At 38.5% G+C, this 57,671-nt stretch carries 46 protein-coding genes and 3 pseudogenes (1 of these 49 running past the window's edge); 20 read left to right on the top strand and 29 right to left on the bottom strand.

The window, feature by feature from the left end; translation table 11 throughout:
• A protein-coding gene (locus ACYPZI_RS07680; protein WP_459600255.1) for a stage II sporulation protein M crosses the window boundary here: on the bottom strand, window positions 1-151 show its beginning. 878 nt of this gene lie to the left of the window's left edge; only the first 151 of its 1,029 coding nucleotides appear in the window; it begins with the start codon at window positions 149-151; the stop codon falls past the left edge of the window.
• An 87-nt stretch (window positions 152-238) separates the two neighbouring features.
• Between ACYPZI_RS07680 and ACYPZI_RS07675 the strand changes: the two genes are divergently transcribed.
• Window positions 239-985 carry an RDD family protein gene (locus tag ACYPZI_RS07675; RefSeq protein ID WP_459600253.1) on the top strand — a complete coding sequence of 249 codons (747 nt, stop codon included), beginning with the start codon at window positions 239-241 and terminating at the stop codon, window positions 983-985.
• Window positions 986-1,008: 23 nt separating this feature from the next.
• Here the strand turns inward: ACYPZI_RS07675 and ACYPZI_RS07670 are convergent, their stop codons facing one another.
• The 3 genes from ACYPZI_RS07670 to ACYPZI_RS07660 are packed head-to-tail and all read right to left on the bottom strand — an operon-like array spanning window position 1,009 to window position 5,696.
• On the bottom strand, window positions 1,009-2,421 hold the full coding sequence (locus ACYPZI_RS07670; protein ID WP_459600251.1) for a glycoside hydrolase family 57 protein: 1,413 nt from the start codon (window positions 2,419-2,421) through the stop codon (window positions 1,009-1,011).
• 17 nt (window positions 2,422-2,438) lie between these two features.
• Window positions 2,439-3,695: a glycosyltransferase gene (locus ACYPZI_RS07665; RefSeq protein ID WP_459600249.1), complete on the bottom strand. Its 1,257-nt coding sequence runs from the start codon at window positions 3,693-3,695 to the stop codon at window positions 2,439-2,441.
• A 27-nt stretch (window positions 3,696-3,722) separates the two neighbouring features.
• Window positions 3,723-5,696, bottom strand: coding sequence for a glycogen debranching enzyme N-terminal domain-containing protein (locus ACYPZI_RS07660; RefSeq protein WP_459600247.1), 1,974 nt, complete (start codon window positions 5,694-5,696; stop codon window positions 3,723-3,725).
• 351 nt (window positions 5,697-6,047) lie between these two features.
• Between ACYPZI_RS07660 and lgt the strand changes: the two genes are divergently transcribed.
• Together lgt and ACYPZI_RS07650 are read left to right on the top strand one after the other, a co-directional pair.
• Window positions 6,048-7,067: a prolipoprotein diacylglyceryl transferase gene (gene lgt / locus ACYPZI_RS07655; protein WP_459600245.1), complete on the top strand. Its 1,020-nt coding sequence runs from the start codon at window positions 6,048-6,050 to the stop codon at window positions 7,065-7,067.
• A 14-nt stretch (window positions 7,068-7,081) separates the two neighbouring features.
• Window positions 7,082-8,284: an FprA family A-type flavoprotein gene (locus ACYPZI_RS07650; RefSeq protein WP_459600244.1), complete on the top strand. Its 1,203-nt coding sequence runs from the start codon at window positions 7,082-7,084 to the stop codon at window positions 8,282-8,284.
• A 211-nt stretch (window positions 8,285-8,495) separates the two neighbouring features.
• Here ACYPZI_RS07650 and ACYPZI_RS07645 read toward each other — a convergent pair whose 3' ends face one another.
• The 3 genes from ACYPZI_RS07645 to ACYPZI_RS07635 all read right to left on the bottom strand — a co-directional run bounded on the left by ACYPZI_RS07645 (window position 8,496) and on the right by ACYPZI_RS07635 (window position 11,711).
• On the bottom strand, window positions 8,496-10,148 hold the full coding sequence (locus tag ACYPZI_RS07645) for an AMP-binding protein (protein WP_459600242.1): 1,653 nt from the start codon (window positions 10,146-10,148) through the stop codon (window positions 8,496-8,498).
• A gap of 76 nt (window positions 10,149-10,224) precedes the next feature.
• Window positions 10,225-10,779, bottom strand: coding sequence for a helix-turn-helix domain-containing protein (locus tag ACYPZI_RS07640; RefSeq protein WP_459600240.1), 555 nt, complete (start codon window positions 10,777-10,779; stop codon window positions 10,225-10,227).
• The gene (locus tag ACYPZI_RS07635) at window positions 10,776-11,711 is read right to left on the bottom strand and encodes an RluA family pseudouridine synthase (RefSeq protein WP_459600238.1); all 936 of its coding nucleotides are present in this window, start codon (window positions 11,709-11,711) and stop codon (window positions 10,776-10,778) included. Before ACYPZI_RS07635 ends, ACYPZI_RS07640 begins: the two co-directional genes overlap by 4 nt.
• A 205-nt stretch (window positions 11,712-11,916) precedes the next feature.
• On the opposite strand from ACYPZI_RS07635, the pseudogene ACYPZI_RS07630 reads away from it, so the two are divergent.
• The 8 genes and pseudogenes from ACYPZI_RS07630 to ACYPZI_RS07595 all read left to right on the top strand — a co-directional run.
• Window positions 11,917-12,294 (top strand): annotated as a pseudogene (locus tag ACYPZI_RS07630) (helix-turn-helix domain-containing protein); the annotation flags it as partial.
• Window positions 12,177-12,935, top strand: a pseudogene (locus ACYPZI_RS07625) (IS630 family transposase); the annotation flags it as partial. The pseudogenes ACYPZI_RS07630 and ACYPZI_RS07625, both read left to right, overlap by 118 nt.
• Window positions 12,936-13,123: 188 nt before the next feature.
• The gene (gene topA / locus ACYPZI_RS07620; protein ID WP_459600236.1) at window positions 13,124-15,460 is read left to right on the top strand and encodes a type I DNA topoisomerase; all 2,337 of its coding nucleotides are present in this window, start codon (window positions 13,124-13,126) and stop codon (window positions 15,458-15,460) included.
• Window positions 15,461-15,472: 12 nt separating this feature from the next.
• Window positions 15,473-16,867: a sugar transferase gene (locus ACYPZI_RS07615; protein WP_459600234.1), complete on the top strand. Its 1,395-nt coding sequence runs from the start codon at window positions 15,473-15,475 to the stop codon at window positions 16,865-16,867.
• Window positions 16,860-17,408: a nitroreductase family protein gene (locus tag ACYPZI_RS07610; protein ID WP_459600232.1), complete on the top strand. Its 549-nt coding sequence runs from the start codon at window positions 16,860-16,862 to the stop codon at window positions 17,406-17,408. The genes ACYPZI_RS07615 and ACYPZI_RS07610 overlap by 8 nt, the downstream gene beginning before the upstream one ends.
• A gap of 4 nt (window positions 17,409-17,412) precedes the next feature.
• Complete coding sequence (locus ACYPZI_RS07605) at window positions 17,413-17,748, top strand: LiaF transmembrane domain-containing protein (protein WP_459600230.1); 336 nt, start codon at window positions 17,413-17,415, stop codon at window positions 17,746-17,748.
• Complete coding sequence (locus ACYPZI_RS07600; protein WP_459600228.1) at window positions 17,748-18,503, top strand: Rossmann-like and DUF2520 domain-containing protein; 756 nt, start codon at window positions 17,748-17,750, stop codon at window positions 18,501-18,503. The genes ACYPZI_RS07605 and ACYPZI_RS07600 overlap by 1 nt, the downstream gene beginning before the upstream one ends.
• 3 nt (window positions 18,504-18,506) lie before the next feature.
• The gene (locus tag ACYPZI_RS07595; RefSeq protein ID WP_459600226.1) at window positions 18,507-19,028 is read left to right on the top strand and encodes a KdsC family phosphatase; all 522 of its coding nucleotides are present in this window, start codon (window positions 18,507-18,509) and stop codon (window positions 19,026-19,028) included.
• On the opposite strand, the gene aroB is transcribed toward ACYPZI_RS07595, so the two are convergent.
• From aroB to cmk, 12 genes and pseudogenes are all read right to left on the bottom strand, one after another.
• On the bottom strand, window positions 19,029-20,084 hold the full coding sequence (gene aroB / locus ACYPZI_RS07590; protein ID WP_459600224.1) for a 3-dehydroquinate synthase: 1,056 nt from the start codon (window positions 20,082-20,084) through the stop codon (window positions 19,029-19,031). It lies immediately after the preceding gene.
• A gap of 207 nt (window positions 20,085-20,291) precedes the next feature.
• On the bottom strand, window positions 20,292-21,644 hold the full coding sequence (locus ACYPZI_RS07585; RefSeq protein ID WP_459600222.1) for a Fic family protein: 1,353 nt from the start codon (window positions 21,642-21,644) through the stop codon (window positions 20,292-20,294).
• Between the two features lie 8 nt (window positions 21,645-21,652).
• Window positions 21,653-22,624 (bottom strand): methionyl-tRNA formyltransferase, encoded by a 972-nt coding sequence (gene fmt, locus ACYPZI_RS07580; protein ID WP_459600220.1) that lies wholly within the window; start codon window positions 22,622-22,624, stop codon window positions 21,653-21,655.
• Between the two features lie 104 nt (window positions 22,625-22,728).
• Window positions 22,729-22,959 (bottom strand): hypothetical protein, encoded by a 231-nt coding sequence (locus ACYPZI_RS07575; protein WP_459600218.1) that lies wholly within the window; start codon window positions 22,957-22,959, stop codon window positions 22,729-22,731.
• Window positions 22,960-23,055: 96 nt separating this feature from the next.
• Window positions 23,056-24,756 (bottom strand): LIC_10190 family membrane protein, encoded by a 1,701-nt coding sequence (locus ACYPZI_RS07570; RefSeq protein ID WP_459600216.1) that lies wholly within the window; start codon window positions 24,754-24,756, stop codon window positions 23,056-23,058.
• Between the two features lie 9 nt (window positions 24,757-24,765).
• Window positions 24,766-25,560: a thymidylate synthase gene (locus tag ACYPZI_RS07565; RefSeq protein WP_459600214.1), complete on the bottom strand. Its 795-nt coding sequence runs from the start codon at window positions 25,558-25,560 to the stop codon at window positions 24,766-24,768.
• Between the two features lie 282 nt (window positions 25,561-25,842).
• Window positions 25,843-25,971: pseudogene (locus tag ACYPZI_RS07560) on the bottom strand (transposase); the annotation flags it as partial.
• A 72-nt stretch (window positions 25,972-26,043) separates the two neighbouring features.
• Window positions 26,044-26,304: a hypothetical protein gene (locus tag ACYPZI_RS07555; protein ID WP_459600212.1), complete on the bottom strand. Its 261-nt coding sequence runs from the start codon at window positions 26,302-26,304 to the stop codon at window positions 26,044-26,046.
• A gap of 77 nt (window positions 26,305-26,381) precedes the next feature.
• A complete protein-coding gene (locus ACYPZI_RS07550) occupies window positions 26,382-27,650 on the bottom strand; it encodes a replication-associated recombination protein A (protein ID WP_459600210.1) in 1,269 nt (422 codons plus the stop codon).
• A gap of 120 nt (window positions 27,651-27,770) precedes the next feature.
• Window positions 27,771-28,751 carry a 6-phosphofructokinase gene (gene pfkA, locus ACYPZI_RS07545; protein ID WP_459600263.1) on the bottom strand — a complete coding sequence of 327 codons (981 nt, stop codon included), beginning with the start codon at window positions 28,749-28,751 and terminating at the stop codon, window positions 27,771-27,773.
• Window positions 28,752-28,828: 77 nt separating this feature from the next.
• Window positions 28,829-29,704 carry a 4-hydroxy-3-methylbut-2-enyl diphosphate reductase gene (locus ACYPZI_RS07540; RefSeq protein WP_459600208.1) on the bottom strand — a complete coding sequence of 292 codons (876 nt, stop codon included), beginning with the start codon at window positions 29,702-29,704 and terminating at the stop codon, window positions 28,829-28,831.
• Entirely contained in the window at window positions 29,704-30,396 is a 693-nt protein-coding gene (cmk, locus tag ACYPZI_RS07535; RefSeq protein WP_459600206.1) for a (d)CMP kinase, read from the bottom strand. The genes ACYPZI_RS07540 and cmk overlap by 1 nt, the downstream gene beginning before the upstream one ends.
• Window positions 30,397-30,909: 513 nt before the next feature.
• On the opposite strand from cmk, the gene ACYPZI_RS07530 reads away from it, so the two are divergent.
• The 3 genes from ACYPZI_RS07530 to ACYPZI_RS07520 all read left to right on the top strand — a co-directional run bounded on the left by ACYPZI_RS07530 (window position 30,910) and on the right by ACYPZI_RS07520 (window position 33,715).
• Entirely contained in the window at window positions 30,910-31,623 is a 714-nt protein-coding gene (locus ACYPZI_RS07530; protein WP_459600204.1) for a DUF5020 family protein, read from the top strand.
• 101 nt (window positions 31,624-31,724) lie between these two features.
• The gene (locus ACYPZI_RS07525; protein ID WP_459600202.1) at window positions 31,725-33,050 is read left to right on the top strand and encodes an NCS2 family permease; all 1,326 of its coding nucleotides are present in this window, start codon (window positions 31,725-31,727) and stop codon (window positions 33,048-33,050) included.
• Between the two features lie 107 nt (window positions 33,051-33,157).
• The gene (locus ACYPZI_RS07520; RefSeq protein ID WP_459600200.1) at window positions 33,158-33,715 is read left to right on the top strand and encodes a hypothetical protein; all 558 of its coding nucleotides are present in this window, start codon (window positions 33,158-33,160) and stop codon (window positions 33,713-33,715) included.
• A 199-nt stretch (window positions 33,716-33,914) separates the two neighbouring features.
• On the opposite strand, the gene ACYPZI_RS07515 is transcribed toward ACYPZI_RS07520, so the two are convergent.
• A complete protein-coding gene (locus ACYPZI_RS07515) occupies window positions 33,915-34,916 on the bottom strand; it encodes an ISAs1 family transposase (RefSeq protein ID WP_459600198.1) in 1,002 nt (333 codons plus the stop codon).
• Window positions 34,917-35,225: 309 nt separating this feature from the next.
• Between ACYPZI_RS07515 and ACYPZI_RS07510 the strand changes: the two genes are divergently transcribed.
• Window positions 35,226-35,876 carry an OmpA family protein gene (locus ACYPZI_RS07510; protein ID WP_459600196.1) on the top strand — a complete coding sequence of 217 codons (651 nt, stop codon included), beginning with the start codon at window positions 35,226-35,228 and terminating at the stop codon, window positions 35,874-35,876.
• A 78-nt stretch (window positions 35,877-35,954) separates the two neighbouring features.
• Here ACYPZI_RS07510 and ACYPZI_RS07505 read toward each other — a convergent pair whose 3' ends face one another.
• Together ACYPZI_RS07505 and serC are read right to left on the bottom strand one after the other, a co-directional pair.
• Window positions 35,955-36,875 (bottom strand): NAD(P)-dependent oxidoreductase, encoded by a 921-nt coding sequence (locus tag ACYPZI_RS07505; RefSeq protein ID WP_459600194.1) that lies wholly within the window; start codon window positions 36,873-36,875, stop codon window positions 35,955-35,957.
• A complete protein-coding gene (serC, locus tag ACYPZI_RS07500; protein ID WP_459600192.1) occupies window positions 36,875-37,948 on the bottom strand; it encodes a 3-phosphoserine/phosphohydroxythreonine transaminase in 1,074 nt (357 codons plus the stop codon). Before serC ends, ACYPZI_RS07505 begins: the two co-directional genes overlap by 1 nt.
• Before the next feature lie 287 nt (window positions 37,949-38,235).
• On the opposite strand from serC, the gene ACYPZI_RS07495 reads away from it, so the two are divergent.
• The 3 genes from ACYPZI_RS07495 to ACYPZI_RS07485 all read left to right on the top strand — a co-directional run bounded on the left by ACYPZI_RS07495 (window position 38,236) and on the right by ACYPZI_RS07485 (window position 42,591).
• Window positions 38,236-39,480, top strand: a complete 1,245-nt coding sequence (locus ACYPZI_RS07495) for a DUF1015 domain-containing protein (RefSeq protein ID WP_459600190.1) — start codon at window positions 38,236-38,238, stop codon at window positions 39,478-39,480.
• A gap of 960 nt (window positions 39,481-40,440) precedes the next feature.
• The gene (locus tag ACYPZI_RS07490) at window positions 40,441-41,709 is read left to right on the top strand and encodes a peptidase U32 family protein (protein ID WP_459600188.1); all 1,269 of its coding nucleotides are present in this window, start codon (window positions 40,441-40,443) and stop codon (window positions 41,707-41,709) included.
• A gap of 87 nt (window positions 41,710-41,796) precedes the next feature.
• Entirely contained in the window at window positions 41,797-42,591 is a 795-nt protein-coding gene (locus ACYPZI_RS07485) for a tetratricopeptide repeat protein (protein WP_459600186.1), read from the top strand.
• 135 nt (window positions 42,592-42,726) lie between these two features.
• On the opposite strand, the gene serB is transcribed toward ACYPZI_RS07485, so the two are convergent.
• From serB to pyrE, 4 genes are read right to left on the bottom strand one after another with little or no spacing between them, the layout of a single operon-like run.
• Window positions 42,727-43,947 (bottom strand): phosphoserine phosphatase SerB, encoded by a 1,221-nt coding sequence (gene serB, locus ACYPZI_RS07480; RefSeq protein WP_459600184.1) that lies wholly within the window; start codon window positions 43,945-43,947, stop codon window positions 42,727-42,729.
• A gap of 48 nt (window positions 43,948-43,995) precedes the next feature.
• Complete coding sequence (gene argH, locus ACYPZI_RS07475; protein ID WP_459600183.1) at window positions 43,996-45,333, bottom strand: argininosuccinate lyase; 1,338 nt, start codon at window positions 45,331-45,333, stop codon at window positions 43,996-43,998.
• Window positions 45,334-45,337: 4 nt separating this feature from the next.
• The gene (locus ACYPZI_RS07470) at window positions 45,338-45,775 is read right to left on the bottom strand and encodes an SRPBCC family protein (RefSeq protein ID WP_459600181.1); all 438 of its coding nucleotides are present in this window, start codon (window positions 45,773-45,775) and stop codon (window positions 45,338-45,340) included.
• Between the two features lie 14 nt (window positions 45,776-45,789).
• The gene (gene pyrE, locus ACYPZI_RS07465) at window positions 45,790-46,419 is read right to left on the bottom strand and encodes an orotate phosphoribosyltransferase (RefSeq protein WP_459600179.1); all 630 of its coding nucleotides are present in this window, start codon (window positions 46,417-46,419) and stop codon (window positions 45,790-45,792) included.
• Window positions 46,420-46,495: 76 nt separating this feature from the next.
• Between pyrE and ACYPZI_RS07460 the strand changes: the two genes are divergently transcribed.
• Window positions 46,496-46,825, top strand: coding sequence for a hypothetical protein (locus ACYPZI_RS07460; protein ID WP_459600177.1), 330 nt, complete (start codon window positions 46,496-46,498; stop codon window positions 46,823-46,825).
• 272 nt (window positions 46,826-47,097) lie between these two features.
• Here ACYPZI_RS07460 and ACYPZI_RS07455 read toward each other — a convergent pair whose 3' ends face one another.
• The 3 genes from ACYPZI_RS07455 to feoB all read right to left on the bottom strand — a co-directional run bounded on the left by ACYPZI_RS07455 (window position 47,098) and on the right by feoB (window position 54,555).
• Window positions 47,098-48,585 (bottom strand): RagB/SusD family nutrient uptake outer membrane protein, encoded by a 1,488-nt coding sequence (locus ACYPZI_RS07455; protein ID WP_459600175.1) that lies wholly within the window; start codon window positions 48,583-48,585, stop codon window positions 47,098-47,100.
• Window positions 48,586-48,604: 19 nt separating this feature from the next.
• Complete coding sequence (locus ACYPZI_RS07450) at window positions 48,605-51,649, bottom strand: SusC/RagA family TonB-linked outer membrane protein (protein WP_459600173.1); 3,045 nt, start codon at window positions 51,647-51,649, stop codon at window positions 48,605-48,607.
• 434 nt (window positions 51,650-52,083) lie between these two features.
• Entirely contained in the window at window positions 52,084-54,555 is a 2,472-nt protein-coding gene (gene feoB / locus ACYPZI_RS07445) for a ferrous iron transport protein B (protein WP_459600171.1), read from the bottom strand.
• A 467-nt stretch (window positions 54,556-55,022) separates the two neighbouring features.
• Here feoB and ACYPZI_RS07440 point away from each other — a divergent pair, with 467 nt between their 5' ends.
• Window positions 55,023-57,488, top strand: a complete 2,466-nt coding sequence (locus ACYPZI_RS07440) for an endonuclease MutS2 (RefSeq protein ID WP_459600169.1) — start codon at window positions 55,023-55,025, stop codon at window positions 57,486-57,488.
• Window positions 57,489-57,671: the final 183 nt, after the last annotated feature.

Raw genomic sequence — 57,671 nt, 5'->3', positions numbered from 1 at the left:
TAAGTTCTATAAAACTATCTGCTAATGCTTCAGCCGAAATATCTTTATATTGAGTCTGGCTATCAATCTGTTGCCATTTCTCCTTGTTCTGTTTTACAAATGCGGCTTCTCTCATCAAACAATGACCGGCTATTTTTAGTTTGTAGCACAAATATAACTCTTTGAACAAAAAGAATAAAAAAATAAGCTAAAAATCATTCAAATAAATTAATTTTGTCATTTATCCTTATTACTTAGTATGAATATCGAAGTTCAAACGACACAAAATGTTACTATAGACTACGAAACAGCAGGCGTAGGATATCGTATTCTGGCCTATATTCTTGACTGGGTTGTTATCTTCATTTGGTATTTAGGTTGGGCGGGAATAGTCTCATTGGCAGGGGAGAGCTTATTCAGCGCTTTTTCGGATAATGGGCTTATGATTTTCTTCGTCATCGTTATTACTTTCCCTATTCTATTCTACGACTTGTTAATGGAAACATACAATCATGGGCAAAGCATAGGTAAGATGATTGTCAAAATACGAGTGGTGAATGTAGACGGCACAGCTCCTTCCGGCACTTCATATCTGCTTAGATGGTTATTCAGATTAGTCGATTTCCCACTTACCTACTGGCTGCTTGCAGTAATAATGATAGCTGTTACGAAAAAATCCCAACGTCTTGGCGATTACCTGGCGGGCACTACAGTTATAGACCTGCGGTTGGATGCCAAAAACAAACAGCTGAATCTTGCCGATCTGGACTTTCATGACGACTACAAAGTCAGTTACAGCGATATACTTGATCGCTTGTCGGATAAGGATATACAAACAATTCGCACGATTATTGACGACGAAAGGATGCAGTATAACGAGTACTTCAATCAGCGTTTGGCAGACAGGATAAAATCTATTACAGGTTACGTCTATGATGGACCGGACAGGGTATTCCTCCAGAAAATCGTTAGCGATTACAATTTTCTGGCCTTGCGGGAAGTCTAGAGCCTATTTAAAAGCTGCATAAACTATTTCGATTTTTTCTCGATTTTATTTTCCGCTTTTATCTTTGGTTTTGCCTGAATTTTTTCGTTTTTAGGTTTTACTTGTACTTTCGGAACAGGTTTAGCCTCCGGCTTATCCGATGAGACCTTTGTCATTTTTGGCAACTTAGCCTCCAGCTCTTCAACCTGACTTTCGAGGCGGTCTATTTCATCAGCCTGATTGTGTATAGTAGTAAGCAAAGAGTTCAACTCTTCATTTTCTATAGAACTCGGGAATTCTGACGCTACTCTTTCTTTAAAATCACTTAATACATTCATGTATGTATTAAATGCCTCATAAGGAGAAGAATACGGACTAAATGGCAATACATTTTTTGTACCCATATAATAGAAATGATCACTGGATTGCAAATATGTCCAATCTTGCAACAAGCGTCTCGATCGGCTCATACTAACCCGTTCCGCAACCTCATATAATTTATTGAAAGCCTCCTGCTGCAAAGTATTCCCTAGCCACGGAAAGATGTCCCTCTCCTCTCCTACCCAGGATACGGGATGCATAGAAGATATTTTATCCACAGGTTTCATTTTTGCCAATACTCCCGATGGGGTAGCAAATCCTATATTCTTTTCTGCGGCGAAACGAGGCAATGCTCTCATAAAATCGAAAATACCCGAACTCTTTTTCTGGAAATTTCCTAATGCTTCATAGTTCATAAACAGATTTATAACCTGCTCTTCTTTAGGCGTAGAAGCTATCCAATTTATAAACTTCTCGGCAGTAAGAGGGTATTCACTCCACTCATAATTAGAAAAACGGGTTGCAATATCGTCACTAAACTTAGGATTTCTTAATAATAATTTTAATTTAGGCTGTTCTGCCGATTGATAAACATAGTTAGGACTTTTCCATCCCAATGTTCTTTTTGCCCCGGGCATTAAGATACCGGTAAATCCCATATCATATACTAAACTTGCTATTTCGTCAGAAAATATAAGTTCTGTATTTCTAAATACTTTTGGCCGTTGGCCAAATAAACCTTCGATTTTATCATCATGCTCTTTTACCTGCTTTTTGAATTCTTCCGGATTAATCAGAGATGCGAGAGAATGCCCCTGCGTTTCTGATAAAAACTCGACACAGCCGGTATCAGCCAGTTCCTTAAAACCATCAATCACTTCAGGAGCATATATTTCCATCTGGTCCAGAGCAACACCTGATATGGAAAATGCAACTTTGAAAGCGCCATTCGTTTCCTTTATCATATCCAGAATAAGCCTGTTGGCGGGAATAAAAGAGATCTGGGCTATCTGTTGCATAAAGTCCTCATTGGCAAAATCATCGTAATAATAGTGATCGCCTCCGATATTGAAGAATCTGTATCTTTTCAGTCTATGAGGCTGATGTATCTGAAAATAGAAGCAAATATTTTTCATATATGGTTATTTTATTATTAACATAGATTATCGTATATATTTCTCACCTTCTGTCCGGCATATTCCCATTTTATCTCATCAACTTCGTTTTTGCCTTCCACACTCAAAAACTCCGACATAGCATCGTAGGTACATATGGAATAAATAGCGTCGGCCATTGCCCCCACATCCCAATAGTCGACTTTGACCGCTTTGTCTAATATTTCGGCACAACCGGATTGCTTAGATATGATCGTCGGTATATTGCATTGCATAGCTTCGAGTGGAGAGATGCCGAAAGGTTCTGACACTGATGGCATTACATACACATCACTTCGCTTAAGCATTTCATAAACCTGCTTTCCTTTTAAGAATCCTGTAAAATGGAACCGGTCTGATATTCCTTTCTCGGCGGCGAGATAAATCATCCGTTCCATCATATCACCGCTCCCGGCCATCACAAAACGGATATGTTTGGCTTTTTCCAATACGCGGGCTGCGGCTTCCACAAAGTACTCAGGTCCTTTTTGCATTGTTATACGTCCCAGAAAAGTAACTACTTTATCTTTCGTGCCCTTTTCGGGATTTATAGCCAATATTTCAGCGCTCAACGGCTCAACGGCATTATGGACTGTGGTAACTTTTGCCGGATCCTGATGATATTTTTCGATAACAGTATGACGGGTAAGATCGCTCACACATATAATATGATCGGCATAATCCATCCCATTTTTTTCCATCTGATATACCTGAGGATTTACATTTCCACGGCTACGGTCAAAGTCCGTGGCATGTACGTGTATCACCAAAGGTTTGCCCAATATATTTTTCGCATGGATACCGGCCGGATATGTAAGCCAGTCGTGGGAATGAATAATATCGAAATTGTAGGTGCGGGCTATGACTCCGGCAACAATAGAGTAGTTATTGATCTCCTCTAAAAGATTATCGGGATACCTGCCGGAAAACTCAATGCAACCCAGATCATTTGTATGCAAATAATTGAAATCGGCATAAATATGATCCCGCAAATTATAATATTCCTGAGGATCCATATATTTAGACAATCTCTCACTAACATAATCCCAGTGTACATCGCGCCAAGCAACAGGGGTATTGGAAGCTCCGATTATCTTTAAAAAACTCTGATCCTCATCGCCCCATGGCTTAGGTATTACAAATGTTATATCCATATCAGGCTGTATCGCCATTCCCCTTGTCAGACCATAGCTGGCGGTTCCTAATCCACCTAAAATATGCGGGGGAAATTCCCATCCAAACATTAATGCTTTCATATATTGATTATCTCAATTTCTAATAATTTAATATTCGTCAACAAAAGCCTTTTGCATATTTAATGCAGATATTACTCCTGCAACATTCATCGCATGCGAGATCGGCCCGTGTCCCAAATAGGGTATATTACCATCGTAGACAGCAGACAATGAACCGACACAGTCGTTTGCCATTTCATCCTCTACATCGATAAGCAACCTGTCTAATAAAGAATATCCACTCCGCTGGAACACCTTCATATATGCTTGCATATACGGACTCAACAACCATGGCCAAGCTCCGCCATTATAACTACTATATATCTTATCGTACTGAGATCCTTCGTAACGAGGACTGAAACCGATACTTTTAGGACTCAGCGAACGTATTCCTTTCGGTGTAAGCAATTCTTTTGTTACTATATCCAATATCGATTTGCTCTGACGCCTGTCTAAAAGAGGATAATCGACAGCTATGGCCAGTAACATATTGGGCCTGACGCTCCAGTCCACATAATTACCAACTACATAATCGTATAAGTAACCACTATCGTTAAGGAATGTCTCTAAAAATGACTCTTTCGTTAAGTTTGCCAATAAAGACATTTCTTTTTCGAGTTCTAAATTATTAGTTGTCCTGGCTATTTCCTGATTAAACATCAACGCATTGTACCAATAAGCATTAATTTCGACTAAACATCCTGTACGTGGTACTTTGTATATATTATCGGCAGATGGCTGGTGCATCCAGCTAGGGTAGCCCACTCTACCGTCCACACTCAAAAGTCCATTAGCCAAAGGCTTCAGATTCGGATGTTTACCCTCTTGTATAAATTCAACTATCTTGCTGACTAATGATGCATATTTAATATAAAAACGTTCACTATGACTAACAGAATATTTCTTCAATGCCCTGACCAACCAAAGCAATACATCCGCGTCGCCTATATCTTTAAGAAATCTTCTTGTTACCGGCTTAGCATCCATCAACTGTTCTATCGCAGGAATCGCAGTATCTACTACTTCTTCAAAAATATTATCCTTATCTATTTGCAGTGTTAAACCATTCAGAGCCAGGAACTGATCCCTAGCCCTGACTTCTCCCCAAGGATAACTGTTTAACAAATACAGTTCGTCTTTAGACGGACGATAATAAAACTGATGAGCTGAATTTTTAAGACAATTATAAAAAGAGGAGCGAGGTGTACGTTCTTTTATACCTTCTTCGAACAAGTCTGGCAGATCAATAGTGTTTTCACTTAAAACATCACTGGCCGAAAATATAATAGACTCGCCTTTGGCTATAGGAAGTTCGAAATATCCGGGCACATACAAATCTTCCTTATATGGCATGCCTTCTTCCATATCTTTTTGGTACTCTATGCCTTTATACCAATTAGGTTCAAAAACGAAGTTTACGCTTTTACTAAATTGCATAAATAGCTCCGGATATCCGCTATACATACACATGCTTATGCCATTTTCCACTTCTTTGTATCCATGCTCGGCAACAGTATTTTCTGCGGTAAGTTGATTTATCTCACGAAATGCCAGAAAAGGCCTGAATTTCATAGTCGTCGGCGAATGGGCGTCAAGCAGGGTGTAACGTATATAAATAGTATTATCCTTCAGCGAAAACATTTTCTCTTTCGATAAGATAATCCCTCCAACCCGGTATATGGTACGCGGCAAAGAGTCACAACTGAATTCACGAATATATTTATGCCCCATAGGACTAAAATTATTCCCGTCGTACTTGTGAATACCCAGATTAAAGTCCGCTCCGTGCTGTATTACTGTTTCATCGAATGATGATAAAAGAACATGGTTGGAATTACCTAATTTAGGAACGGGAACAACTAAAACACCATGTTGTTTGCGGGTATTGCATTCTACTAGTGTAGTGCAATGATAAGCGCCACGCCTATTAGTCCTCAGAATCTCCCTGTTAAGAGAATATTCGAGATTAAGCATACGCGACTTATCGAATTTAAGATATGTATTCGTTTTTTGATAGCTCATAATATACTAGTGCTAGAAATAGGGTATACAACACAAAAATTAAACAAATAAAAGTGCTCTTCACTTATATTCGTTTTAAAGATAAGAAAATAGTCCGAATAACAAACCAGAAATACTATTTTCTTATTGTTTTATAGCAATACATTGTTCACATAACCTTTCTTATTTAGAATTATTTCACATAACGGCGAATAAGTAAAAAACAATATAAAATACTAATAACAAACAAATTAGCATAAAAACAAACAAATTAATTCTTTATAACTTTTTTCTATTACTACACCTATCCTATTTGGATTTTTATATCTTTGTATCCCGAAAAGATCTTATGAAAACTTGAAATAGACATATATGCTTTCATTTATTACATGGAATATTGACCCTGAAGCATTTTCTTTCTTCGGGCGCGAAATACGGTGGTACGGTATTCTTTGGGCGTCGGCAGTATTGCTGACATCCATTATTGTACAAAAAATGTATAAGTCGGAAAAACTGCCCGAAAAGTGGTTCGATTCGCTTTTTCTATACGTAGTGGTCAGCCTTATCATAGGTGCGCGATTAGGACATTGTCTATTTTATGATCCGGTTGGTTACCTGTCACGCCCATTAGAAATATTGAAGATATGGGAAGGAGGGCTAGCCAGTCACGGCGGAGCTATAGGAATGACAATAGGAGTATGCCTCTATTCGCTGAAAATAACAAATGAAAAGATAAACCGGAAATATATAGGTATCTCCTCCGCCATAGGATTAGTGTTAGGTATCATAGTTAGTTACATCGCCCCCGGGCTGACTTTGGGATGGAAAGAAGCCGGGTTTATGGGATTACTTATAGGTCTCTGTATAGCAATGATATATACTACTCGCAAAACAACCATCCAAACACTTGATCGCCTTGTAATCGGTGTTGGTCTGGGTGCTGCATCCATACGTTTGGGGAATCTTATGAATTCTGAAATATACGGCGGACCGACAACCCTGCCATGGGGCTTTAAATTTATAAGAGATCCTCATTGGCATCAGCCTCTCGAGATGGGAGGATCGGGAGAACTACCTTGCCACCCGACACAAATATATGAAGCACTTATCTATTTGGTTGTATTCGGGCTTGGTATGTACCTGTTTTATAAAACAAACGCAAAAGCTAAGAGAGGACTTATTCTTGGCATATCGCTGATAGGGATCTTTCTGTCGAGGTTCTTAATAGAATTCATCAAATACAATCAGGAAGCATTCGAAACTGATATGATAGCCAGCTACGGTATAAATATGGGGCAACTACTTAGTTTACCATTTATTATCTGGGGTATATGGCTAATATGGAATGCACTTACTAATAAAGACATTATTCCCGATAAAACAAAGAAGTAAATTCATTAGATAGCATGTTAAAACCAATTCCAATAAAAGAAGATCTGTATTATATCGGTGTAAATGACCGGACAAAACATCTATTCGAAAACTTGTGGCCCTTACCAAAAGGTGTTTCATACAATTCATACCTGATTTCGGATGAAAAAACAGCATTGTTTGACACGGTTGACATTTGCTATTCTGAAATATTCCTTCAAAAGCTGGATGTAGCATTGGGAGGCAAAACTCTCGACTATCTTATCATCAACCATATGGAACCCGACCATTCCGGATCTCTAGGCTTATTGCGAACCAGATTTCCAAATGTACAGATCGTTGGGAACAAACGTACTGCCGATATGATAGAAGGATTTTTCGGTATCACAGACGGTGTAAAGGTCATTGAAGATGAAGAAGAACTATCTCTGGGTAAACATAAACTTATATTCTATCTTACACCAATGGTTCACTGGCCTGAAACGATGATGACCTATGATACCATGCACAAAATTATTTTTTCGGGCGACGCATTCGGTACTTTTGGTACCCTTGATGGAGGTATTACTGATGCGCAACTACATCCTGAACGCTATTATGACGAAATGATACGCTACTATTCAAATGTTGTGGGAAAATTCGGCTCGCCGGTACAAAAAGCACTGGAAAAATTAAAAGCACTGGAGATAAATTACATATGTTCTACTCACGGTCCTATATGGACGATGGAAGACCAGATACAAAAAGTTATTGGAATTTATGACAAACTTAGCCGCTATCAAGGCGACGAGGGTGTTGTCATTGCATATGGCAGCATGTATGGCAATACAGAGCAAATGGCCGAAACGGTAGCGTACGAATTGGCACAGCAAGGCATACGGGAAGTTATTCTGCATAATGTATCTAAACGCTCTCACTCGTACATCATACGGGATATTTTCAAGTATAAAGGCCTTATTATAGGATCGCCTACATACAATAATAAATTATTCCCGGAAGTAGAATATTTATTATCAAAAATAGAAAGCCGGGATATGAAACATCGCCACTTTGGATACTTTGGTTCGTTTACTTGGGCAGGTGCCGCGGTAAAACGTCTAGCCCAATTTGCACAGGATACAAAGTTCGAAGTAGTAGGTTCGCCGGTAGAAATGAAACAAACTATGCGCCTGAACACTTATGAAGCATGTATCTCGTTAGGCAAGGCAATGGCTGACAGGCTAAAACAAGATAGATAATAAAAATTGATAAAATAAACAAGAAGAGGCTGTCTCAAAAGTATTTTTTACTATCTTTTTGTCATATTGAACGGAGTGAAACATCTCATTTCCGGAGGAATTAGATCCTTCGTTGCACTCAGGATAACAAAGAGAGTAACACTTTAATAGTGTTGTTTTACTTTTGAGACAGCCTCTTCCTCTTTTATTCCAGTATATTCGTATAGAAATTTTATTTTTCTTGCTTTCTTATTTCCGCACGTTTTATCTTTCCGCTTATAGTTTTAGGCAATTCTTCTACAAATTCAATAATACGCGGATATTTATATGGAGCCGTTACGCTCTTCACATGATTTTGTATTTCATGCTTTAAATGGTCATCAGCTTTATCTTTGTAGTCCTTTGCCAAAACAATCGTAGCCTTTACTACTTGCCCCCTTATATCATCAGGCACTCCTGTGACGGCACATTCCACCACGGCAGGATGTGTCATCAAAGCGCTTTCTACTTCGAAAGGGCCAATCCGGTAGCCCGAACTCTTGATAACATCGTCGGTACGCCCTACAAACCAGTAATAACCATCCTCATCGCGCCAAGCCATATCCCCGGTATGGTATATATCATTGTGATACACCTGTTTGGTTAAAGCCTCGTCACGATAATACCCCATAAACAGGCCTAAAGGCTTAAATTTGTCTGTATTTATAACTACCTCCCCTACTTCTCCGTCTTCAACTGAACGCCCGTCAAGAGATATAAGATCCATATCATATGCAGGATTAGGAACACCCATAGACCCGGGTTTAGGTTCCATCCATGGAAAGGTAATAATGGTAGGAGTCGTTTCTGTCTGACCAAAAGCTTCCATCATTTTTATCCCTGTGGATTTATAAAAAGCTTCAAAAACAGAAGGGTTTAATGCTTCCCCTGCCGTAGTACAATATTTAAGAGACGAAAGATCATATTCTGATAAATTTTCGCGTATCATGAAACGGTACACTGTAGGCGGAGCACAAAATGAAGTTATTTTAAATTCTTGTATAAGATTCAATACTATCTGAGGTGTAAATTTCTCATGATCGTATACCATTACCGCCGCCCCTGCAATCCACTGTCCATAGAGTTTCCCCCATACGGCTTTTGCCCAACCTGTATCCGCGACTGTAAGATGTAAACTGTTTTCATCCAAATTATGCCAATACTTGGCTGTAACAATATGTCCCAAAGGATATGTAAAATCATGAATCACCATTTTAGGCTCCCCGGTTGTTCCCGAAGTAAAGTAAAGAAGGGATACATCATCGTTAGAATTTACATGTTGCGGCTTACTGAATGAATTTGCAGACTTCAATCCCTCATGAAAATTCTCCCAGCCGGAGGGTGTTTCCCCACCACAGGAGATTCTGAATTTAACGGACGGGGATTCAGCCATAGCTGCATTTATATGCTCTATCACAACTGCATCGTCCACACACACTATCGCTTTTATATCCGCAGCATTGTTGCGATATACAATATCCTTCTTTGTTAACAAATGAGTAGCAGGTATGGCTATTGCTCCAATCTTATGCAACCCGATCACAGCAAACCAGAATTCGTAACGACGCTTTAGAATAAGCATAACCTTGTCTCCTTTGCCAATACCCAACGATTGAAAATAAGATGCTGCACGGTCGCTTTGCTCCTTTATATCTGCAAATGTAAAATCGATATGTTCACCCTGATCGTTAGCCCAACAGATGGCTCTTTTTTCAGGATTAGTTTTCGCCCATTGATCAACAACATCGTAGCCGAAATTAAAATTCTCAGGGATATGCACATGATAGTTTTCTGCGAAATCCTGAGTTGAAGTAAAACTTGTTTGTTTCAGAAATTTTTCTAACATAACCTTTTATTTGATTTCATGATTTCATGACTAGTCCATAATTATGTAAATCCTGAAACCTGAAATTTTGAAATTCTTATAATACAACTACCAAAAATCTGACTTTTTTTTCATCTAAAGCTTTCATACCGTGAGGAAGGCTAGAGTCAAAATATAGACTATCCCCCTCTTCCAATATCAGGTCTTTACCATTTATTTGTAACAACATACGACCTTCAAGAATTAAATTAAACTCTTGTCCGGCATGAGTACTATGATGAATTTCCTCATCTTCACCTTTAGGCTCTACTGTCACCTCAAATATCTCTGCTTTACGATTATTGAAACCTCCGGCAAGTATCTGGTAGCTATAATCAGCAACGCGATTAACAGCCAATCCTTTACCTTTACGAGTAAGAAAATAGCTACTCATACGCGGCTCATCGTCAAACATCAGTATCGATACATCGACATTATGCACTGATGCTATTCCTTTCAATACACTTATGGTCAAATCCTTATCTCCAGACTCATATTTAAGATATTCCGCCGGAGAAATATTACACGAATTTGCAAATTCTTCGGGCGTCATATCCAAAGCTTCACGCAACCCCTTGAGCCGTTGACCAATCTGCTTTACATCTTCGTTCATGATTTATCTAATTTATCCGATTCTTCTTTTTTCTTAATTGTCAGTAATTGCTGCATAACTTTGGGTGTGGAACTCTTAAACTCGAGCAGCTCCCCTGTTGTCGGATGTTTCAACTGAAGTTCTCCTCCATGCAAAGCAATACGTTTTATAGGATTCTTCGACGCCCCATATTTTTTGTCCCCTACTATCGGACAGCCAATTTGCTGCATCTGTACCCTTATCTGATTTTTACGTCTGGTTTCAAGGTCAAATTGCAATAATGAATAATGTCCTACCGATTTGAGCACTTTATAATGAGATACCGATTTTAATCCGCCATTATCATAAGACGAAGACATCATCACAAAGTTTTTGTTCTCGGTCAACCACGATACTAACGTATCATCTTTCTTAGCAGGTATGCCTTCCACAACACCTGTATATAAATATTTTTTTACAAGATTATCCCAGTTCTTTTGAAAAATATCTTGCAATTCAGCGCTACGGGCAAAGATTAATAAGCCGGACACTTCTCTGTCGAGACGATGTAAAACAAAAAGACGAGCATTCTTATTTTGCTTTTTTACATATTCATTGAGCATACCGTACACAGTACGCATTTTTTCCTTATCGGTGGATACGGATAAAAAACCTGCTTCTTTGTCCACTATTATCAAATCTTCGTCTTCGAAAATAATCTTCAGCCCCTTCATTTTTTTCTCCTTACGGGACTGATCGAATTTCATGACAACAACCCTATCGCCTTTGTTCAATTCAAAATCAAACGGAGTTATCAGTTTGCCATTCACCTTAATTTGCTTATGGGCTAATAAAGATTTTATAGCGTTACGGCTTTTACGTACCTGTTTCTCTACAAGAAAATCCAACAACTGAATTGGCTTATCAGCTTTTATTTCTTGTAAAACAGTATCCCTTTTCGATGAATTTCTCATATATGTTAATCTATAAACAGCGCAAAGGTAAATCTTTTCAATGAAGAGAGGAACATTTTAGAGAAATGTTCGATATATTATATGTTAAAGATTTCGACTCTTGCTTTCGTGGACATTTTTAAATTAAGTAGTTCAACAAAATTAGTTTAAATGATAATTTTCATTCTCCATATGCGTTATTCCAATACTAACCACAATTATAAGTATGGGAAAAATCAAAGAGCGACATTTGTCTGCGGAGCCGATCCGCATTCTGGAGAATGGATACAAACACGGTCGTGCGCATTTCCTGCGCCAACGCTGCCTTTCCGTCTTGTTAAAGGCACAAGGATTGAGTTCGCCGAAAATAGCGGGGAAAGTGGACTTGTGCCAACAGTCAATCAACAAATGGGTGGACAGATTCAAGGCAGAAGGTCTCGAAGGATTGGAGAACCGCCCCGGACAGGGAGCCAAGCCGATTATAAGCAAGGAAGCAGACGAAGAAACGATACGCCAAGCCATCGAAGCCGACCGGCAGAGTGTAAAAGCTGCGAAAGCCGCTTGGGAAGCATCTTCGGACAAAACGTCCTCGTACGAAACGTTCAAGCGTTTTTTATCAGCATTGGCGCAAGATATAAACGTATAAGAAAACGTCCAAGGGGAAAGCCCTCGCCGCAACTCTATGCGTACAAGTGCGAGAAGTTGCAAAGACTTGAAGTTCAATATGCAGAAGGTCTCGTAGACCTTTATTACGGAGACGAATCCCATGTATGCACCAGCGGCTATGTGCCTTATGGGTGGCAGTTCAAGGGAGAGGATTATTACGTCCCTTGTGATCAGAAATTCAGGCTCAATTGCTTTGGAATCATTGACAGGGACTCCAATTATGACGGGTTTACCACAACTGAATCCATCAACTCTGAGAGAATCATCGAGTATCTTGACGACTTATCGCTTCGCATCAGGAAGAAGACTGTTGTTGTACTTGATAACGCAAAGATTCATCGGGCAAAGAAAGTCATGTGCCATCGCGAGATTTGGGAGAAGAGAGGACTTTTCATCTTCTTTCTTCCACCATACTCTCCACATCTTAACCTTGCGGAAACGCTTTGGAGAATACTCAAGGGAAAGTGGATAAAGCCACAAGATTACATTAGCAAAGATAATCTGTTCTACGCTGCAAACAGAGCCTTGGCAAATGTAGGAAAAGTCTTGTATGTGAACTTTAAAAATCATGCAGCTTAATTATGTGAACTTACTTAAGTACGCTTCATATTTTTTTACTACAATTGTAGAATTAAACACAAATTAATTTGAAAACAGAACTCTAAATACTTTTTTAACTGCTTTTTAAAACAAAATCATTACTTTTGCGGTCAATAAAAGAACTAATTAGCCGAACAGTTTCGGTACGATAGCGAATACGCCTTAATATGCAGAAAAATTTAGTAATAGTTGAATCCCCGGCAAAGGCCAAGACAATAGAGAAATTTTTAGGTAAAGATTACAAAGTAATGTCCAGCTACGGACATATCAGAGACTTGAAGAAAAAAGACCTGGGTATTGATCTGGAAAACGGGTACACTCCTATATATGAAGTTCCATCCGATAAAAAGAAAGTTGTGGATGAACTGAAAAAAGCGGCAAAGGACGCAGATATGGTATGGTTGGCTTCCGATGAAGACCGTGAGGGGGAAGCCATATCCTGGCATTTGTATGAGACTTTAAAGCTTGATAAAAAGAAAACAAGGAGAATCGCTTTCCACGAAATAACCAAAGATGCAATTCTTCATGCTATAGAAAATCCCCGTAATATAGATGAGAATCTGGTAGATGCCCAACAAGCTCGCCGTGTACTCGACCGCATAGTCGGCTTTGAGTTGTCTCCTGTATTATGGCGTAAGGTAAAGCCTGCATTATCAGCCGGACGTGTACAATCTGTGGCCGTAAGGCTGACTGTGGAACGTGAACGTGAGATACAGGCCTTCAAAACGGAAGCTTCTTATAGAGTGATAGCTATATTTACGAAGGATGACAATAGTGTCGTTTCTGAGATTAAGACTGAACTTAGTAAACGTTTAAAGACAAAAAAAGAGGCTCTCGATCTGTTAGAAAAATTGAAAGATGCAGCATTCAAAGTCGAGGATGTAGAGACTAAGCCGGTTAAAAAATCGCCGGCTGCTCCGTTCACTACTTCTACACTCCAACAGGAAGCCTCCCGCAAGCTCGGATTCCCGGTATCGCTTACTATGATGGTTGCCCAAAAACTCTATGAATCGGGAAAGATCACATATATGCGTACCGACTCTGTAAACTTATCGAGTTTGGCTATAAATACAGCGAAAGCAGAAGTAGAATCTGCATACGGAAAGCAATATTCAAAAGTTCGTCAGTTTTCTACCAAGAGTAAAGGCGCTCAAGAGGCACACGAGGCTATTCGTCCTACGTATATGTCGGAACATACAATATCGGGAACGGCACAGGAGAAAAAACTCTATGACCTGATCTGGAAAAGAACGATTGCTTCGCAGATGGCTGATGCAGAACTTGAAAAAACAACTGTTACGGTTGATATATCCAATAGTAAAGATTTGAAGTTTGTTGCTGTAGGTGAAGTGATTAAGTTTGACGGATTTTTGCATGTTTATCTGGAAGGTTCTGACGACGAAAATATAGATAATGAAACAACTCTTTTGCCTCAGGTGAAAGTGCAAGATGTTGTAGATATGAAGGAGGCTGTTGCCACAGAACGCTTTACTCAGCGTCCGAGCCGTTATAGCGAAGCATCGTTGGTTCGTAAGCTGGAAGAATTGGGTATTGGACGCCCGTCTACTTATGCACCTACAATATCTACTATACAGAATCGCGAGTATGTGGAAAAGTCGAATATAGAAGGTACAGAACGTCAATATAATATTCTGACTCTGAAAAAAGACAAAATATCAGATAACCAGAAAACAGAAATAACCGGGGCAGATAAAGGAAAATTGTTGCCAACAGACACCGGAATAGTAGTGAATGATTTCCTGACAAAATTCTTTCCTGATATCTTAGACTATAACTTTACAGCAAATGTTGAAAGGGAATTTGACCAGGTTGCAGATGGAGAAGAAAATTGGACAAAGCTGATCGATAAATTCTACAAAGCATTTCATCCAACAGTAGAATCTGCAACAAATATGCAGACCGATCATAAGGTGGGAGAGCGTATCCTGGGTGTTGATCCTAAATCAGGACGACAGGTATCAGTAAAGATCGGCCGCTTTGGGCCAATGGTACAGATCGGAGTGCAGGAGGAAGAAGAAAAACCTCAGTTTGCGGGTCTCCAAAAGAGCCAGTCCATAGCCACAATAACACTTGAAGAAGCTTTGAAGCTATTTGATCTTCCCCGTACTATCGGAGAATTTGAAGGTAAGGAGGTCAGTGTCGGCGCCGGCCGTTTCGGCCCTTATGTAAAACACGACGGCAAATTCATTTCCTTACCTAAAGGGTACGATCCTTATAGTGTTAACATAGAGGATGCAATACCATTAATTGAAGACAAACGGAAAAAGGATGCAGAAAAAGTGATTAAAGTATTCACTGAAGATGCAGACCTCCAACTCTTAAACGGACGTTATGGACCTTATATAGCATATAAGAAAAATAACTATAAGATTCCTAAAGGTACAGATCCTACTAGCCTTGATTTTGAATCTGTAATGAAAATTGTAAGCTCTACAGATGAAAAAGCGCCATCAAAGGCTAAAGGGAAGACAAAGAAAAAATAAAGTATTAATTATATGGATTTTATCCTCAAAAAATTATTCGGATACAGAGGGTTTAGGATTATCGTTCCATTATTGGATTTAATCTTTGTATATGCCGCCAATATGGTTGCCTTCTATATATTCAAGGACGATTTGGATAACTTTACGGCAAACTATAATGCTTTCCTGGCAGTTTTACCCTATATGCTAATAGGGTATTTCTTCCTTAGCCAGATTTTTGAACTGGATAAACCTAAAGACTTTACTTTCTTTGGAATCAGTTATACTGTGGTGCTTACTATATTGTCCTTGTTATTTATAACAATGGCTATTAGCTTTTTATCCAGGGAGTTTGCTTATCCTAGAAGTATATTGTTGACGGCTGCCGTTTTGCAGGTAGTCTTTATTTCTTTTTGGCATCTATTTGCTAGTCACATGCACTTTCGTTTATACAAGGGTAGGTCTATTTTAGTTATAGGACACGAGAAATCTCAGGTGCTAGCCTTCAAGTTGCTGGAATCTAATGGTCTGTGGGCGAACATAAAACATGTTTGCGCACCCGGTCATCCCGGTTTATATGATTTTATTAACGAATGCGAAGTGACTTTTCTGACAGAGGATATAGAAGAAGAAATGAAACGGCAAATCATATTTTACTGCATAGAAAATCATAGAACTGTATTTTATCAGCCCAAAAACTCTGAGATTTTAAAATTTAATTCAAACTTTTACCAGATAGATGATTCTCCTGTATTAGATGTAAGAACACTGGATCTGGCACAGAGTAACCTCGTTCTGAAGCGATTTATTGACGTATTGCTTGGAGGAGCGGCGCTTTTTGTGTTTTTTGTTCCCTTTGTACTGGTTTACCTTGCCCTGAAAATCGGTGGTGGGACGGCCTTTTTTGTGCAAGAACGTGTGACGCGTAATAATAAAGTCTTTAAAATGTATAAGTTCCGGACGATGATCGAAAACGCAGAAGCTTTGTCCGGTCCGGTTCTGGCACAAGAAACCGATAAACGGATAACGAAATTTGGACGTTTTCTTAGAGCTACGCGTTTAGATGAAATTCCACAGATATATAATATCCTTGTTGGAGAAATGAGTATTGTTGGCCCCCGGCCCGAACGCCCATTCTTTGTAGAGCAATTTTCAGAAGAAATTTCCGAATATAATTTACGCCATAGAGTAAAAGCCGGTTTGACGGGTTTGGCTCAGGTGCAAGGAAAATACAATACTTCTGCAAGGGATAAGCTAAAATATGATCTTCTTTATATCAACGGATATTCGTTGGCATTGGATCTAAAGCTAATTATGCAAACACTAAATATCTTGTTGAGAAAAAGCAGTACAGAGGGAGTGAAAAGTTTTGAAGAACTGGAACAAGAAATCGAAAACTTAACAAGGCATATAAAGGAAAATGACTGATTTTCAACAATTGATAACAAATCGTAGAAGTACCCGTAAATTCACAGAAGAGGCTTTAGCTCCTGAACAGGTAGAGCTGATTCTTAAAGCAGCGTTGATGTCTCCTACATCTAAAAGTTCAAATGCGTGGCAATTTCTTTTAGTAGAAGATAAAGAAATGCTGGAGAAATTGTCGCATTGTAAGAAAACCGGTAGCAAGCCCATTGCAGGTTGTGCACTGGCAATAGTGGTGATGGCCGACCCTTTTACTAGCGATGTTTGGATTGAGGATTCTTCTATTGCATCTATTATGATGCAATTACAAGCAGAAGATTTAGGGCTTGGCAGTTGTTGGATACAGATTCGGGAACGTAGTACGGCGGCAGATACACCATCGGATGAATATGTAAGAGAGCTTTTAGATATTCCTCTTCAAATGCAAGTCTTGTCCATTATTGTGATTGGACATAAGGCGCAAGATCGTCCCCCTTTCGATGAAGAAAAGCTACAATGGGAAAAAATACATGTCGGAAAATTCAATATAAATCAATTAGCAGAATAAGATTATGGCGGCAAGTAAATCCAACGATCGTCTATCATATGGAATAACGATCCTTATATTTGGTGTGGTGTTTCTATTAGATAAATTACATATACTCGATAAAATTCCCTATGGTAACAGGCTGATTAGTGTGGGAATGTTTTTCCTCATTGCCGGAGTTGTATTTCTTTTTACACAGCCCAAAAAGGTTCTTGGATGGATATTTCTAGGTGTAGGTATCTTGCTTAATGCCGATACATTTTTCGGATGGATGAGTAATTATTCAAATCTGATAGTACCATTAGGACTTATCATTGCTGGTGTGGCTATGGTGCTGACTGCCAATAAAAAGAATAACTGATGAAGGTCGTATTTATTGGTGCAGGAAACGTAGCAACTCATTTAGCCGTAGAGTTATATAGACATTCGTTCGATATAATTCAGGTATATAGCCGTACGATGGAATCAGCCTTTGCTCTTGCGCAAAAAATACATGCTGTACCTATAACAGATATAGCATCAATAGATAATTCGGCAGATCTGTATATCTTTTCATTAAAAGATTCTGTACTGGAAGATATTGTTTCTCAGGTTCCACCGAATAACGGTTTGTGGATTCATACGGCAGGAAGTGTGCCTATGAATATTTTTCATGAGTATACATCTCGCTATGGAGTTCTTTATCCTTTTCAAACGTTCAGTAAAGGAAGGGAAATAGATTGGCTGAAAGTCCCGGTTTTTATAGAAGCCAATGAGTCAGGGAATCTTGATATACTAAGGAGTGTGGTTAAACAAATATCAGGTAAGGTTGCCGAATTATCATCATATGACAGGAGATATGTCCATCTTACAGGTGTATTTGCCTGCAACTTTACAAATCATATGTATACACTGTCCAAACAGTTCCTTAATCACGTGAATCTTCCTTTCGATGTAAGCCTTCCTTTAATAGATGAAACGGCAGCAAAAGTACATACGTTGAGTCCGGAAGAGGCTCAGACAGGACCGGCAGTACGGTACGATGAGAATGTTATTAATAAGCATTTAGACCTGATAGAAGATGAAAATATCAGGCAGATATATAAACTTATAAGCGAAAATATATATAATAAGTAAGCAATGAGCACTATAAACTATGATTTAAGCAAGATTAAGGCATTTATTTTTGATGTAGACGGCGTATTATCTCCCAATTCGATACCATTGTCTTTGACCGGAGAACCAATGCGTATGGTTAACATAAAGGATGGTTATGCGATCAATCTGGCTGTGAAGCATGGTTATAGTGTGGCAATAATAACGGGTGCAGATACTGAAAATATAAGACTTCGTTTTTCCCGTCTGGGTGTGAAGGATATCTATATGAAATCGAGGGTTAAGATAATTGACCTGAACGATTATATGCAAAAGACAGGATATAAAGCTGACGAAATTCTATATTCCGGAGACGATTTGCCTGACTATCATGTGATGGAAGCTGTTGGCTTGGCTGTTGCTCCTGCTGACGCTGCTCCCGAAATAAAAGGAGTGGCACAATATATTTCACACTGCAAAGGTGGCGATGGCGTTGCCCGTGATGTTATCGAACAGGTGATGAAAGCTCAGGGTAAATGGATGGGCGAGGAGGCCTTTGGTTGGTAGTTACAAGCCCACACTTTCCCTCAAAAAATCGATAGACTCGAATATCTCTTCTTTACTTGCGGTTTGATTAATTTCCACCTTGCCGACATCTGATAAGAATGTGAAATTTACCGTATCCGATTCGTTTTTCTTATCGTGTTTCATATATTCATATAGTTGCTCGTAGTGGTCGCAATCAAACGGAAATCCGTCATAGTTATCTTTAATGAAGTAGACTGTTTTATATAACTTCTCTTTCGGGAAATTGCAGGACTTCGTAGACAAATATAATTCACAAACGATACCCCAAGCCACAGCATAACCATGTTGCACAGGTTGTCCTATCTCGTAAGATAGGCTTTCGAAAGCATGTCCTATGGTGTGTCCTAAGTTGAGGGCTTTCCGGATACCCTTTTCAAAAGGATCGATTTCTACAATCCGTTCCTTTACCGCAACCGAATCAACAACCAATTGCTTTAGCTTTTCATAATCAATCTCTTCTGTGTCGAAAGCAACTGTGGCATTCCATTCCTTATCGCTGTCTATCAGCCCGTGCTTAATCATTTCAGCATACCCTGAAAGGAAATTCTGATGGTCGAGACTGCGGAAAAATACAGAATCTATTAATACTGTTTCGGCAGGAGCAAATGCTCCGATCTCATTTTTCAGTCCATTGAAGTTTACTCCTGTTTTACCACCCACAGCAGCATCTACCGCCCCTAGTAAAGTCGTCGGTATATTGATACATTTGATTCCCCGCTTGAAGCTTGCAGCAGCGAATCCTCCTATATCCGTAAGCATGCCTCCACCCAGATTGATTAATAGGGAATGGCGGGTAGCTCCGTTCTCAGACAAGTATTTCCAGATAGAAGATAATGTTTCGATATTCTTATTGTTATCTCCAGCCTCGATTATTATCTTTCCAGCTTTGGCTACCTGCTCATTGTCTTTTATAAACGGATAGCATAGCTTTTCGGTATTTTCATCTGTCAGGACAAATAGTTTGTCGAAAGACAGTTGCCCGAGAATATATGATAAGTCCTTATTCAGGTCTGTGGATTTGATTATTTTTTGCATGGTATACTCTCTCATTTTAACTAAAAAGTAACAAAAGTAACAGCTATTTCCTGTTTTTTCGGTGTCACCTTTTTTATTTTGTTTATTATTTTTTGCATGGGTTATAGTCTCCTTATTTTAACTAAAATGTAACAAAAGTAACAGCTATTTCCTGTTTTTTCGGTGTCGCCTTTTTTATTTTGTTCGATGCTATATAAAGATAATAATCTATGAGTTTATTGCTTTCTCTATTTTTTCAAGAAGGTCTTTACCTATATGGGAGATGATAGTGTTCAGTTCTTCTTCTGTGGGCAATTCATTATAGGAATATTCTTGTCTATTTTTTTTGTAATCAATCGCATAAGTTTCTTTTAAAAAGGAAAAAAATACTTGTTCAGAACTCAATTCTACCTCAGTGTATAGCTCACGCAAATTTATAAAGATAGATTTAATGATAATATTATCAATTGCTAATTTATTTTTTTCTTTATATATAGCCTTTAAACATTCCATAGAACTACTATTTCTGTACTTTTTATTTTCTATAGCAATTTCACATATACAACCTGTAAATAAATCATTAAATTTCGATATTTTACTATCATAATTCTTACAAAAAACCTCTATTACATTTTTATAAATATATTCCAAAGATTCCTCTAATTTTTTCACTGCTTCTTCATTTTTATTCCTATCCCCAGATCCCTTCTTCAACAAACTCAACTGCTTTTCCCAGTCGTCTTGTTCCTCGATGCTTTCTCCTTTAGCTCCCCTGATTGATAAATCGAGGCTCCAAGCCAGTTGCTTTATCATGTAATTTATAAATGGCTCAATGTCTTCGAATTTGGCATTTGCTCCATCAGATGGAGTCAAGCCGACGTTAATATCGCTTTGATGGAGTACTCGCAAATAATTTTCTTTGTCTTCACTTTTTATAATAACCATAGGATAACCATAACGCATCAAAACATAGTTTACCAACAAACGTGCAATACGTCCGTTGCCATCTTCAAAAGGATGGATGCGGATATAACGATAGTGAACCAACGAAGCTAATTCGACAGGCGGCATAGAGCCTTCGGCAATCTCCTTATTCATCCAAGAAACAAAGTCGTTCATCATTGCCGGAGTTTCTTCGGGCGATGCGTAATGAAACTCTTCGCCTGTGGCTGTAATAACTGAATTGGGACGGGTTTTATAAACACCTATTTTTATTTCGTATCTACTACCATTCTTTGGATTGGTTTTCCAATAGTCTTCTACAAGTATAATTTTATTGAGGTCGCGAATATCTCGTTCGGTTAGTTGACGTGATTTGTCTTTTGCTGTCTCTTCAATCCATCGGAGCCCTACATTATGCGCTTTCATTTCTTCGTAATCGCGCATTCTGGCATCGCCTGTTGTATCGCCAAAAATCAATAATAATTTAGTTTGACCGTAAGTCAGAGTATTTCCTTCAAGATGATTGGAATTATAATTAAATTCCAGCCTGAATTTTTTATCTAGCCTTTTTTTGCAATCTTCACTAAAAGGTTGCAGGCTGCAATATTCTTCAATTAATTTCCTCAATTGGTTTTTCATATTTTTCTTTATTTAAAATATGCTCCTTCTTCAAATTTATAGCCCCTCAGTAACTCATCTGTTCCCATTGCCTTTTTTCCGGGAAATTGTAATTCGGTAACGTTTATATATCCATTGTTGCATATAATATGCAGATAAGTTTTATTATCTGTAATTATATGACCTGTAGGTAGATTATTTTTTGCGATTATCTTTTCCTCTGCGTATATTTTTACAGCCAACGGTTCTTTGTCTTCGCTGTGTAACTCTGACCATGCGGCAGGGTAGGGCGATAGTCCCCGGATATGATTGTGTATAGCATCTACACCTTTGCTCCAGTCTATCCGGCAAGATTCTTTAAAGATTTTTGGTGCAGGTTTCAGTTCCTGTTCATTCATATAGAACTTGCTTTGGTCGATAGCTTCTACTTTATCTTCCAGGATTAGGTCTACGGTCTCTTTTACCAGCTTTGCCCCTAAATGCATGAGTTCATCGTGAATCTTTCCTACATTGTCCGTCTCTTCTATTTTTACTTTATCCTGAAGGATAATCTTTCCGGTATCGATTTCGTGAGTCAGGAAGAATGTTGTTACACCTGTTTCTTTTTCTCCATTGATGACAGCCCAATTGATAGGTGCAGCGCCACGATATTGGGGTAGAAGAGATCCATGCAGATTGAATGTGCCTAAACGTGGCATATTCCAAACTACCTCTGGCAGCATACGGAATGCTACAACGATTTGCAGGTCGGCATTCCATGCATCCAGTTCTTTCAGGAATGATTCATCTTTCAGCCTTTCGGGTTGCAAAAGTGGCAAATTGTTATCCAGAGCATACTTCTTTACTGCCGAATACTGGATTTTGTGTCCTCGTCCACTTGGTTTGTCCGGCATCGTAACCACCCCTGCTATGTTATATTGATTCTCTACGAGAGTCCGTAAGCTTTCTACAGCAAAGTCGGGTGTACCCATAAAGACTATCTTTAAATCTTTCTTATCCATTTATTTTCTCTTTATAATGCAAATTTAAGGATAAATATCCTGTATAAAGAAAAACGCAAAGATTAAAATAATCCTTGCGTTTCTGATATATATTGTAACATTTTCTAATCAAAAGTGTTTTTACTTCGCTTATGTACATTGAAAGGATCTTTTTTGAAAAAAAGAACTTTTACCAGCCAAAGAATAACTACAGTAACGCACACAATAGCGATTGTGATACCTGTTTTCCATATATGCGCCCATTCTATAGGAGTTATTCCCCACAGGGCGAGTACAGTAAGAGTAGCTCCGGTGAGTATAATTATTGTTGCAAGAGTACCTATAAATAATCTCATAAGGCATTATTTTATTGAGTTTAATGAATACAAATATATAAAACAATGGTTTATCTTGTAATAATTTAAACAATCTTATGATTCTAAATATGTTAATTATTTGCAGCTTTCTTTCGCTTTGAATCCGTCTTGAAGAGAACTTCCCCGTGCTTCTAAACAATCGATCGGAAGGAATTTGGCGTAAGTAACTGTAGATGGAAGAATATCGTAGGAATAACCGGAATTTACCAAAATTATAATACCATTATTGAGTGGATATTCGGTAAAGTCTTTTTCTACCTCTACCCCTTGTATTCTTTTCCGGTCTATTACCGAATAGGGTTTGTATGAGATGTGAGATACGATGTTCGAATTATAAGTTTGTGAACTGAAGCTGTAAAGGTTATAGCTATTCCACATAATTATTCCTGTTACAAATATGAACGAAATTGTTTTTCCTATAAGTGGTAAGTGATTGCTCTTTAACAATAGTGTTCCACCTGTAAATATTGCAGCGCATAAAATACCGGATATAAACCTGATGTCGGGCCCCCCTGTAGCCCATACCAATATGACAATGAGAAAGACAGAATACATCAGCCATACCTGCGCACCGGCTTTTCTCCTGTGCTTTATCAGATAGTATGTCATTATGGACATCGAAATGAATGTGAATAAATATATGATGTCCGCCAGTATATTTATCGCTAAGGGATCTCGTATGCTCATGTCCGGATATTTAAGGGTGATACGCAAGAAATAATACCCGACGGCAAAAATGTAGTCTTTCTGTTGTATAGCCACCTCTCGGGGCACTTTCCAGTCGAAAGAGAATAAATCGACCTGATAGAGGGGATATACAAGGTATCCTGAAATAATGACATTTCGTATCAACCAAGGTATTACGATCAGGCTGCATATACTTATCAGGAAATATAATTCTTTATATTTCTTTTCTTTGATAAGCAGGTACAGCAAATAGACGCTAAAGATACAAACCGGGAAAAAGGATAACTTGCACGTAAGTAGAAAGACCGGCAGAATTATATAAATAATATTGTTTGTAGTTAATGACTTAGGGTGAAGTATAAGCCGGGCTATAATATAAAATACGATAAAGTTAGGCAGGATATCAGTCGATGTATTTCCCAGAAAATAAATAGATACCCAAAACAGAAGTATATATGAAATAAGTACTACAACTCGCTTTATTTCATAATTCGATTTAAATAACACATACAATACCCAACAAGAAATAGCTGTAACAAAAAATGATTGCACAGGATAAATCGCTTCTCCAAATAGAAATCGGAATGTAAAAATCGAACTCAGTAAAAAATAATTAGAGTTGAATCCAAATTTATCATCCAAGTTTCCAAGTCCGGGTACAACGGCATATTCCTCGTTCCATCTTATATTTTGATGGTGATACACGAGTGAGTCATAGACCTCCTGGTCCCATGAAAACAGATAAAGAGAAAATAGAATTAACGCGATCAATAACAGGGTCTGTATTTTAGTCAAACTTGCTATAGCTCGTTTCACCGGGGCTAGAGTATCTAAAGCTCTTTTGCGGTAAATAGACCAATAGGCTGAGCTTACCGCAATACTAATCAACAGGAATATATGGTTTGAGGGCATCCATAAAGACCAGACCGATAAGGGAATAATGAGCAGGCACAGCCCTGCAAGTAACTTATCGACAAGGTTATAGTTTCCCGGTTGTTTACGGATTTTTTCAGATAACGCGAGCAGCATATCTCCAAATGAAAGGAGTACGAATGCCAAGGTTATCCATGAAATAAAAATTGCAAGCATATCTTTTTATTATACCGCTACCTCTCCCTTTATATGCGGATGAGGATCATATCCTTCTAACAGAAAGTCTTCATATTTAAAGTCGAAAATACTTTTTACGTCAGGGTTGATCACCATCTGCGGCAATGCACGAAAATCGCGGCTAAGCTGTAATTTAACCTGTTCCAGATGATTTGTATAAATATGAGCATCACCCAAAGTGTGAACAAAGTCTCCGGCTTCTAATCCGGTAACTTGCGCCATCATTTTCAATAATAATGCGTAGGATGCAATATTGAATGGAACTCCCAAAAATATATCGGCACTACGTTGGTATAGCTGTAAACTTAATTTCCCATCAGCTACATAGAACTGAAAGAAAGCGTGGCAGGGAGGAAGATTCATATTGGGCAGATCGGCTACATTCCATGCACTGACAATGATGCGGCGGGAATCGGGATTGTTCTTGATCGTGTTGACAGCGTTGGATATCTGATCGATGTGCCCTCCGTTATAATCAGGCCATGAACGCCATTGGTAGCCGTAGATATGTCCTAAGTCGCCATTCTCATTTGCCCATTCATTCCAGATACGCACACCATGTTCTTGCAAATACTTGGCGTTGGTGTCTCCATTGAGGAACCAGAGTAATTCGTATATAATAGATTTCAGATGTAGCTTTTTGGTTGTCAGTACAGGAAAGCCTTCCGCTAAGTTATAACGGCTTTGATGTCCAAATACGCTGATTGTACCTGTTCCGGTCCGGTCGCTTTTGTGAACACCTTCTTCAAGGACTCGTTTCAGCAGATCGTGATATTGTTTCATTGTCGATTATCTTTGTTAAGATACAAAAATATAAAATAAGTCGGTAAAAAGATAATGCTTAACGTTTGTTTATGTCTTTTATAGTCCGGAGAGTAATTTAATATTCAATTATTGTAATAAAAAAAGGTCTGCAAATCATTTGATTTACAGACCTTTTGTCTTATTTCTTCGAGGAATGCCGGAAACTGTCTTTTTCTATTTTTCTTCTATGGTAGTCCCAGGCAGAGTTGAATCAAGATAGAAAAACTTGATAGAAAAATTGATTCATTAATTTTAATTAAAGAATGTCTTGATGGTGCGGAAGTCTGGACAACTGTTCCCTGAGAACCACATGAAATAGATATTCTCCTCTAAAGATTTGGCTATCTTACGACAAGAGTAAATATTACACAGGTAAGAATAATACAAAACAACTTTTTGACGTAATATCCAAATACATTTGAGGCTGTTCCATACTTTTGGGACAGCCTCTTTTTTATAATTCTAATTCTCCGTTTCTTTATACCATTTATTCAGACGTCCACCAACAAAGGTGAAAAACCAGTGGTTCTTAAACTTATCTACATACTCTATGGTCTGGTCACCGTTATTTTTTTGATCCACTACCGAGTACTTGTCACCCATAAGAGCTACAATTTGTTGTTGAGTCATACCCAACTCCACCTGTTTCAATTGATTGTTATAGGCTGTACCACAGGCGGCCAATGCTACCGCCATAAATAGAACTAAAAGTATTTTCTTCATAATTTATATAGTTTGTGTAAAGTAAAACATTTAATGATCCGGATTAGTTTTTAAAACGGAAAGATTATCAAATTATTTCAATATCTATCCTTCCATAGTTTCTTCATAAGTTCCGCGATTTTAGCTTCGGATGGATTTTGCTGGGGCTTCCAGAATTGTCTTCCTTTTATCTCTTTCGGAACATAATCCTGTTCCACAAAATTATTTTCGTAGCTATGAGCGTATTTATATTCCTTTCCGTAGTCCAACTCTTTCATCAGTTTGGTAGGTGCATTACGCAGATGAAGCGGAACAGGCAGATTCCCGGTTTCATCGACTAAAGCGATAGCTTCGTCTATTGACATGTATGCAGAGTTGCTTTTAGGCGAAGTTGCCAAATATATAGTTGCTTCTGCTAATACAATACGTCCTTCGGGCCAACCTATTTTATGTAATGTTTCGAAGCAGGCATTAGCTAACAAGAGTGCATTCGGATTTGCCAATCCGATATCTTCGGCAGCAGAAATCACCAGTCTGCGGGCTATAAATTTAGGATCTTCCCCTCCGGCCACCATCCGTGCCAACCAATATATTGCCGCATCGGGATCGCTTCCCCTGATAGATTTGATAAAAGCTGAAATTATGTCATAATGCATTTCTCCGCCTTTATCATATGCTGCCGGATTCTCCTGAAGCCTCTCGGTAACTATTTCGTCTGTTAATACAACTTTATCATCCGTTTCCGACGAAATAACCAAATCGAGGATATTCAATAATTTACGGGCATCACCTCCCGAAAATCGTAGCAATGCATTTGTCTCTTTCAATTCAACATTGCGGTCTTTCAATATAATATCCTGAGTGATTGCCCGTCGAGCTAACTCAATCAGATCTTCTTTGTCCAGCGATTGAAGAACATAAACCTGACAACGGGACAGTAAAGGACGGATAACTTCGAAAGAAGGGTTTTCTGTTGTAGCGCCGATCAGCGTAATAACACCTGTTTCCACGGCATTTAATAATGAATCTTGCTGAGACTTGGAAAAACGATGGATTTCATCGATGAACAAGATAGGGCTTTTTGTATTAAAGAACTGATTTCGTTTGGCTTGGTCTATCACTTCCCGTACATCTTTTACACCCGAATTGATAGCGCTCAATGTATAGAAAGGGGTATCCAAAGTATTAGCAATAATTTGGGCCAATGTCGTTTTTCCAACACCCGGAGGCCCCCACAGCAAGAAAGAGGGTATTCTCCCCGACTCTATCATTTTGCGAAGAATGGCGCCATCTCCTACAAGATGCTTTTGTCCAATATATTCATCCAGGTTACGAGGGCGTAACCGTTCTGCTAAAGGCTGACTCATGATCATAAAGTTATCAATCAAAAATACAAAAAGTTTGCTTCCGGTGCAAGTCAACTTTATAAGGAAAATAAAAAAGAGCCGGCAATAAGCCGGCCCATAATCTTGTTATAATCGTTTCTATTATATCGAAAGTATCTTTAAAGTATCCAATAAGTCTTGTTGTAAAGGCTTATTTTTCTTTATAGCTTTAGAGAATGGAACATATACAATCTCGTCGTTCTGAATCCCGATCATTACATTACGTTGTCCGTCAAGAAGAGCATCGATCGCGGCAGCGCCCATCCTACTGGCCAAAATACGATCGCTGGCTGTAGGAGATCCTCCCCGTTGCACATGGCCTAAAATAGATACACGAACATCGTATTGCGGATATTCTTTTTTTACACGTTCAGCCATCGCCATCGCTCCTCCTGTAATATCGCCCTCCGTAACTAAAACTAAGCTACTATTCTTACTCTTACGGAATCCGTTTGAGATCAGATCGGCTAACTGGTCTTGTTCCATAGACTTTTCAGGGATGATAGCAGCTTCGGCGCCCGATGCAATAGCCCCGTTTAAAGCAAGAAATCCACATTCGCGCCCCATTACTTCTATAAAGAAAAGCCGTTCGTGCGAACTCGCTGTATCGCGTATCTTATCCACAGCCTGCATAATCGTATTCAACGCTGTATCATAACCGATTGTAAGGTCTGTTCCTTGCAAATCGTTATCAATTGTTCCCGGAAGACCAACAATTGGCAAATTAAATTCCTGCGCAAATATACGGGCTCCGGTCAACGACCCGTCTCCTCCAATAACGACAAGCGCGTCTATCTCTTCCCGTTGTATGGTTTCATAAGCGATTTTACGGCCTTCCGTTGTTTGAAATTCTTTACTACGGGCAGTCTTCAACATTGTTCCACCCTGCTGTATGATATTACTTACGCTATTTGTCTTGAATGGTACGATCTCGTTAGTGATAAGACCTCTATAACCACGTAAAATACCCTTAACTTCTATACCATTGTATATAGCCGCGCGGGTAACAGCACGAATAGCAGCATTCATTCCGGGAGCATCACCTCCCGATGTTAAAATTCCAATACACTTAATAGCCATAATACTTATCTTAGTTTTATATAACAATGCAAAAGTAAAAATTAAATTAGTGATACAATTAAATTCTAATTGCAATTCGGTTAATTCACCCCCATTCTTATTTCATTTATCTTAGCTTCTACATCTTCCATCTGCCATTTTGGTGTGGAAGTTGCACCGCAAATACCAATAGTGGCAGTTTTATTTACTACATCGGGATTAATATCCGAAGGTGTGGTTATAAAATATGAATTCGGGTTATATTTTTTACATTCAGCGAACAGAACTTTCCCATTTGAACTCTTTTCTCCGGCTACAAAGAATATTATATCGTTTTTCAACGCAAACTCTTTTATATTTGGAATACGGTTCGACACCTGACGACAAATTGTATCAAAGAACTCAAATTTGGCATCCCCGACCATACGGCTTTGCATAATGTCGATAATTTCCTGAAACCCATCCAAAGGCTTGGTAGTCTGAGAGAAAAGACAGATGTTTTTAGAGAAATCAAGTTTTTCCAAATCCTCCTTTTTCTCGATAACAATAGCCGAAGACTGGGTCTGTCCGAGCAAACCATTTACTTCAGCATGCCCATTCTTACCATAAATAACAATCTGCGTATTTTGCTCCTTTTCCTGCTCGTACTTATCATGAATCTTCTTCTGCAAACGGAGAACAACAGGGCATGACGCATCTATAATCTCAATATTGTTTTCTTTTGCGATTTGGTATGTGGACGGTGGTTCACCATGAGCTCTCAGTAAAACCCGGACATTTTTTAACTGGGCAAATTGCTCATGATTGACCGTTTTCAATCCCAAACTTTCCAATCGGTCTACTTCCAGGTTATTGTGAACAATATCACCTAAGCAATACAATAATCCTCCTTTAGCCAATTCTTCTTCGGCTTTTTTGATGGCATTTACAACACCAAAACAAAAACCCGACTTTGCATCTATTTCAATATTACTCATTAGTTTGTAGTTATTTGTTTGAACTTTTCTATTAACCATTGCATCTGTTCGTCAATGGTCATATATGAATTATCCAGAAGAATAGCATCATCAGCTTTTAGCAAAGGACTCTCTGCCCGTGTCTGATCCATATGATCTCTGGATTTTAGATTTTCCAATACTTCTTCAAAAGTAGTTTTATTATCTCCTTTCGAACGTAATTCATCGAAACGGCGTTGTGCTCTTATTTCTGCCCCGGCCGTAACAAATATTTTCAGTTCCGCGTTAGGGAAAACAACAGTTCCTATATCCCTGCCATCCATCACTATCCCTTTCTTTTTGCCCATATCCTGTTGTAGCGCGACCATTGCGCGACGAACAAATGGTATCGCACTTACAACACTAACTTTAGAAGAAACCTCCATGCTACGAATTTGAGCTTCTACGTTTTCACCATTCAGGTAAGTATCGGGTGTTCCGGATTCTTTATTTAGTTGGAACTCTACTTTTATATCTTTTATTTGTTCCTGTAAGCCTTTCTCATCCAATTTATTGCCATCAAACAAACCTTGTTTTATACAGTATAACGTAATAGCCCTGTACATAGCTCCGCTATCGATATAAATATATCCTATTTCTTTAGCTAAGCTTTTAGCCATTGTACTTTTTCCGTTTGATGAAAAACCGTCGATTGCAATTACTATTTTCTTCATTTTATTCTATTTAAACAGCCGATTATGATAATTGTTTATTTTTTTAAGCTAATTTGGGTCAACAAAGATAGGTGAAAAACGTATCAAAGGCAAAACGTTTATCTGGCTAAAAGCTTTATCACATTTTTCTTATATACAACTTCATAAATATAATAAAAAAAGTATCTATTGTTATTTCGTCAGGGTTTTAACCAGGGCAACCGCATCAAAATTTTGACTCCTACCGGAATAAACAGTCAGCAGTTAGCAGTAAACAGTCAGCAGTCAACAACTTGTACCTCGTATCTCGTCTACTCGTATCTTTTTAACTAAAATGTAACAAACTCCACACTCATTTTCAAATTTTCACATTTTCAAATTCGCTAATTATCAAATTATCTATTATAGATAAAACGAACGTCGAACAACGTTTCACTCTTCTTCATTTTTTTTGCCCTGGTTAAAACCCTAACGAAATAACAATAGATACTTTTTTTATTTATTTTTGCATTCGAAACTTCTAATCTTAAAATTATGGTAAAAAAGGTACTCTTCTCTTTTGCATTCTTATTGCTTTCTTTTTCAGTGTATTCTCAAAATCTCCAATTGCACTTCGACCCTCGTCATGCACTACATGGAGATAAGATTTCTACTAAAAATTATTTTACTGCAACATTCGAAATGTTCAAACCTGACAAATGGGGTTCTACTTTTATGTTTGTGGATCTGGATTTCAACCAAAGCAGAGGTAATATAGGTACTGCCTATATGGAAATCGCGCGTGACATCAAATTGGGTAAAAGCCCTGTACAGGCTCATATAGAGTTCAATGGAGGTGTAGGTAAAGCCGAAAATTTCGGATTTTCAATAGCCAATGCTTACATGGCGGGAGCTTCTTATTCTACAATGATAGATAAAGCTGTTTTAGGAACATATTTAGTATACAAATACAATGCCTTCGCGAAAGTAAGTAACGATATTCAATGGACTGTAACCTGGGGTATGGATCTATGTAACAACAAACTGAGAGTTTGTGGCTTTATGGATATCTGGACACAAAATAAAAACACGTCCCATGGTCCGGGCGAAAGTGGCAAAGAAATAGTTTTCCTTACCGAACCGCAGTTTTGGTATAATGTAAGTCCAAATTTGGCTTTAGGTAGCGAAATTGAAATCAGTAATAATTTCCTCAACAAAAAAGACAAAGCATATATCAATCCTACGATTGCCGCAAAGTGGAACTTCTAAGATAAAAAACAATGAAAACGAGCATGAATAGCGATTCACCAAAGTCTATGATAATTTTGTCATGCGAGTTTCCATACTACCATTAAAAACAAAATTATCGTATGAAAAACTTCCTTGAAAAATTCTTTCAGCTAAAAGAGAATAAGACCACCATTCGCAAAGAGTTTCTTGCCGGCCTTATTACTTTTCTTACCATGTCGTATATATTAATAGTTAACCCTAGTATATTGTCGACTACGGGCATGGACAAAGACGCCCTATTTACAGCAACTGCTTTGTCAACTGTTTTTGCCACATTGATGATGGCTCTTTATGCCAAATTACCAATCGCTCAGGCTCCGGGAATGGGACTAAACGCGTTCTTTGCATTTACCATATGCGGCGTTATGGGATATCCGTGGCAGTTTGCACTGACAGCCGTATTCATTGAAGGTCTTATCTTCATTGTCCTTACATTCTTCAATGTCCGTGAACTTATAGTAAAAAGTATTCCTAAAGTATTGAAAGACGCCATACCTGTAGGTATCGGTCTTTTTATAACCCTCATAGGACTCAAAAACGCAAATATAGTAGTATCCAATCCGAATACATTGGTTGCTTTAGGCGATTTTTCCCAACATAGTGTATGGATAGCCTTACTTGGGTTGATCGTTACAGGCGTATTATTTGTTAGAAACGTGAATGGCTCTATATTAATAGGGATCGTTGTCGCAACTATCTTTGGAGTTATACTCGGAGATGTGACTTTGCCGGATACAAGTGTAATAGGAGTCCCACCATCGATAACTCCCATTTTTGCTCAATTTAACTGGGACCAGATATTCTCATTCGACATGCTGGTTGTTGTTTTCACACTGTTGTTTGTTAACCTGTTCGATACAGTAGGTACATTAATAGGCGTGGTATCTAAAGCAGGATTGACCGATGAAGATGGTAATTTCCCTCAAATGAAGAAAGCCCTATTCTCTGATGCTTTAGGCACAACAGTAGGCTCTGTTCTGGGAACAAGTACTGTTACTGCATATGTGGAAAGCGCTTCGGGGGTTGCTTCGGGAGGTCGTACCGGGCTTACGTCTGTTAGCACTGCCCTAATGTTTGTTTTGGCTTTATTCTTCGCGCCGTTGTTTCTGATGGTTCCTGCGGCAGCAACATCACCGGCTCTGGTTATTGTCGGATTGTTTATGATATCTTCTGTAGCCAAGGTTAACTTTAGCGATATGAGCGAGGGCCTTCCTGCTTTTCTTACTATTGTATTCATGCCATTTACATATAGCATTGCAGAAGGAATTGTATTTGGTATGCTAAGCTTCGCGTTCATCAAATTATGCTCCGGCAAGTATAAAGACGTATCTGTTACTGTATATGTTATTGCTGTATTATTCTTATTGAAAATAGTTTTAGATGCATCTCATGTTATGGCGCATTAGGAAAATGAACTAAATATCTATCGAATTATTGAACGATTTTATTGAAGATTGGAAGAAGTTTAGTGAGTTTTGTTATTATATTTGGTAAATTTTTAAATAATATATTTATGAAAAAAACATTATTTATTCTTTTCTATTTAACATTAGGTTGTGTGTCTATACTATTTGCTCAAGACGCAAAAAAGGAAGTTGAAACAATCAAAACAAAAATGGATGCTTTCTCTTCTAAAACAGGAACAATAACTAAATTTATAGACACGAAACTTCCTGATTTAAAAACAACCTACAGTTCCCCTGAAACACGGATTAGAAAAATCAGCAATACAAATACATCAGCTTACTTCTACCAAATTGAGAAAGAGGGAAAGTATAGCAATATTACAGCATCTATCGAATATTCCGACTTACTTGAGGTCATAAAAGCATTGTCTGTATTAAAAGTTGAAGAAAGTAAAGATATTGCTTCAAATCCTGATTATTTGGAAAATAAGTTTGTAACTGTAGATGGTTTTCAAATTGGATACTTTGTAAATAACGGTAAAAGTACTTGGTATATAAAACTTGAAAAATATGGATCAGATAATACTGTATTTATAAACGATGTAAATGTTGTTGAAACTGCATTTACTGAAGCTAAAAATAAAATAGAAAAACTTAAACAGTGAATTATCGAAGTTCCCTAATCAACTGATTTAAAACAGAAAAGCAACCTCTTTTGAGATTGCTTTCTGTTTAGTTGAACACTCTATCGAATTATCGAACGATTTTATTGAAGATTGGAAAAGAATAATTAATTTTTCAAACCTTCTTAGCATTAATAAACTTATGTACGAGTAAACTACTAATTATTCAGGACAAACGCATCTAATTTTTAATCAGATTGATTAGGTAGTTGTTGTCCCATCCTGCTTTCAGCCTTTTCCCTCTGACTCCAATTTTTGTTATTTTGTCGTTTTTCAACAGGTTTAAAGCTATCCGGTTTAATAAAGAGTAGTTTTGAGCTGCAAATCCGTTTCTTTTGCGACTGCTATCTTCATTGAAACCAACATCAAGTACCCAATGCAACGAGTTTTCAACACTCCAATGAGCGCGTATGGATTGGTTTATGAGTTTAGCATCAGCCACAAGACTACTGATATAAAGCCGGATTTCCTTCTCTGTCTTACCACTGGATTTGATATAACGTTCCGATTCTATCTTTACCAAAGTCCTTAGTCCTTCCCATTCTTTCTTTGATTCAATCAGGGAAAGGTCATCTATAACCAGGCATCTGCGGGTTTCCACCCTCCCATGTCCACTATCCAGCTCTTCGTTAGAATCACGAATCGGCAGGAAACGAAAAGAATCCTCTACTTGTTCCAAAAGGTTTCCTTGATTGCCTTTAAGTACCAGCAGTTCCAATAGTTTGGGAATAGCTGTTATTTCATTACTCTTTTCATCAACTTTTGTTTGACCCAATACGATGTGATTCTTTTCAGCCCAGGCACTGACCATGTGAACGATGGACTTTTTATCTGAAGTACGGCTACCGCACATACTTTTACCATCTATGGCTACCACTTCATTCGCGCATAAATCGGCGACCGACCGTGTCCAGTCCATAAAACACTGCTCCAATTCCTGAGGATCCAATGCTGAGAATACACGATTGAATGTGTCGTGAGAAGGAATACCACCGGGCAGGCGGAGAAACGTTTTGAGCCAGTCTTCTTTAGACTTGCCGAATTCTTCAATCTCATTCCAGCCTTCTGCTCCACAAATTATAGAGGCAATGGCGATAAATAATATATCTTCAAGATCATGCTCGCGAGTTCTTTCTACACGAGGGTCGGTAAGGGTTGAAAAATAGCAAAGGGGACTTTCCATAAAGCGTTTTCTTCGGAAAGACAGTACTTATTCCGGAATTAATAACAAATATTAGATGCGTTTGCCCTGAAGCGACAGTTAAAAAGTTATGAGTTTTAAGTACTTATTACTTATTACTCTAAGCTTACCCATATTAGAGTGTGTATCAAAAGATGTATAAAACAAGAGAGATCTGATCCCCAAACCTATAATTTTGACGATTCCGTAATCTTTTCACATAAAATAGCTATTTAATATCAGAATTTTATTAAATTTGCACTTTAATCGAATAGCTATATTAGTATGTTCCCTTAACATCACAGCCTTGTTATGAATATAAAAATTTTACTATTATTGGTGCTCTTAGGTTTGTTTATCCTACCTGGCGCAGCACAAAATGCGACAACCACTTCAAATCCTGCGACTGTCCAGTTAATTAACGACGATCGTGTCACTATATTAAGAAGTGATGTTTCCGGAGAAGAAATAGTTTTGTCGAAAGCAACTAAAATGAGAAAGAAATATTTTAGTTGTCCGGATGTTATTCCGAATCTTTGTGGACCAGTAGAAAAATCGCCCAACATAAATAATGTGACGACTCCCAATATTAAGTCTGAAACAAAACAGATAGAACAACCGAAGGGAGAACCTTTCTTCTTACCGGATCCTGTATTCTTCCGCATAAATAAATACGTTATAGACCCTTCCGAATGGGCTAAAATAGAATTGGCGGTAAACTACCTGAACGAACATCCGAATGCAACGTGTGTAGTTACCGGATATGCAGATAAAAAAACGGGGAATACGAAAATCAACTTGAAGCTTTCAGAGCAACGTTCTAACGCGGTTGCCAAAGCGATGGAAACAAAATACGGTATCAACAAAAACAGATTATCTATTAACTGGAAAGGAGATGGGTTGCAACCATTCGAACTTGAAAATGATAAAAACAGAGCTGTTTTATTCCTGATCAATCCTTAATAAATAACGAAACAATTAAATATAAAAATACCCCTACGGATTCCATAGGGGTATTTTTATGTCGAATATTTCATCAGGTCATTTATTCACTCTGAAACGTTGATTCCCATTTTTAATGAAATCTACAATCTGGTTTGCCGCAGCAATACCGGCGTTTATGTTTGCTTCAGATGTCTGAGCTCCCATTTTTTTCGGCGTAGAAAAATATCTTCCTCCGAATTTTTCTAACATCCCGGCATGGTTGCCCGGCATAATATCAGTCACATATCTGAAATCTTTACGGTCTTCCATCAACTTCACTATTTCAACCTCATCGATGACTTCTTTACGGGCTGTATTGATAAGCAAAGCATTCTTTGGCATCTTACTCAATAATGCATAATTAATGGAATTCTTTGTTTCAGCCGTTGCAGGAATATGTAATGAAACTACCTGACAGGTAGTATACAAATCTTCAACCGAATCCACAGCTTTGACGCCCTCCTTCTCAATAGCCTCTTTAGTCAGGAACGGATCGTAAGCATAAACTTCCATTCCAAAACCTTTGGCGATACGAGCTACATTGCGTCCTACATTCCCGTAGGCATGAATGCCTAGTTTCTTTCCATACAACTCGGTTCCGGATGTACCATTATACAAGTTACGTACAGCGTATACAGCCATGCCAAGAGCAAGTTCCGCCACAGCATTGGCATTCTGCCCCGGAGTATTCATTACGCATATATTGTTTGCTGTCGCAGCATCCAGATCGATGTTATCAAAACCGGCTCCTGCGCGCACAACAATTTTCAGATTCTTAGCAGCATCCAGTACTTCCTTATCAAAAATATCGCTGCGGATGATAGCAGCTTCTACATTAGCCACAGCGTCCAGAAGCTGTTTTTTTTCTGTGTATTTTTCAAGTAAAACAAGCTCAAAACCTGCATTTTCAACAGCTTCTCTGATACTATTCACAGCTTCAGAAGCAAATGGCTTGTCTGTTGCGATAAGTACTTTCATTATTTAGCAATTTTTTTTTCAAATTCTTTCATTGTGTCTACTAAAGCCTGAACTCCTTCTATCGGCATAGCATTGTAAATAGAAGCGCGGAAACCACCTACAGAGCGATGTCCCTTAAGCTCGTAAAGACCTCTTTCTTTAGCGAAATCAAGGAATGCCGCATCATTTCCTTCATATTCAGACGACAGTACAAAGCACACATTCATTAATGAACGGTCTTCAACCCGGCAGGTTCCTTTAAATACAGGATTACGGTCTATTTCATTATACAGCAACGCTGCTTTCTCCTTATTGCGACTATACATCGCGCTAAGTCCTCCGTTAGCTTTCAGCCATTTTAATGTTTGCAGAGCCGCGAAAATAGGCACAACCGGAGGCGTATTAAACATTGAACCATTTTCGATATGTGTGCGATAATCCAACATGGTAGGAATAGGACGGTTCATTTTCCCTAAAATCTCATCTTTAACGATAACGAATGTCAGCCCTGCCGGAGCCAGATTTTTTTGAGCGCCGCCATATATTAAACCATATTTGGACACATCTACCGGACGAGAAAATATATCGGATGACATATCTGCAACCAACGTCACCGGAGAATCCAGATCCGTATGCAGCTCTGTCCCGAAAATAGTATTATTAGTTGTAATATGGAAATAATCTGCGTCGGTAGGAATTGTATAATCTTTAGGAACATAAGAAAAATTAGCTGCCTTGGACGAAGCAACCTCAACTACTTCCCCAAACAGTTTAGCCTCTTTCAGGGCTTTACTTGCCCATGTCCCTGTATTCAGATAAGCCGCTTTCTTTTCCAACAAGTTGAAAGGAACCATGCAGAATTGCAGGCTAGCCCCTCCTCCAAGGAAAAGAACGGAATACCCTGTCGGTATCTCCAATAGCTCTTTGAACAACTCAACAGCTTCATCTATCACGGCTTGGAAATCCTTACCTCTATGGCTTACTTCCATTAAAGAAAAAGAAGAACCATTAAAATCCAAAATAGCTTTTGCTGTTTCCTCAATAGTTTGCTGAGGAAGGATAGATGGCCCTGCACTAAAATTATATTTCTTCATTTTGACATAAATTAGGGAATTAAGAACTCTTCTATGTTTATAGGACTTCAAAAGTAATAATTATATATCAAAAAAGTAGTAACTCGAAAAGATTTTTATTGACTTGCGTTCAAATACCCTGTCAAAAAGATTATTCCAAATAGATTATTTGTATTTTTCGCGGATTACGATGCTTTTATATATAGTTTTTATATATTTGCAGTTAGCAAAAAGTAAGATAAGGTAATAAAAGATTTATTAAATATCTTATCTGATATTTTAAACCTTATAACTAATATTAAAACATTATGACCAAAATCAAACCATTTAAAGGGATACGACCTCCAAAAAGCATTGTTCAGGAAGTGGTTTCACGTCCTTACGATGTATTAAGTTCACTGGAAGCTAAACTAGAAGCGAAGGACAATGAAAAATCGCTCTATCGCATAATAAAGCCGGAAATTGATTTTGAAGAAATGATCGATGAACATCACCCTGATGTATATGAGCGCGCTGTACAAAACTTCCATAAATTTCAGGAAAAAGGATGGTTGGTAGAAGATCCCGAAGAATATTATTATGTATATGCCCAGACGATGCATGGAAAGACTCAGTACGGATTAGTCGTCTGTTCACATGTGGAGGATTACATAAACGGAAATATTAAAAAACATGAACTTACCCGTCGCGACAAAGAAGAAGACCGTATGAAACATGTACGGATCAATAACGCGAACATAGAACCTGTTTTTTTTGCATATCCCGACAATAAAGATTTGGATAAGATAATATCAGGAATCATAGCTACTCCTCCGGAATATGATTTTGTAGCGGCCGACGGTGTAGGGCATCATTTTTGGATAATAAAGAAGAAGGATGATATAAAACAAATAACCGGAATCTTCGCGGATATACCCTATCTTTATATCGCAGACGGGCACCATCGTTCTGCAGCCGCGGCTCTCGTCGGCGCGGAAAAAGCGACACAAAATCCAAACCACAAAGGAGACGAAGAGTACAATTACTTTATGGCCGTATGTTTTCCGGACAATCAATTGAGTATCATAGACTATAACCGTTTGGTAAAAGATTTGAACGGGTTGAGTGTAAATGAGTTTTTAAAACAACTGGAAACATGTTTCACCGTAGAAGAAAAAGGCTCAAACATTATACCTCCTGCCGGTTTACATAATTTCTCCATATACCTTGATGGTAAATGCTATAGCTTGACAGCCAAAGAAGGGACTTACGACGACAATGATCCAATAGGAGTACTGGATGTTACCATATCGTCAAAACATATACTCGACGAAATACTCGGAATAAAAGATTTACGTTCCGACAAACGTATCGATTTCGTCGGTGGAATCAGAGGACTGGACGAACTCAAAAAACGTGTGGATAGTGGTGAAATGAAGCTGGCATTAGCTCTTTATCCTGTCACAATGAAACAGCTAATAGACATAGCCGATACGGGAAATATTATGCCTCCTAAAACTACCTGGTTTGAGCCTAAGTTACGTTCAGGGCTTGTGATACATAAACTGGACTGATAAAAAGATTGAAATAGAGGGACGGTTCAATTCGTCCCTTTATCTGTAATTGGGATTCTTGTTCTCTCTTACAAGTATTGCGATATGGAATGGTTGTTTCCTATACTTGTAACTAAGTTAGCTTTATCTATAGATGTAGTGGTAATTAGCGAATTTGAAAATGAGCGAATTTGAAAATGAGTGTGGAGTTTGTTACTTTTTAGTTAAAAAGTTACGAGTTTTAAGTTCTGAGCGCTGACTACTGTTTACTGTTTACTGATAACTGTAGAATTGGGCGTAATTCTTGCCCGTTAGGGCATTCATATCAATAGAAGAGGTAAACCGGCCGGTATCGCAACCCCTTAGGGGTTGAACACCTACGGCGTTCGGGTAGAAAAGAGGAATATAATTTTCTATTGATATGAAAATCCTACGGATTTTTTATAGTCAACCTGCTTATCGGGGATAAATTTTTAATTTGAAAATTAGCGAATTAGCAAATGGCGCGAAGCGACAATAACAGTCAACAGTTGTCAGTCAACAGTCAACAATGGCGCGAAGCGGCAAAGGCTATAAGCTAACTGCTAACAGCTAATGGCTAATTTACTGTAGAAGTTTGTTACTTTTTAGTTAAAAAGTTACGAGTGGACGAGATACGAGGTACGAGTTGTTGGCTGATGACTGCTAACTGCTAACTGTAGAAGTTTGTTACATTTTAGTTAAAATATACCTCAGTGTCTTCTCAGTGGGTACTCAGGGTAATCAAAAACATGGAGAACTTAACAGCCCTACCCTTTTGGGGTCGTTGGTGAGTCCACTGGATTACTTCGGGCTATCGCCCTACCAATGATGTGCAAAAGACCTTTTAAGACAACCTTTTTTTGATAATAATTAAATGTTAACAGCTTGCCCGATTCATTTAAAAGAGATAATTTTGCATCCGACTTATCAATTAAATAAGACTTCGAATAAATAATATAAATGAATAAAAATATATCCGATTTTGAGATAATGGCTCCTGTAGGGTCATACGATTCTTTAGCTGCGGCAATACAGGGCGGCGCCGGCTCTATCTACTTTGGTATAGAGGGACTCAATATGCGTGCCAAATCGTCAAATAATTTTACAATTGACGATTTGAAACAGATCGCTACAATATGTAAAGAAAATAACCTGAAAAGCTATCTGACAGTCAATACAATAATTTATGATAACGACATCACCCTGATGCACCAAATAGTGAATGCAGCAAAAGAAGCCGAATTATCTGCTATTATTGCCTCCGATGTAGCGGTCATGATGTATGCGCGGAGTATCGGGGTCGAAGTCCACTTGTCTACCCAGTTGAATATAACCAATACCGAAGCATTAAAATTTTACGGACAATTTGCCGATGTAGTAGTTTTGGCTCGTGAATTGAACCTTGATCAGGTAGCTGCTATCTATAAAGATATTGTAGAACAACAGATAAAAGGCCCTAATGGAGAACTGATCAGGATAGAGATGTTCTCACACGGAGCGCTTTGCATGGCTGTCTCCGGAAAATGCTATTTGAGTTTGCACGAGAAAGACCTTTCGGCCAATCGCGGAGCCTGTAACCAAATATGCCGCCGGGGATATATAGTAAAAGATAAGGATAGCGAAATAGAACTGGAGATTGACAACGAATACATCATGTCGCCCAAAGACCTGAAAACCATTCACTTTATGAATAAAATGATGGATGCAGGCGTACGGGTATTCAAAATAGAAGGCCGTGCACGTGGACCTGAATATGTACGCACCGTAGTGGAATGTTACAAGGAAGCTGTCAAATCATATTGTGAAGGAACTTTTACCGAAGAAAAAGTTGAAAATTGGGACGAACGGCTGGCCACTGTATTCAACCGCGGATTTTGGGATGGTTATTATCTTGGTCAAAGGCTGGGCGAATGGTCGAGCAATTACGGTTCGGGGGCAACCAAAAGGAAAGTATATATAGGAAAAGGACTCAAATACTTCTCAAATCTGGGAGTCGCCGAATTTCTAATGGAAACACAATCCCTTAAAGTCGGTGACGAAATACTCATTACAGGCCCGACTACCGGAGCGGTATTCCAAACAGTAGAAGAAATACGGGTTGATCTGAAACCCGTAGAAGAAACGATCAAAGGAGAGAAATTTTCGATGAAAGTGAACGAAAAAATACGGCCATCCGATAAGCTTTTTAAAATGGTAAAGGCAAACCCTAGAAAATCTTTTATATCTTAAATATCCTTTTCAGCAGTTAAGGTTTGGATAATATATCGTTGCCTAAAAGATCTTTTTATCTAAATTTGTTATCTAAACCCCTATCGTATGAAATATATTGTCATTCTGCCTCTACCTTTAATACTTGCATCTTGTAGTTCAACATCTGTGGCTAATATAGGAATCATAGGATTTATAGCCATTTTCGGCACTATGTTTCTTTTATTTGCCTTAATGTTTTTCCTTATAGCCAGAAGGAAAAAGCAAGGAGAAAAGAGCTTGGTGAAATTTAATAATGACATTTACTTTGCTCTAAACAGATTGGACACCCCTCAAGAGAAAGCCAACATGCTGAATACTCTTATCGAGAGAATCAATAACGATGAAAAGTATAAAAAGGATACAGAATGGCGCGATAAAGTATTATTGAAAGCTTATATGCATTTAGCTACCGTATACTACCATATGGGAGATGAAATGCAAACCCTGAATACCTGTTCCGAAATTATAAAACTCGATCCGAAAGATGGTATGGCATACTACAACAGAGGGTCGATATACAGTAATATGGGACTGTACGAGAAAGCCTTGCAAGACCTGAATAAAACAATCGAACTGACGCCCGATTACGCCAGCGCATACAATAACCGTGGACTTGTAAGGGAAAAAATGGAGCACTACCAAGAAGCACTAGCTGACTTTACCAAAGCCATTGAGTTGGAAGAATCTCCTATTGCTTATTATAATCGTGGAAATACCTACTACGAACTGAAAGAATACAATAAAGCCCTGGAAAACTACAACCATATTCTTCAAAATCCGGAAGATAAAGAATCGGATTTAAAAAAGGAAGTGGAACAAAGCATCAAGATAGTAGAGGAATATATGAAAAATGTCAAGTAGTAGTTATCAGTTGCCTGGCAAATTTAAAGATTTAAAAATTTAAAGATTCTTGACTACTTACTACTTACTACTTACTACTTACTACTTACTACTTACTACTTACTACTTACTACTTACTACTTACTACTTTAAACACTATACCTCTCCTTCGAGCATAGAATCCCTGTAACCAAGGAAATACAAAATACCATCAAGGCCAACCGTAGATAAAGATTGTTTCGCATTTGCCTTAACTTTAGGCTTTGCATGGAAAGCAATTCCCAATCCGGCAATCCCCAGCATCGGTAAGTCATTAGCCCCGTCGCCCACGGCGACTGTCTGACGGATATCCACTTTTTCTACCTGAGCAAGCAGACGTAGTAATTCGGCTTTACGTTTGCCATCTACAACATCGCCTACATAATTTCCTGTGAGTTTTCCGTCTTCTATCTCTAATTCATTAGCATATACGTAATCGAATCCATATTTATCTTTCAGATAGTTGCCAAAATAGGTAAATCCTCCCGACAGGATAGCCAGTTTGCAACCACTCTTTTTTAAGATACGGATAAGCCTTGTCATCCCTTCTGTGATAGGCAAGTTTTCGGCTATTTCTTTCATTACAGATTCATCCAAGCCTTTAAGCAGGCTAACACGTTTTCTGAAACTTTCCGTAAAATCAATTTCACCTCTCATCGCGGATTCGGTAATCGCTTTCACCTCCTCTCCTACTCCGGCACGTTCTGCCAGTTCGTCTATTACTTCTGTTTGTATAAGAGTAGAGTCCATATCGAAACAGATAAGACGCCGCATACGGCGATACATATTCTCTACCTGAAAGGCGATATCGATTCCCATCTTGTCGGCAAGGCTCATAAAATCGTGTTTCAACTGCTGAACATCATCGACAGTACCTCTGATAGACAACTCAATGCAAGAACGGCTTTGTCGTTCCGAAGCATTTAAAGGAACACGTCCGGTAAGACGAATTATTTTTTCAATATTCAGCTTATATTTCTGACTAATTTTTGCTACGGCTGATATATGAGTGGGATTCAAGGTTCTGCCCAAAACAGTCACTATATAGCGATTCTTCGTTCCCTGCAAGTTTACCCAACGCATGTACTCATCTTTCTCGATAGGTGAAAAACGGATGATAACGCCTAGCTCGGTAGCCTTGAATAGCAGGTCTTTTATTACATCGCCTGCATTCTTCGCCTCGAACATAATGGCCAGAGATAACGAATGATGAATATTAGCCTGCCCTATGTCAAGAATATTCGCATCGTGTTGAGCTAATACAGCTGTCAAAGCAGCTGTTACTCCCGGTTTATCTTCTCCCGATAAACTCGCCAATATAATTTCTGATTCTTCCATTCGTCTGAACGTATTATAATAAAAAAGATATAGAGAATATTCTATATCTTATCTTGATTCTGTCAATTTCTTTTCAGCCGCAACGACCTTATCGAAGTCAAACTGATCGACAATTTGCTGCTTAAGCAGTTCAATTCTATCATTACACAAGTTGCCTATACTACCTTCATGGGTATGGGCAACCTTCTTGTTATGCTTAAAGTTACCTTTCTCTATTTCCAGTCCCACCTGCTTATAGGCATCCCTGAAAGGCACGCCTTCCAGAACTAAGCGGTTTACTTCTTCTACACTGAATATCAACAAATATTTAGGATCATCCAGTATATGCCCGTTTATATTCACTTCGCCCATCATACGGGCAACCATTTGCAAACAATCGTTCATCTCTTCGAAAGAAGGGATAAACAATTCCTTTATTATCTGCAAATCGCGGAAATAGCCTGAAGGCAGATTATTAATTATTAGTGTAATATCGTTAGGTAATGCTTGCAGTTTATTACATTTTGCACGTGTTAGTTCAAATACATCCGGATTCTTTTTATGCGGCATAATGCTCGAACCGGTAGTATATTCATCCGGCAATTTCACAAATCCGAAGTTCTGGCTGTTGAACATACATGCATCGAACGAAAGTCTGGACAATGTACCCGCAATACTTGCAATAGCAAAAGCGACAGTACGCTCCATTTTACCACGCCCCATCTGTGCATAGACTACATTATAATCCATAGAATCGAAGCCCAGCAAATCGGTCGTCATTTGACGGTTTAACGGAAACGATGAGCCATAACCCGCTGCCGATCCCAAAGGATTTCTATTACAAATTTTATAAGCAGCGAGCAACACTTGCAGATCGTCGACAAGGCTCTCTGCATAAGCGCCAAACCAAAGGCCAAAAGACGAAGGCATTGCTATTTGCAGATGCGTATATCCCGGCATCAAAACATCCTTATATTTATTACTTTGACTAAGTAATACATCGATTAGTTTTGAAACCGAATCTACAAGCATATGAATACGATCGCGAGTAAAGAGTTTCAGGTCAACCAAGACTTGATCGTTACGCGAACGTCCGCTATGTATTTTTTTGCCTATATCTCCCAACTCGCGGGTAAGCATAAGCTCCACCTGGGAATGTACATCTTCTATACCATCCTCTATTTCAAATTTACCATCAATAGCCTGTTGGTAAATGTTTTTTAGTTCCTTAAGTAAAAGGGGAAGCTCTTTTTTATCAAGTAAACCAACGGATTCCAGCATTGTAATATGCGCCATAGATCCTAATACGTCGAAAGGAGCTAAATACACATCCATCTCGCGATCGCGGCCTATGGTATAAGATTCCACATCTTTGTTTACCTGAGTGCTTTTTTCCCAAAGTTTCATCAGCTTATTCTTTTGATCCTTTCAATATTTCGGAATATGGCAAATCAGCCAATCCTTCAGCCACTTTATCCAGGCCAGCTTGTAATGGCTTAGAAACCATCGGTTTGAGAAAAGGATTTAAATCAGCTTTGATGGTCAATTTCATCTTAGTTTCATTATCTGCCGTAGCTACAAGTTGTATCCACATATTAACATCAAAAGGCAATTTCTCCGATTGAAATTTAATCGTTTTATTGGGTTCACGTTCAACAACAACAAACTTAACCTTACCTATAGGATCTACATTTACCGAACATGAATCCTGATCGAACGTCAAATCTTTTACTGCATTTTGAGGTATTTTATCCTTAGCCAACTCCAGATTGTTTAAATCGGAAAGTACGGCAAATATATCCGCGTCAGAATATGGTATTGTTTTTACTTCACTTACAAATTCAGCCATCCGGTAGTATTAATTTATTTCCAATCCGCGGGAGCTTTTCTCCACTCTTGCAAAGTATCAAGGTCAGATTCTGCAATATAATTAGTACGCAATGCCTCACGAAGGACAGCATCGTAGTTGGTCAATGTGATAAGCTCCACACCTGCTTTCTTAAAATTTTCTGTTGCAACAGGAAATTCATAAGTAAAGTTGGCAACCATACCTATAACCTCCGAACTATCGCGACGGATTGCCTCTACAGCTTTCAGACTGCTTGTACCGGTAGAGACAAGATCTTCGACTACCACAACTTTGCTACCCGGTTTTAGTTCCCCTTCTATCAAATTTTCTAAACCATGATCTTTAGGCGTAGCACGAATATATACAAAAGGTAGTCCTAATGCATCGGCGACTAAAGCGCCGGGAGCTATAGCGCCCGTAGCCACACCGGCAATAGCATCTGCTTCCGGGAAATTTTCAAGTATAAGCCGGCTCAATTCGGTCTTTATAAATGTACGTATACGAGGATACGATATGAGTTTTCTGTTATCACAATAAATTGGAGATTTCCATCCCGAGGCCCATGTAAAAGGGTTGGACGGTTGTAGTTTGATAGCTCTTATACTAAGTAGTTTTTCGGCTGTCAGCTTTTCTAGGGTATTCATTTTGTTCGAATAAAATAACAACAATCAATATTATTAGCTCACAAATATACAACTAATAGACAAAATAAAAGAAAATATGACAGAAAGAAAATGTGAAATAAAATGTATTACAAAAAAGAAAGGAACCGCTAAAAAGCAATTCCTTTCCTATATAAAAGTCGTATTGGCGGATATACCGAAACTCCGTAAAACAGGATTTGAGTGCTTCGACCCCTTTGTAATCCACCGCGCTAAGCAACCCGAAGGTGTGGCCCGCCATTGGAATCAAAAGCTTGTCTCGGTCATTTTATTAATTGATGAGCTTCCCAATCGACCAATACGACCTAAGCTGTCATCGAAATTCTATACCAAAGGTACCAAGTATATTCTCAGAAACCAAATAAATTCTCAATATTTTCCTGTTTAGGCTTCGTACTGCACCCACAATTTGAACATCCGCAGCTATCCTTTTGTTCATTTTTCGAAAAAAAGAATCCGTATATTTTGTATGCAATTACCAAAGCTATAAATACTCCTATTATCCCAACGATTATCTCTTGAACCATCCTATTTAGAATTATTATGGATAACAAAGTTATATAAGAAAGAGTAGATACAACGTTAATACGGGGTTAAAAGAAATAAAAAAGAGGATGATTTCTCACCCTCTTTTTTTTATATAATTTGCACAGTCTATTTTCAATATCCCGGATTTTGTTGTTCCTTAATTACCGGATTAGCATTAACCTCAGTAACAGGTATCGGCAAAATCGCCCTAAAATATGTCCTGTCAAACCGTCTTGATTCAGGTACTGTCAATATGTAGTGGCGGCCTCTGTTGGCTTCGTCTGTATATCGTGTGATTGTCTGATTATTACGCATCGCATCAAAGAAACGGTGGCCTTCTCCAACAAGTTCTTTGCGACGTTCTTTCAATACACGGTCTAACGATATGTTAGCAGTGGTGAATGTTTCGGTAGTTGCCGGATTTGCACGTTGCGCAATAGCTTTCACATAATCGGCAGCAGTCTGTAAATTAGCACCACCCAATTTGAAGGCAGCTTCGGCACCATTCAGGTACACCTCCGAAAGACGAAGAATAGGTATATTGGCAATAGGTATCTGAGAACCTGTTTTCCCACTGAACTTATTACACCATACTTTTGCCGTACCATATAGATTCTTCATAGGGTCTGTGTGAGAAGCTAAAACAATTGAATGACGAACGTCAGCCGGGTCTTCATCCAACAAATTAGAGAATGCCGTAGTTACGACCATATCACTGTAACCATCTTCGCTCATCAGGTAACCAATACCTTCACGGTCACCCCAGTCTGAAGTGTCAGTATTAATAATTTCAAAAATAACTTCAGAAGTACCTTCCTTCGACCAAACGCTTCCATATTCTGCATTCGTCCATAACTCATAAGGTGAATTGGTAATGATATCTTTAGCCAGTGTTAAAGCGTTCTGATTATCGCCCTTATATAAATATACGCGGCAAAGAAGAGCCTTAGCTGCCCAAACATTGATAGTACCAAGTTCGGCGGATGTCGATAAATCATTTGATGCAATAGCATCGGTCAAATCTTTGATCACCTGATCATATACCTCGGCCACTGTATTACGACCCGGTGTAGCGGAAGGTGCAAGCGGTTCTGTAACAATAGGGACCCCCAAAGACGCGCCATTATCAGCAGTATAAGGATTTCCATAAACACGTACCAAGTCGAAGTGCACCAATGCCCTCACAACCAATGCCTGAGAGCGTAAATCACCGATCTCCTCCGCCGTAGCATCCGTTACCTTGCCTTCATCTAATGCCTTTATCAGGTTATTGGCACGCCGATTGGCATCGTAAGGAGTAGCCCAAATAACAGGAGCATCATCTGCCGAATAGCGCATTTCGTAGCAAGAAGAGGTTCTCTTTCCTGCATCTTGCGCTTGCATATCATCACCGCGGACATCACCGTAATAAACCATACGGGATGCATAGTATGTAGTTCTGCCCGAAGCACCTTGCAGTCCGTCATACATACCGACCAAAGCAGCCACAGCATCGTTATAGCCGGTTATTGCTTGGTCTGTGGATATGGCTGTATATTGCTTTGTGTCTAAATAATCAGAACACGAAGCCGCTGTAATAGCCACTATGGCTAACAGAAGTATTTTAAATTTATTTTTCATCGTTTCCTTATTTTCTAAATTAAAACTCTAACTCAATACCGAACGTAACAGTCTTCATAGGAGGTGTTTCAAACGTTACCTGACCATTGATAGGAGTTTCGGGATCTAAGTATAAACCCGATTTCTTAAACGTCAATAAATTGGTAGCTGATGTATATACACGTGCTTTGCCAAAACCAATCTTTTTCAAAATATTTGTAGGTAAAGAATAGCCCAAAGTGACGCTTTTTAAGCGTAAATGATCGGTTGAATATAACCAACGCGATGATACTGTATTTACATTACCATATACAAATTGCGGCAATTTTGCATTATCGCCTGCCTTTTGCCACATATCTTCTATTTTGTAGTAAGACGGTAATTGGGCTCGATAATTATATGTTCCACCATTGGTCTGCAACCATGTGGCATAATCGTATACGTGGCCACCTAAAGAGTAAGTGAAGACAAATGAAAAGTCGATACCTTTGTATAAAAACGAGTTGGTGATACCTCCTGTTACTTCAGGCGTAACGGAACCTAAATTGATTTTATCCGCTTGTGCCCTGTCGGTGGTAATTTCACGCTCATGACCTTCTTTGTTAATATAGAATGATTCTTTACCTGTGGCAGGATCAACTCCTGCATATTCGTATGCATAAATAGAGTATAAAGGTTTTCCCTTTTCCATAATAGTTACACCACTAATCTCAGGATCGTCTGTATTGCTGATTTTTTTTACCTCATTTTTGTTGTAAGCAAGGTTAAACGAACTTGACCATGCAAAACCGGATCGTTGTATATTCTGGCTCTTGATATCCAATTCAAATCCTTTATTATTTATCAACGCAATATTAGTCCAAGCATCAGAAAATCCGGTTGTTTGCGAAACAGGAACTCGATATAACAAATCTTTAGTATTTCTATTATAATAATCCAAGGTCACATTAATGCGATCAATGAACGAAAGGTCGAGGCCGATGTTCGTTACAGCGTTCTTTTCCCATTTTAATTCATCATTCTGAATACTTGTTTCATTTGAACCTACCATGCCATTATAATTCGCACCAAAGCCAAAAACACCCTGATAAGCGTACCAGTTAGTCGGCAAATTACCGTTAGTACCATAAGATACCCTAAGCTTGGCATCATTTACTATTTTACTTATCTCCGGCGTATAAAACGACTCACCGGAAATACGCCACGCACCGGATACAGAACCAAAGCCACCCCAACGGCTTACGCTTGACAAGCGTGATGTTCCATCTCTACGGAAACTTGCACTCAGGTAATATTTATCGGAATATGTATAATTGATACGTCCCAGATAAGACATCATGCGCACTTCTTCTTTTCCGGTCTCTGCATCTCTTTCTGCAGCACTTGCAATCTCTCTCAGCGTATAATTAGGAAAATCATAACCCATCATGTAAGCATAGCTATAATCTGTACCTTCTGTTTCAAAAGCAACCAAGGCATCCACTGTATGTAATTTAGCAAAAGTCTTTTGGTAAGCCATTTGAACCTGAGATCCAAGTGTCTCATATTCTGATATATAAGTCTGATTCAAGCCATTATAATTCTTTCCGTCACCTGTACGGCTATCCCACCAAGCAACTTCTTTATTCCTCAAATAATCATAGCTTAATCTTCCGCTCAACACCAGATTGTCCCATAGGCGGTATCCGGCTTTTAATGAGGAGGTCGAACGAATCATACCGGCATCGTTATAATTGTAAACCATACTGGCCAAAGCATTAGAGGTAGCACTCGCAGGAGAGTTTCCATAGTTAAATGTACCGTCAGGATTGTAAGGATCGAAAGCCGGGCTAGAGCCCAAACCAAATGCAGCCATGATAGGGCTGGCATACGATGTATTTTCGTTACTACGCAATTGCCGCGATTTTGCAACAAGCGCATTCCCTTCCAAAGTTAACCTGTCTGACTGGTGGGTTACATTTACCCTTCCGGTATAACGTTTAAATTCCGATTGTTTGGAAATACCTTCCTGATCGGTATGTCCTAATGAAGCAAAAAACTTCGTTTTGCTATCACCGCCTCTTACACTAAATTCATAATTACTGTGTGCAGCTTTACGCAATACTAAATCTTGCCAATCTATCCAGCCGTTAGCAGGTTTGTTAGAGTACTTATTAAAGGTAGCGTTATTTAATAAAAGATTTTCAGCAGCCGCAGCTGACTCTGACGGAGCCGTACCGTTATTTTCCAGATAATTTTGCAAACCAAGCTTCAATATACTTCTCCGTGTATCTCCATCCAATGTTTCACGCCAATTGCCAATGGCTATATCGGAACTACCCCAGTCAGCTTTCATACTTACAACCGGTTTACCTGCGCTTCCCTTTTTGGTAGTAATTATAATCACCCCGTTTGCCGCACGAGACCCATACAAAGAGGCTGCCGCGGCATCCTTAATCACAGTAATATTCTCAATATCGCTCGGATTGATCATTGACAAAGGATCTGTACCTGATTGAGCATAAGTAAATTCAGAAACATCACCCGTATAAATAGGCACACCGTCTATTACATATAAAGGATTGCTCGATGCATTGATAGAGCCCGTACCTCTGATCCGCACAGATGTATAACCACCAGGTTGTCCCGCGTTTGCAGAAACCTTCACCCCGGCTATAGAACCAGCCAATCTTGATTGGACGGTTTCGGACGGAGTATCTTTGACGTCATTTGTTCCGATCGTTGAAGCAGCTCCAGTAAACGAGGATTTGCGGAAATTACCATAACCCGTTACAATAACTTCTTCTAAAAGCTTACTATCAGATTCCATTACAACCTGCATACCTTGTACAGGGCGAGCCTCAACAGTTTTCATCCCCACCAATGTAAATACCAGTGTATTTCTTCCATCAGGAACATTAATTGAAAATTTACCGTCAATATCGGTAATTGTTCCAACTGTAGTTCCTTTTACTACTACAGAAGCACTAATAACCGGCTCACCAGCATCGTCTATTACAACACCAGAAATCCGAGTTGTTTGTGCAGTAATAAATCCTATACTTAATAATAAGCAGGATAAAATCAACATTACTTTTTTCTTCATACAAACACTACTTTTTGTTAGTTTAAATTTCAATCCGACGCTTCATTTTAACAATTTGCTTCCATTTCGGGCATTTTAGCATCAGTTTGCTGTCTGAGATACAAAATTAGACAATTTTCACGAAAAAACAAACTTTTGATTAATTTATACAAAATATGACATTTTGAAAGAGGATGCTAACAAACAAGAGATGAATAAATTATTGGAAGCAGTTATTTATGTTAAATATCGGATATTATGTAAATATTTATATATATTATGTAAATAAAGGAAGACTATATTAGAGTGTTTTCTTCGCCCGAAAGAGTACTTTTAACATTTAAAATTCTTATTTCACGCAAAAAGGCAAAAAAAGGCAGCATTTACCACCTTTTAAGACCAGAATACACTATAACAATTCAAATAATAGTAAAAGATAAGAATTAAGACAAAATTTACAGCATATTTCCAATCTGATATACCATAAAGGAAACTATCCACGCCAACGAAGTAGTATAAATCACACTAAAAACACCCCACTTCCATGAGCCGGACTCCTCCTTTATGGCAGCTATCGTAGCGACACATGGAAAGTAAATCAGCACAAAAAGTAGCAAACTGACAACTACCAAAGGTGTAAAAGTAGGAGTACCGTCAGCCTTAGTCTCACTCAACAGCCGCGTCTCCAATGTTTCCTGACTATCAGGATCTCCTGTATAGAGAACCCCCAATGTACTAACTACGACTTCTTTTGCCGCCATTCCCGAAAGCAGGCTCACGCTAATCTTCCAATCAAATCCTAAAGGACTCATAACGGGCTCTATAGCTTTGCCTACACGTCCGATATATGAATTTTCCTGATGAGCTATATTTCGCTGATCTTCAATCTGCTCTATCTGCTCGTTTTTTTGTTCTTCACCTACAACCTTATTTTCATACTGAAGCTCGACATCAGCCACCTTCGCATCAAACAATGCTTCACGCTCTTTATCTTGAGGAAAATAGCCTAGAAACCAAATTATAATAGATGCAATAAGGATTACCCCTCCCATTTTCTTTAAATATTGCTGCGATTTGTCCCACATATGTATTGTCACAGCTTTTAATGTAGGCATACGGTATGGCGGTAACTCCATCACAAAAGGAGTATCCTCTTTAGGAAACAAGAATTTCTTAAATAATCTGGCTGATATAACAGCTAATAATATACCTGTAAAATATAACCCAAACAACACCAAACTGGCATATGATTTGAAGAAAACCCCTACAAACAATAAATAGACCGGCAGACGGGCACTACAAGACATGAAAGGGTTAACCAGCATTGTAACCATCCTACTATTGCGGCTTTCGATTGTACGGGTAGCCAGTATAGCGGGGACATTGCAGCCAAAGCCCATCACTAAGGGAATAAAGGATTTCCCGTGCAACCCCATCTTATGCATGACTTTATCCATAATAAAGGCAGCCCGGGCCATATAGCCCGAATCTTCCATAAAAGATATAAACGCATACAATATTAGTATATTGGGTAAAAATACTATAACACCCCCTACTCCGCCAATTATTCCATCCACAACCAAATCCTTAAGCATTCCGTCAGGCATGATTCCCCGTACCAAATTGCCAATATATGTCACGCCCGATTCGATCCACTCCATAGGATACCCACCCAGCCGGAATGTACACTCGAACATAACCCACATAAAAAAGAAAAACAAAGGAAATCCTATATATTTATTCGTAACAGCAGCATCTATAATACGAGTAATATCAGACTCATTCGTTTTTTCTTTTAATGTTTGCTTCAATCCTCCGGCAACGAACCCATAACGGGCATTTGTCAATACAGACTCGGTATCTTCTTTCAAGGTTTCCTCTATATTCTTTACTTCCGAATCCCTTAAGGCAAGCAATTTTTCTTCATTAGCGAGAGTGGAGACATATTTTTCTATGTCTTTATCCTTTTCTATTAATTTAACCGCAATATAACGCCGGGGAAATAACAGTGTGTGATTGGTTTGCTTTTCCAGCAAAATTTTCAACTTACTAATCGCATTCTCTACCGTATTGCCATAATATACATGTACCCTTTTTACAACAGGCTCTTTATCTTCATAAACACGAATAACCGCATCGAATAGATCCTCAATACCAACTCCAGACTTGGCAACAGTAGGTACCATAGGAATTCCTATCATTTTCGATAAAGCCTGATAATCAAATTCACTACCTGCATCTTGCAGCTCATCATACATATTGAGTGCAATCACCGCAGGAGCTTCCATGTCTATCAGTTCGGTAGTCAAGTACAGGTTACGCTCAAGATTCGATGCCGCTACTATATTTATTATAACATCCGGCCTATCTTCAACAATATGTTTCCTTACATATAATTCTTCCGGGGTATAAGCTGACAAAGAGTATGTGCCGGGTAAATCTACTATCCGGAAAACATACCCTCCATGTTTAAATTTCCCTTCTTTAGAATCGACAGTCACGCCGCCATAGTTTCCTACATGCTCATGCGCTCCCGATGCAATATTAAACAAAGACGTTTTCCCTGCATTAGGATTTCCCACCAATGCGACTTTAATAATCTTTTTGTCGTCTACAGGTCTATTCACCGATTGATGAATCTCCTGATACATAATTTCGGAATCAAAAGCAGATTTCTCCAGATAATGTTCTACTTCTTTATTATCAGGATAAACAACTTCTATAAGGGCCGCTTCGCTACGACGAAGAGACACCTCATAATCCATAATTTTATATTTGATTGGATCTTTAAGGGGAGCATTTAAAATAACCTTAATCGTTTTTCCTTTAATGAAGCCCATTTCGAGAATGCGCTTACGAAAAGCTCCACTGCCGTTAACGCGTACAATAACACCTTTTTCCCCGGTCTTGAGATCAGATAAATGCATATTTCATTTATATTATTGGAGTACAAAGATGCGTATTTTTTATTAGAAAACAATCTTTATTTAGAATGAATATAAAAAGGGAATAGTCTGGGTTTAGCATATAATAAAACAATGCAAAGAGAAGCAATCAATGACAAAACCCCATATCCACTTTCGCAAGCAAACTATTGAGATAAAAACACTTGTTAATTTAAAGATATAAGTCATTGCAGGATAATAAATGCCCAATAAATCCTTAGTCACTTCTCTAATGCATTGCTATACAATTATGTTGATTATTTGATAGTAGTTATATAATATCATGTTCAGTTTATGCTAGTCCAAAATAGTTTGTAAAAGGCAAATAATTCCTCTAGTCATTGCAAATTTAGTTATAATTTTCTTTTATCAAAAAAATCCGGCAATGTTTTAAATCATAAGAGTATAATTTTTAGAAATAGTTATCTTTGCATGTTAAAATAAATATAGTGATATATCCTGAAAATTTTGAATTCAAAATAGGATTCGACAAAATACGTCAATTACTCACATCGAAATGTCTGAGTAGTCTTGGTGAAGAGAGAGTGGAAAGCATGATGTTTTACACTGATTATGAATTCATAACAGCATCTTTATCTCAAACAGAAGAATTTATAAGGATTATACAAGAAGAAGATAATTTTCCTACCAATTATTTCCTGGATGTTCGACAATCTTTAGCGAGTATAAAAGTTGAAGGAACGTGGATAGACGAAAGTGATCTGTTTGATTTGAGACGTTCTCTGCAAACGATAAAAGAAATAGTTAGTTTTCTTAAAAAAGAAGAGGAAGAGAATACCCCTTATCCATGTTTGTATAAATTAGCCGGAGAAGTAACTGTATTTCCTCAACTAATTAGCCGGATAGACAATATTCTCGACAAATTCGGGCGGATAAAAGATAATGCTTCCAGTGAATTGAGCCGTATTCGAAAAGAAATAGCACATGTATCCGGTGGTATATCCCGTAGCCTGAACGCTATTCTCCGCGCAGCGCAAAACGAAGGGCTGGTAGAAAAAGATGTAACTCCGACCATGCGGGATGGCAGGTTGGTTATACCTGTTGCACCTGCCTTCAAACGTAAAATAAAGGGGATCGTGCATGACGAATCGGCGTCGGGAAAAACTGTTTTTATAGAACCGGCCGAAGTAGTGGAAGCCAACAACCGTATACGTGAACTGGAGAGTGAAGAACGACGCGAGATAATAAAGATACTGATTGCTTTTACTGATACTTTACGCCCATTGGTCCAAGATATTATCCAGTCTTACGAATTTTTGGCTACTATCGATTTTATCAGGGCTAAAGCCACTTTTGCCATAGATATTGAGGCTATTAAGCCATCTATCGAAAACAAACAGATTATAAGATGGTACAGGGCAAAGCACCCTCTATTATTGATTTCGCACCGGAAACAAAACAAACAGATAGTGCCCCTTGACATCGAATTGGAAGAAGACAACCGTCTGTTAATAATATCAGGACCTAATGCCGGAGGAAAGTCTGTCTGTCTAAAAACAGTCGGGCTATTACAATACATGGTACAATGCGGCATTCCAATTCCACTTGCCGAAAATTCGATAGTAGGGATATTTGACAATATATTTATCGATATCGGCGACGAACAATCTATTGAAAACGACTTAAGCACATATAGTTCACATCTGACCAATATGAAATATTTTGTCAGAAACTGTGACAACAAAACGATTCTGCTCATAGACGAGTTTGGAGGTGGAACAGAACCTCAGATCGGGGGGGCTATAGCCGAGTCATTACTTAAACGTTTCAATGAGAAAGGCGCGTTCGGTGTAATCACTACCCACTATCAGAACCTGAAACATTTTGCAAATGAAAATAAGGGTGTAATAAACGGCGCCATGCTTTATGACCGGCATCTTATGCAACCTTTATTTACTCTATCTATCGGGAATCCGGGAAGTTCATTCGCTATAGAAATAGCACGAAAAATAGGATTACCCGAAGATGTAATAAGCGATGCCTCCGGTATTGTTGGCAGCGACTACATAAACATGGATAAATATCTGCAAGATATTGTCCGCGATAAACGTTACTGGGAAACAAAAAGACAGAATGTCCGTCAGAAAGAAAAACGACTGGAAGAAATAACAGAAAATTACGAAGCTGATTTATTAGAAATAGAAAAGCAACGAAAAGAAATTATCCGTCAAGCAAAAGCCGAAGCCGAAAGACTATTATCCGAGGCTAATGCTAAAATAGAAAATACGATACGTACCATCAAAGAATCTCAAGCCGAAAAGGAAAAAACGAAGCAGGCAAGACAAACTCTTGGGGAGTTCAAATCGTCATTAAAACACGAAGAAAATTTAACCGACGAAAAAATTACCCGAAAAATACAGAAACTAAAAGACAAAGAGAAGAATAAGAAGCAAAAGGATAAACAAGTAAAAGACCAAAAGAATACGACCATTGTATCTGTAGGAGACAATGTACGCATAAAAGGTCAATCTTCTGTAGGACAGGTTCTCGATATACAAAAAGGGAATGCAACGGTTGCATTCGGAATGATAAAATCGACAGTTAAACTCGAAAGCTTGGAATACGTCAGTAAGAATCAAATTAAGCGGGATCAAAAAAGCACTTTGGTCAATGCCGCTGTCAGCGACGACATGCGAAACAAAAAGCTTAATTTCAAACAAGATATTGACATCCGTGGTATGCGTGGAGATGAAGCATTACAAGCTGTTATGTATTTCATTGATGACGCGGTGCTTGTCGGTATGTCACGGGTACGTATATTACATGGAACAGGAACAGGAGCATTGCGGCAAATTATCCGTGATTATTTACGCACGGCTTCGGGAGTTCAAAACTATCAGGACGAGCACGTCCAATTCGGAGGTACGGGCATAACCGTTGTCGACCTCATCTAAAAGTATAAAAAAGTCATCCTTAAATAGATAAAAAATCAGGGCAAAAAAAAATGAAGAATTAAAAATCGTTAGTTTGTATTTTATAAAAAAGAAAGATAAAGGAAACTCCAAATTGAATATCTTTCCTGGATAAAAAAGCTCCATCTGCTGCATTAACTTTTAATTAGAAAAAGACAGGATCTA

The sequence above is a fragment of the Dysgonomonas reticulitermitis genome, assembly GCF_054601275.1.
Note: the sequence above shows the minus strand (reverse complement) of the source record. Positions and strands in the feature narration are given on the sequence as shown.

Bases quoted from the DNA above. Each gene is read 5' to 3' on its own strand.
- ACYPZI_RS07675 (WP_459600253.1), top strand. From the start codon at position 239: ATGAATATCGAAGTTCAAACGACACAAAATGTTACTATAGACTACGAA.
- ACYPZI_RS07670 (WP_459600251.1), bottom strand. From the start codon at position 2,421: ATGAAAAATATTTGCTTCTATTTTCAGATACATCAGCCTCATAGACTG.
- ACYPZI_RS07665 (WP_459600249.1), bottom strand. From the start codon at position 3,695: ATGAAAGCATTAATGTTTGGATGGGAATTTCCCCCGCATATTTTAGGT.
- ACYPZI_RS07660 (WP_459600247.1), bottom strand. From the start codon at position 5,696: ATGAGCTATCAAAAAACGAATACATATCTTAAATTCGATAAGTCGCGT.
- lgt (WP_459600245.1), top strand. From the start codon at position 6,048: ATGCTTTCATTTATTACATGGAATATTGACCCTGAAGCATTTTCTTTC.
- ACYPZI_RS07650 (WP_459600244.1), top strand. From the start codon at position 7,082: ATGTTAAAACCAATTCCAATAAAAGAAGATCTGTATTATATCGGTGTA.
- ACYPZI_RS07645 (WP_459600242.1), bottom strand. From the start codon at position 10,148: ATGTTAGAAAAATTTCTGAAACAAACAAGTTTTACTTCAACTCAGGAT.
- ACYPZI_RS07640 (WP_459600240.1), bottom strand. From the start codon at position 10,779: ATGAACGAAGATGTAAAGCAGATTGGTCAACGGCTCAAGGGGTTGCGT.
- ACYPZI_RS07635 (WP_459600238.1), bottom strand. From the start codon at position 11,711: ATGAGAAATTCATCGAAAAGGGATACTGTTTTACAAGAAATAAAAGCT.
- topA (WP_459600236.1), top strand. From the start codon at position 13,124: ATGCAGAAAAATTTAGTAATAGTTGAATCCCCGGCAAAGGCCAAGACA.
- ACYPZI_RS07615 (WP_459600234.1), top strand. From the start codon at position 15,473: ATGGATTTTATCCTCAAAAAATTATTCGGATACAGAGGGTTTAGGATT.
- ACYPZI_RS07610 (WP_459600232.1), top strand. From the start codon at position 16,860: ATGACTGATTTTCAACAATTGATAACAAATCGTAGAAGTACCCGTAAA.
- ACYPZI_RS07605 (WP_459600230.1), top strand. From the start codon at position 17,413: ATGGCGGCAAGTAAATCCAACGATCGTCTATCATATGGAATAACGATC.
- ACYPZI_RS07600 (WP_459600228.1), top strand. From the start codon at position 17,748: ATGAAGGTCGTATTTATTGGTGCAGGAAACGTAGCAACTCATTTAGCC.
- ACYPZI_RS07595 (WP_459600226.1), top strand. From the start codon at position 18,507: ATGAGCACTATAAACTATGATTTAAGCAAGATTAAGGCATTTATTTTT.
- aroB (WP_459600224.1), bottom strand. From the start codon at position 20,084: ATGCAAAAAATAATCAAATCCACAGACCTGAATAAGGACTTATCATAT.
- ACYPZI_RS07585 (WP_459600222.1), bottom strand. From the start codon at position 21,644: ATGAAAAACCAATTGAGGAAATTAATTGAAGAATATTGCAGCCTGCAA.
- fmt (WP_459600220.1), bottom strand. From the start codon at position 22,624: ATGGATAAGAAAGATTTAAAGATAGTCTTTATGGGTACACCCGACTTT.
- ACYPZI_RS07575 (WP_459600218.1), bottom strand. From the start codon at position 22,959: ATGAGATTATTTATAGGTACTCTTGCAACAATAATTATACTCACCGGA.
- ACYPZI_RS07570 (WP_459600216.1), bottom strand. From the start codon at position 24,756: ATGCTTGCAATTTTTATTTCATGGATAACCTTGGCATTCGTACTCCTT.
- ACYPZI_RS07565 (WP_459600214.1), bottom strand. From the start codon at position 25,560: ATGAAACAATATCACGATCTGCTGAAACGAGTCCTTGAAGAAGGTGTT.
- ACYPZI_RS07555 (WP_459600212.1), bottom strand. From the start codon at position 26,304: ATGAAGAAAATACTTTTAGTTCTATTTATGGCGGTAGCATTGGCCGCC.
- ACYPZI_RS07550 (WP_459600210.1), bottom strand. From the start codon at position 27,650: ATGAGTCAGCCTTTAGCAGAACGGTTACGCCCTCGTAACCTGGATGAA.
- ACYPZI_RS07540 (WP_459600208.1), bottom strand. From the start codon at position 29,704: ATGAGTAATATTGAAATAGATGCAAAGTCGGGTTTTTGTTTTGGTGTT.
- cmk (WP_459600206.1), bottom strand. From the start codon at position 30,396: ATGAAGAAAATAGTAATTGCAATCGACGGTTTTTCATCAAACGGAAAA.
- ACYPZI_RS07530 (WP_459600204.1), top strand. From the start codon at position 30,910: ATGGTAAAAAAGGTACTCTTCTCTTTTGCATTCTTATTGCTTTCTTTT.
- ACYPZI_RS07525 (WP_459600202.1), top strand. From the start codon at position 31,725: ATGAAAAACTTCCTTGAAAAATTCTTTCAGCTAAAAGAGAATAAGACC.
- ACYPZI_RS07520 (WP_459600200.1), top strand. From the start codon at position 33,158: ATGAAAAAAACATTATTTATTCTTTTCTATTTAACATTAGGTTGTGTG.
- ACYPZI_RS07515 (WP_459600198.1), bottom strand. From the start codon at position 34,916: ATGGAAAGTCCCCTTTGCTATTTTTCAACCCTTACCGACCCTCGTGTA.
- ACYPZI_RS07510 (WP_459600196.1), top strand. From the start codon at position 35,226: ATGAATATAAAAATTTTACTATTATTGGTGCTCTTAGGTTTGTTTATC.
- ACYPZI_RS07505 (WP_459600194.1), bottom strand. From the start codon at position 36,875: ATGAAAGTACTTATCGCAACAGACAAGCCATTTGCTTCTGAAGCTGTG.
- serC (WP_459600192.1), bottom strand. From the start codon at position 37,948: ATGAAGAAATATAATTTTAGTGCAGGGCCATCTATCCTTCCTCAGCAA.
- ACYPZI_RS07495 (WP_459600190.1), top strand. From the start codon at position 38,236: ATGACCAAAATCAAACCATTTAAAGGGATACGACCTCCAAAAAGCATT.
- ACYPZI_RS07490 (WP_459600188.1), top strand. From the start codon at position 40,441: ATGAATAAAAATATATCCGATTTTGAGATAATGGCTCCTGTAGGGTCA.
- ACYPZI_RS07485 (WP_459600186.1), top strand. From the start codon at position 41,797: ATGAAATATATTGTCATTCTGCCTCTACCTTTAATACTTGCATCTTGT.
- serB (WP_459600184.1), bottom strand. From the start codon at position 43,947: ATGGAAGAATCAGAAATTATATTGGCGAGTTTATCGGGAGAAGATAAA.
- argH (WP_459600183.1), bottom strand. From the start codon at position 45,333: ATGAAACTTTGGGAAAAAAGCACTCAGGTAAACAAAGATGTGGAATCT.
- ACYPZI_RS07470 (WP_459600181.1), bottom strand. From the start codon at position 45,775: ATGGCTGAATTTGTAAGTGAAGTAAAAACAATACCATATTCTGACGCG.
- pyrE (WP_459600179.1), bottom strand. From the start codon at position 46,419: ATGAATACCCTAGAAAAGCTGACAGCCGAAAAACTACTTAGTATAAGA.
- ACYPZI_RS07460 (WP_459600177.1), top strand. From the start codon at position 46,496: ATGACAGAAAGAAAATGTGAAATAAAATGTATTACAAAAAAGAAAGGA.
- ACYPZI_RS07455 (WP_459600175.1), bottom strand. From the start codon at position 48,585: ATGAAAAATAAATTTAAAATACTTCTGTTAGCCATAGTGGCTATTACA.
- ACYPZI_RS07450 (WP_459600173.1), bottom strand. From the start codon at position 51,649: ATGAAGAAAAAAGTAATGTTGATTTTATCCTGCTTATTATTAAGTATA.
- feoB (WP_459600171.1), bottom strand. From the start codon at position 54,555: ATGCATTTATCTGATCTCAAGACCGGGGAAAAAGGTGTTATTGTACGC.